Origin of the sequence: Acetonema longum DSM 6540 (assembly GCF_000219125.1) — a bacterium.
Classification (GTDB): domain Bacteria; phylum Bacillota; class Negativicutes; order Sporomusales; family Acetonemataceae; genus Acetonema; species Acetonema longum.
On the sequence record NZ_AFGF01000294.1, the window covers coordinates 1 to 41,863 of the forward strand.

The 41,863-nt window shown below is 53.8% G+C and carries 36 protein-coding genes; 23 read left to right on the top strand and 13 right to left on the bottom strand.

The genetic code is table 11. From position 1 onward, the window contains the following. The first annotated feature begins 89 nt into the window (after positions 1-89). From ALO_RS20400 to ALO_RS20420, 5 genes are all read left to right on the top strand, one after another. Positions 90-293 (top strand): 4Fe-4S dicluster domain-containing protein, encoded by a 204-nt coding sequence (locus ALO_RS20400; protein WP_004100157.1) that lies wholly within the window; start codon positions 90-92, stop codon positions 291-293. Between the two features lie 15 nt (positions 294-308). Next, positions 309-1,382 (top strand): 3-methyl-2-oxobutanoate dehydrogenase subunit VorB, encoded by a 1,074-nt coding sequence (gene vorB, locus ALO_RS20405; protein WP_004100159.1) that lies wholly within the window; start codon positions 309-311, stop codon positions 1,380-1,382. Positions 1,383-1,384: 2 nt separating this feature from the next. Beyond that, a complete protein-coding gene (locus ALO_RS20410) occupies positions 1,385-2,137 on the top strand; it encodes a thiamine pyrophosphate-dependent enzyme (protein ID WP_004100161.1) in 753 nt (250 codons plus the stop codon). Then, positions 2,134-2,664: a 2-oxoacid:acceptor oxidoreductase family protein gene (locus ALO_RS20415; protein ID WP_004100163.1), complete on the top strand. Its 531-nt coding sequence runs from the start codon at positions 2,134-2,136 to the stop codon at positions 2,662-2,664. The genes ALO_RS20410 and ALO_RS20415 overlap by 4 nt, the downstream gene beginning before the upstream one ends. Positions 2,665-2,825: 161 nt before the next feature. Next, positions 2,826-3,245: a hypothetical protein gene (locus ALO_RS20420; protein ID WP_004100165.1), complete on the top strand. Its 420-nt coding sequence runs from the start codon at positions 2,826-2,828 to the stop codon at positions 3,243-3,245. A gap of 36 nt (positions 3,246-3,281) precedes the next feature. Here ALO_RS20420 and ALO_RS20425 read toward each other — a convergent pair whose 3' ends face one another. From ALO_RS20425 to ALO_RS20445, 5 genes are all read right to left on the bottom strand, one after another. Further along, entirely contained in the window at positions 3,282-4,055 is a 774-nt protein-coding gene (locus ALO_RS20425) for a histidinol phosphate phosphatase (protein WP_004100168.1), read from the bottom strand. Positions 4,056-4,083: 28 nt separating this feature from the next. After that, on the bottom strand, positions 4,084-5,154 hold the full coding sequence (locus ALO_RS20430; RefSeq protein ID WP_004100170.1) for an AbrB family transcriptional regulator: 1,071 nt from the start codon (positions 5,152-5,154) through the stop codon (positions 4,084-4,086). 182 nt (positions 5,155-5,336) lie between these two features. After that, on the bottom strand, positions 5,337-8,000 hold the full coding sequence (ppdK, locus tag ALO_RS20435; RefSeq protein WP_004100173.1) for a pyruvate, phosphate dikinase: 2,664 nt from the start codon (positions 7,998-8,000) through the stop codon (positions 5,337-5,339). Further along, complete coding sequence (locus tag ALO_RS20440; protein WP_461781522.1) at positions 7,997-8,815, bottom strand: pyruvate, water dikinase regulatory protein; 819 nt, start codon at positions 8,813-8,815, stop codon at positions 7,997-7,999. Before ALO_RS20440 ends, ppdK begins: the two co-directional genes overlap by 4 nt. Before the next feature lie 29 nt (positions 8,816-8,844). Continuing rightward, positions 8,845-9,480, bottom strand: a complete 636-nt coding sequence (locus tag ALO_RS20445) for a helix-turn-helix transcriptional regulator (protein WP_040294065.1) — start codon at positions 9,478-9,480, stop codon at positions 8,845-8,847. Positions 9,481-10,003: 523 nt separating this feature from the next. Here ALO_RS20445 and glgB point away from each other — a divergent pair. The 4 genes from glgB (at position 10,004) to ALO_RS20465 (ending at position 19,490) form a co-directional block, all read left to right on the top strand. Next, positions 10,004-11,944: a 1,4-alpha-glucan branching protein GlgB gene (gene glgB, locus ALO_RS20450; RefSeq protein WP_004100176.1), complete on the top strand. Its 1,941-nt coding sequence runs from the start codon at positions 10,004-10,006 to the stop codon at positions 11,942-11,944. Beyond that, positions 11,941-13,368: a glycogen synthase GlgA gene (glgA, locus tag ALO_RS20455; RefSeq protein WP_004100177.1), complete on the top strand. Its 1,428-nt coding sequence runs from the start codon at positions 11,941-11,943 to the stop codon at positions 13,366-13,368. The genes glgB and glgA overlap by 4 nt, the downstream gene beginning before the upstream one ends. A 57-nt stretch (positions 13,369-13,425) precedes the next feature. Continuing rightward, on the top strand, positions 13,426-15,891 hold the full coding sequence (locus ALO_RS20460) for a glycogen/starch/alpha-glucan phosphorylase (RefSeq protein WP_004100178.1): 2,466 nt from the start codon (positions 13,426-13,428) through the stop codon (positions 15,889-15,891). Between the two features lie 89 nt (positions 15,892-15,980). Continuing rightward, positions 15,981-19,490 (top strand): bifunctional glycogen debranching protein GlgX/4-alpha-glucanotransferase, encoded by a 3,510-nt coding sequence (locus ALO_RS20465; protein ID WP_004100179.1) that lies wholly within the window; start codon positions 15,981-15,983, stop codon positions 19,488-19,490. A gap of 166 nt (positions 19,491-19,656) precedes the next feature. Here ALO_RS20465 and ALO_RS20470 read toward each other — a convergent pair whose 3' ends face one another. The 4 genes from ALO_RS20470 to phoU all read right to left on the bottom strand — a co-directional run bounded on the left by ALO_RS20470 (position 19,657) and on the right by phoU (position 22,503). Beyond that, positions 19,657-20,169 (bottom strand): hypothetical protein, encoded by a 513-nt coding sequence (locus ALO_RS20470; RefSeq protein ID WP_040294066.1) that lies wholly within the window; start codon positions 20,167-20,169, stop codon positions 19,657-19,659. Positions 20,170-20,371: 202 nt separating this feature from the next. Next, positions 20,372-21,079 carry a hypothetical protein gene (locus tag ALO_RS20480; protein WP_004100187.1) on the bottom strand — a complete coding sequence of 236 codons (708 nt, stop codon included), beginning with the start codon at positions 21,077-21,079 and terminating at the stop codon, positions 20,372-20,374. A 79-nt stretch (positions 21,080-21,158) separates the two neighbouring features. Then, positions 21,159-21,833, bottom strand: a complete 675-nt coding sequence (locus ALO_RS20485; protein ID WP_004100191.1) for an MgtC/SapB family protein — start codon at positions 21,831-21,833, stop codon at positions 21,159-21,161. Continuing rightward, the gene (gene phoU, locus ALO_RS20490) at positions 21,823-22,503 is read right to left on the bottom strand and encodes a phosphate signaling complex protein PhoU (protein ID WP_004100193.1); all 681 of its coding nucleotides are present in this window, start codon (positions 22,501-22,503) and stop codon (positions 21,823-21,825) included. The genes ALO_RS20485 and phoU overlap by 11 nt, the downstream gene beginning before the upstream one ends. Positions 22,504-22,847: 344 nt before the next feature. Between phoU and ALO_RS20495 the strand changes: the two genes are divergently transcribed. The 4 genes from ALO_RS20495 (at position 22,848) to ALO_RS20510 (ending at position 27,706) form a co-directional block, all read left to right on the top strand. Next, the gene (locus tag ALO_RS20495) at positions 22,848-23,639 is read left to right on the top strand and encodes an HAD-IIA family hydrolase (protein ID WP_004100195.1); all 792 of its coding nucleotides are present in this window, start codon (positions 22,848-22,850) and stop codon (positions 23,637-23,639) included. A gap of 186 nt (positions 23,640-23,825) precedes the next feature. Further along, positions 23,826-24,863: an ABC transporter substrate-binding protein gene (locus tag ALO_RS20500; protein WP_004100197.1), complete on the top strand. Its 1,038-nt coding sequence runs from the start codon at positions 23,826-23,828 to the stop codon at positions 24,861-24,863. Positions 24,864-24,937: 74 nt separating this feature from the next. After that, complete coding sequence (locus ALO_RS20505) at positions 24,938-26,632, top strand: ABC transporter permease (RefSeq protein WP_004100199.1); 1,695 nt, start codon at positions 24,938-24,940, stop codon at positions 26,630-26,632. Positions 26,633-26,662: 30 nt separating this feature from the next. Then, on the top strand, positions 26,663-27,706 hold the full coding sequence (locus ALO_RS20510; RefSeq protein WP_004100201.1) for an ABC transporter ATP-binding protein: 1,044 nt from the start codon (positions 26,663-26,665) through the stop codon (positions 27,704-27,706). Positions 27,707-27,820: 114 nt separating this feature from the next. Here the strand turns inward: ALO_RS20510 and clcA are convergent, their stop codons facing one another. Next, a complete protein-coding gene (gene clcA, locus ALO_RS20515) occupies positions 27,821-29,389 on the bottom strand; it encodes a H(+)/Cl(-) exchange transporter ClcA (protein WP_004100203.1) in 1,569 nt (522 codons plus the stop codon). A gap of 196 nt (positions 29,390-29,585) precedes the next feature. Here clcA and ALO_RS20520 point away from each other — a divergent pair, with 196 nt between their 5' ends. Both ALO_RS20520 and ALO_RS20525 read left to right on the top strand, forming a co-directional pair. Then, on the top strand, positions 29,586-30,302 hold the full coding sequence (locus tag ALO_RS20520) for an HAD family hydrolase (RefSeq protein WP_004100204.1): 717 nt from the start codon (positions 29,586-29,588) through the stop codon (positions 30,300-30,302). A 184-nt stretch (positions 30,303-30,486) separates the two neighbouring features. Continuing rightward, positions 30,487-31,041: a superoxide dismutase family protein gene (locus tag ALO_RS20525; protein ID WP_004100206.1), complete on the top strand. Its 555-nt coding sequence runs from the start codon at positions 30,487-30,489 to the stop codon at positions 31,039-31,041. A 68-nt stretch (positions 31,042-31,109) separates the two neighbouring features. Here the strand turns inward: ALO_RS20525 and ALO_RS20530 are convergent, their stop codons facing one another. Next, on the bottom strand, positions 31,110-31,793 hold the full coding sequence (locus ALO_RS20530) for a TerC family protein (protein WP_004100207.1): 684 nt from the start codon (positions 31,791-31,793) through the stop codon (positions 31,110-31,112). A gap of 389 nt (positions 31,794-32,182) precedes the next feature. Between ALO_RS20530 and ALO_RS20535 the strand changes: the two genes are divergently transcribed. Further along, a complete protein-coding gene (locus ALO_RS20535; protein ID WP_004100209.1) occupies positions 32,183-33,430 on the top strand; it encodes a BaiN/RdsA family NAD(P)/FAD-dependent oxidoreductase in 1,248 nt (415 codons plus the stop codon). A 117-nt stretch (positions 33,431-33,547) separates the two neighbouring features. Further along, the gene (locus tag ALO_RS20540; RefSeq protein ID WP_004100211.1) at positions 33,548-33,922 is read left to right on the top strand and encodes a hypothetical protein; all 375 of its coding nucleotides are present in this window, start codon (positions 33,548-33,550) and stop codon (positions 33,920-33,922) included. A 15-nt stretch (positions 33,923-33,937) separates the two neighbouring features. Here the strand turns inward: ALO_RS20540 and ALO_RS20545 are convergent, their stop codons facing one another. Together ALO_RS20545 and ALO_RS20550 are read right to left on the bottom strand one after the other, a co-directional pair. Further along, complete coding sequence (locus tag ALO_RS20545; protein WP_004100212.1) at positions 33,938-34,345, bottom strand: hemerythrin domain-containing protein; 408 nt, start codon at positions 34,343-34,345, stop codon at positions 33,938-33,940. Between the two features lie 219 nt (positions 34,346-34,564). Continuing rightward, on the bottom strand, positions 34,565-35,191 hold the full coding sequence (locus tag ALO_RS20550) for a LysE family translocator (RefSeq protein ID WP_004100214.1): 627 nt from the start codon (positions 35,189-35,191) through the stop codon (positions 34,565-34,567). A 188-nt stretch (positions 35,192-35,379) separates the two neighbouring features. On the opposite strand from ALO_RS20550, the gene ALO_RS20555 reads away from it, so the two are divergent. The 6 genes from ALO_RS20555 to cydB all read left to right on the top strand — a co-directional run bounded on the left by ALO_RS20555 (position 35,380) and on the right by cydB (position 41,568). Then, complete coding sequence (locus tag ALO_RS20555) at positions 35,380-36,342, top strand: acyl-CoA dehydratase activase (RefSeq protein WP_004100217.1); 963 nt, start codon at positions 35,380-35,382, stop codon at positions 36,340-36,342. Positions 36,343-36,360: 18 nt separating this feature from the next. After that, positions 36,361-37,434, top strand: coding sequence for an acyl-CoA dehydratase activase-related protein (locus tag ALO_RS20560; protein WP_004100219.1), 1,074 nt, complete (start codon positions 36,361-36,363; stop codon positions 37,432-37,434). Beyond that, the gene (locus tag ALO_RS20565; protein ID WP_004100221.1) at positions 37,431-38,525 is read left to right on the top strand and encodes an acyl-CoA dehydratase activase-related protein; all 1,095 of its coding nucleotides are present in this window, start codon (positions 37,431-37,433) and stop codon (positions 38,523-38,525) included. The genes ALO_RS20560 and ALO_RS20565 overlap by 4 nt, the downstream gene beginning before the upstream one ends. A gap of 177 nt (positions 38,526-38,702) precedes the next feature. Next, positions 38,703-39,188, top strand: a complete 486-nt coding sequence (locus tag ALO_RS20570; RefSeq protein ID WP_004100224.1) for an RrF2 family transcriptional regulator — start codon at positions 38,703-38,705, stop codon at positions 39,186-39,188. Then, positions 39,185-40,570: a cytochrome ubiquinol oxidase subunit I gene (locus ALO_RS20575; protein WP_004100226.1), complete on the top strand. Its 1,386-nt coding sequence runs from the start codon at positions 39,185-39,187 to the stop codon at positions 40,568-40,570. The genes ALO_RS20570 and ALO_RS20575 overlap by 4 nt, the downstream gene beginning before the upstream one ends. Beyond that, the gene (gene cydB, locus ALO_RS20580; protein ID WP_004100230.1) at positions 40,561-41,568 is read left to right on the top strand and encodes a cytochrome d ubiquinol oxidase subunit II; all 1,008 of its coding nucleotides are present in this window, start codon (positions 40,561-40,563) and stop codon (positions 41,566-41,568) included. The genes ALO_RS20575 and cydB overlap by 10 nt, the downstream gene beginning before the upstream one ends. Positions 41,569-41,863: the final 295 nt, after the last annotated feature.

The window sequence follows — 41,863 nt, forward strand, 5'->3', positions numbered from 1 at the left end:
TCAGGCGTTGCTCTTACCTTGCATCTGAACCTTTTTGAACGGTCCCAGATTCGAGGCCACAGGTGGATTAGAGAAAGGAGGAAGGCATCATGCCTAAGGTTGTTGTGTTAAGCGACCGCTGTAAAAGCTGCGGGCTGTGCGTTAAGATCTGTCCGCGTCAGGTTTTGGCTATCGGTGACAAACCCAATCCTAAAGGCTATTTTGCCGTTGCTGTTCAACAGGCCGACCAATGCATCGGCTGCGCTCTGTGCGGCACGATGTGCCCGGACGTGGCCTTAGAAATCTACAAATAGGGGAGGGGGGAGAACATGGAGAAAGTGTTGTTCAAGGGAAACGAGGCCATTGCCGAGGCGGCTATTTGCGCCGGATGCCGCTTGTTTTTCGGCTACCCGATTACCCCTTCCACCGAAGTGGTGGAATATCTGGCCTGGCATATGCCCAAGTCCGGCGGCACGGTGCTGCAGGCTGAGGATGAGATTGCCTCCATCAATATGTGCTGCGGTGCGGCCTATACCGGCGCACGGGTCATGACCGCCTCTTCCGGCCCGGGCATCAGCCTGAAACAGGAAGGTTTATCTCATGCCGCCGCTAATGAGCTGCCCATGGTTATCGTCGACATCAGCCGGGCCGGACCCGGCCTGGGAGGCTTGGGACCCAGTCAGGCCGACTATTTTCAGGCCACCAAAGGCGGTGGCCACGGCGACTACCGGCTCATTGTGCTGGCTCCGGCTAAAGTGCAGGAAATGTATGATTACACTATGGAAGCCTTTGATTTAGCCGATAGGCACCGCAATCCGGTTATGATCCTGGCCGAAGGCTTCCTGGGCCAGATGATGGAGCCGATTGAACTGAAAGCCAGACCCGGTACCGTCCTGCCTGTCAAGGACTGGATCGTTGACGGCTGCCGCAACCGGTCCCGGCGAAGGCTCACCAGCTACGGCCTGTCCAATGAGACTACCGAAGCCGCCTGTCTGCATCTGGAGGAAAAATATAACCGGATTCGTGCTGCCGAACAGAGATGGGAAGATTTCTACAGCGAGGATGCCGACTATATCATCGCCGCCTTCGGCACCTGCGCCCGCATCGCCAAATCCGCCGTCCTGCTGGCAAGGCAGCAGGGCATCAAGCTGGGCCTGGTGCGGCCCATTACCCTCTGGCCCTTTCCCGAAAAGGCATTTACGCGGCTGACGCAACAGCTGAAAGGGGTACTGACGGTGGAACTGAGCGCCGGTCAAATGGTGGAAGATGTCCGGCTGGCTTTGGCCTCCAGCTGTGTGCCGGTGGCATTCTACGGCCGTCAGGGCGGCATGCTGCCTACGGAGGAAGAATTGCTCCGCCAGGTCATACAAACATTTCAGCCGGCGCCGGGGAAAGGAGTGTAATCATGGAAAAAATATTTGGCAGACCCAGAGGTTTAACCGATCTTCCTTTCACTTACTGCCCCGGCTGCACTCATGGCATCATTCACCGCCTGATCGGGGAAGTCTTGGAGGAAATGGATATCATCAGTGATACCATCGGGGTGGCTTCGGTGGGCTGCTCCATGTTCACCCAGGAATTGTTCGCCTGCGATTTCGTCCAGTCACTCCATGGCCGGGCGGCAGCCGTGGCTACCGGTGTCAAACGCTCTCTGCCCGACCGGCTGGTGTTTACCTATCAGGGAGACGGAGACATTGCGGCGATCGGCACCTCTCATGCCATTCATGCCGCCGCCCGGGGTGAAAAAATCACCGTGGTCATGGTCAATAACGCCATTTATGGCATGACCGGCGGCCAGATGGCCCCCACCACCCTGGAAGGCCAGAAAACCGCCACCAGCCCCTATGGCCGGGACAAGGCGCTGGCCGGGTCCCCCGTCGATTTCCCCAAAACCATTGCCACTTTGTCCGGCGCGGTGTATGTGGCAGCCATGTCGGTGGATACCCCCGCCAACATAAAAAAGACCAAGCAGGCTCTGAAAAAAGCCTTTCAGGTGCAGCAGGCCGGCCTGGGTTTTTCCCTGGTCAGCATCCTGTCCACCTGCCCCACCGGCTGGGGCCTGTCGCCGGCAGACAGTCTTGATTGGCTGCGGGATAATATGGTGCCGGTGTATGAGATGGGTGAAATCAAAGCGACGGAGGAGGTGAAAGACCTATGATGGATACGGTTTTGCTGGCAGGCTTCGGCGGCCAGGGAGTCATGTTTCTCGGCAAGGTCCTGGCTTATTCCGGCATGCTGGCCGGGCGGGAAGTCTGCTGGATTCCTTCCTACGGGCCGGAAATGCGGGGCGGTACCGCCAACTGTTCGGTCATCCTGGCCACGGACGAGATCCATTCGCCGGTAGTGGAGATGGCCGATACCGGCATTGTGCTGAACCAGCCTTCCTATGATAAATTTCTCCCCCGGATCAAGCCAGGCGGCGCACTGGTGGTCAACAACTCCATCGTAGACCTGGGACGCGGCCGCCGGGACATTGACCTGATCTCCTTGCCGGCGGCTGAAATGGCCAATGACCTGGGGAATCCCGCTCTGGCCAACATGGTTTCCCTGGGGGCGCTGCTGTCGAAGCTCAAGATGATTGACCTGGCCGGGGTGGAAAAAGCCCTGGCCGCCATTATGGGAGAAAAACGCCCGGACATGCTGGAAATCAATCTGAGCGCCATTCAGCAAGGCATGAAAATATAGCGGGTGCAGTTCAAACCGGCGGTCCATAGGACTGCCGGTTTGAACGCTGTGACTATTTTTCAGCAGCGGTCATTGCTTTGTGAAGAACTTTATGTCATACTACTAGTAATAGTATGGCAGCCCTAAGATTTCCAATATTGCCTAACAATGGAGGTTGACTGATGCGGATACGCGTTCTATTATTGCTGATCGTTGGGTTATGGAGCTTCCCGGCTTCCGGATGGATGGCGGAAAAATCGGCGGATTTTCAGGCCGGTCAGAGATGGTCTTATACCTCGGAAGACCAATCCCAGTCGGTGGAATTAGTGATTCGCAGCTTTGACGTTGACGGCCAATCGGGTTGGGTACAGGTGACCATTCAGAAGTCAGGCGCCGATCCGGTCAGCATGGTCAACCAGGAAGCGCCGATTGACCTTGACCGGGGCGCCTATCATATCCGGTTCCTATGCAAACAGGACGGGCAGAATGACTACTATGACCTGATGATATTCAAACCCCGCAAAGGTACATTGCGCTGCGAGGTGTATCGCAACAGCCAAATGAGAATGGCTATGGGGCCTTTGACCTTGAAAGTGCAGTAGCAAATCCCCGGTCACCGCAATGTGCCCGGGGATTTCTTATGCCCTTACATATTCCATCCGTCTTTCTCTAAACTTTACCACCTTTAGCTGGCAGTGGTCGGCGATCGCCTGAGCCGTGGCTAAGCCACGGCCGATATCAGCGGCCTTATGAGCGTCAGAGCCGATAGTGACATAGCGTCCGCCCAGTTGATAAAAGCGTTGATACACCGGCAGAAGGGCATCAACAAATTCCTGGGATTGGAGGCGGCGGGTGTTGATTTCCATGGCCTTGCCCTTGGCGGCGACTAACTTCAGCACCTGATCGATATCGTCCTGGAGTTCATGGCAGTAGATTTCCGGATCGGCGTAGCGGGCATAACGGGCAATATAGTCGATGTGCCCCAAGCTGTCGACAAAATCATGGCAGGCCAGGCAATCCGCCATAGAGCTGAAATACTGGTGGTAGACTTCCTGTTTGCTGCGGGACAGATAAAAGCCTTCCTGATAAATGTCCATATTGTCCACTACATGGATGGAACCGATGCAGTAGTCAAAGGGGTAGCGTTCGATGATTTCCCGGTTGCCGTCCAGGCAGTCAGTGCGCATACCGATTTCAATGCCCAGCAGCAACGAGTCGCTGCGATAGGGACCGTAGCTTTGAAAATAAGCGTCTACATCAAAAGTAAAGGCTGCCGGTTCCGGATAAGCCAGATCCATGTGCTCGGTAAGCACGATGCCCAGCCCCAACTGCCGGGATTGGCCGACAGCCTCCTCCAGGGTCATCCGCGAGTCGGTGGAAAAGCGGGTATGCATGTGTGTGTCAAATATCATACAAGCCTCCTGTGATAGCATCAGACTATTAGAGTTCAGTCTCAGGTTTTGCTTTTCTGTCGTTCAGTAACCAACGTAATATGTAGGGAACGATAAACAGAATCACCAGCAGCCGGGACAGCTGATAAGCCGATACAATGGATAAATCCGCGTGTACGGAGGTGGCTGTAATGCCCATTTCGGTCATGCCGCCGGGGGCGGTGCCCAGAAAAGCGGTGATTAAGTCAATAGGATGGGTGACGGTCAGGAAATAGCCCAGGCCAAAAGAGAAGAGCACCACGCCCACTCCGCCGGCAATAGCATAAGGGAGAAGAATTTTCCAATTGCTGAGACCGGCAATTTCGATGGTGCTGCCCATAAATGCCCCTACGGTTAATTGAGAGATTAAAATAAGCCATTGAGGGAAAACCGGAGCGCTAACGCCGGATAGGACCAGGGCGGCCGTGAACAGCAGCGGCCCGACCAAAAAAGGCGTGGGAAAATGATAGCGGCTGGCTGTCCAGGCGCCGGCCGCCGAACCGGCTACATATAGCGGAATCAGATGAAGCGGGGTCGCCGTTGGCGCAGTCGAGGCAGACAGAGCTGCAACCGCAGCCGGCGATCCGCCGGCTACGCTGTGCACAGCGATAAACGGCACGATAAAGACGACGCACAGGAGACGGATGGTCTGCATAAAGCTTACCACTGCAAGGTCGCTCTCTTTGATTTCTTCCGACAATAAGACCATTTGCGTCAGACCGCCGGGGATACTGCCCAGCATGCTGCTGGCCAAGCCGATTCCTGCCCGCCGGGCGGTAATGGAGGCCGTCAGCAGGCTGAATCCGATGACCAGGCCGGTGGCCAGCAGCATGAACGGCAGCTGGAGAGCGATTTGCCTGGCAGTTTCCAGTGTGAAGGAACTGCCCATCAGGCTTCCCAGGATAACCGTACCGGCGTTGCGGATGTTGACCGGCCAATAAATCGGCCGCCGGGCGATGTTTCGCCAGAGCAGCACCGCGGTTAAAGGCCCCAGCATCCAGGGAAGAGGTATGGACGAGGCATAAAAGAGACAACCGCCGGCCACAGCCAGCAGAAAGGTCTTGATCAGTAATAATGGCATAAAGAAATGCACTCCTTGAGTTAACTTGATGATTCAGAATAGAATTTATGCATACTACTTACAGTTTACACAGATCACCCTTTGCCGGCAAGTTTTTCAGCATTAAAATCTATGATGGAAATGAAATCAGGCCCGGAAAGCTGTTCGAGGCTTTCCGGGCCTGATGATTCTTTTAGCGTATATTATCTGGTTCCCGTTGCTTCATTTTTAGCTACAGCCGCCTGAGCCGCCGCCAAACGGGCGATAGGCACCCGGTAGGGCGAGCAGCTTACGAAGTCCAGGCCGATCATATGGCAGAACTCCACGGAGGAAGGCTCGCCGCCGTGCTCGCCGCAGATGCCGATCAAGAGATCGGGTTTGACGCTGCGGCCGCCTTCTACGGCGATTTTCATCAGTTTGCCCACGCCTTTGCGGTCCAGGGCGATGAAGGGATTTTCCTTGAGGATTTTTTCATTGAGGTAATGTGTGAGGAACTTGCCTTCGGCGTCATCCCGGCTGAAGCCCAGAGTAGTCTGGGTCAGGTCGTTGGTGCCGAAGCTGAAGAAGTCGGAGGCCTGGGCCAGCTCATCGGCCAAGAGAGCCGCCCGGGGCAGTTCAATCATGGTACCGGAGGTATAATGGAAATGCACCTTGGCGCTGTTCATAATTTCCTGGGCAATTCTATCGATGCGCTCTTTAAAGAAATTCATTTCCGTCAGGTCAATTGTCAGGGGAATCTCCACCTCAGGCAAGACCTTGACCCCTTCCGCGGTCAGGCGGGCGGCAGCATTGAAGATGGCCCGGATTTGCATTTCATAGACTTCCGGGAAGGAAATCCCCAGGCGGCAGCCCCTGTGCCCCAGCATGGGGTTGAATTCATGCAGGCTGCGGACTTTTTTCAGCAGTTCTTCTTTTTGTCTCAGTTCAGCCGGATTTTTGCCGCTGACCCGCAGTTCGGTAGTTTCCACCAGCAGTTCTTCCAGGCTGGGCAGGAATTCGTGCAGGGGCGGGTCTAACAGACGAATACAGACAGGATAGCCTTCCATGGCCTTTAAGATGCCGTAGAAATCCCCTTCCTGTATAGGCAGCAAATGGGACAGAGCCTCCTGCCGGTCGGCTAGGGTCTCGGCCAGAATCATCTGCTGCACATAAGGCAGCCGGTCCTGGCCCATGAACATATGCTCGGTACGGGTAAGGCCAATGCCCTGGGCGCCGAATTCACGGGCTTTTTGCGCGTCCGCCGGCGTATCGGCGTTGGCCCGGACCCCCAGGCGCTTCAGTTCATCAGCCCAACCCAGGACCGCCACGAATTCCTTGGACAGGTCCGGGTCTTTAAGAGGAATGTCCCCTAAAATGACCCGTCCGGTGGAACCGTCAATGGACAGGTGGTCACCTTCCTTAAGGGTCATGCCGGCTACATCCAGGGTCTTGGTCTCATGATCGATCTTTAAGGCTTCGCAGCCGCAGACGCAGGGTTTGCCCATACCTCTGGCCACTACCGCCGCGTGGCTGGTCATGCCTCCCCGGCTGGTCAGGATGCCCTGGGCGGCGATCATGCCATGGATGTCGTCAGGGGTGGTTTCGGTGCGCACCAGGAGTACTTTTTTGCCGGTTTTGGCCTGGTGCTCGGCACTGTCGGCGTCAAACACCACCAGGCCGGAAGCTGCACCGGGAGAAGCCGGCAAGCCCTTGGCGATCACATTCAGCCTGGCAGCCGGATCGATCTGGCGGTGGAGCAGTTGGTCCAGCTGAGCCGGTTCCACTAAGAGGATAGCCGCCTGTTTGTCGACCAGCCCTTCCTGTACCAGATCGTAAGCCACTTTTACGGCTGCCTGGGCCGTGCGCTTGCCGTTACGGGTCTGGAGCATATACAGCTTGTTCTTTTCAACTGTAAACTCGATGTCCTGCATGTTCTTATAGTGCTTTTCCAGACGCAGGGCAATGTCGGCAAACTGCCGGTAGACCTCGGGCATCTCCTGCGCCAGTTCGGCGATGGGGCGGGGGGTGCGGATGCCGGCTACCACGTCTTCGCCCTGGGCATTGGTCAAAAACTCTCCATACAAGGCTTTCTCGCCGGTGGACGGGTTGCGGGTGAAGGCCACGCCGGTGCCTGAATCATTGCCCATATTGCCAAAGACCATAGACTGGACATTGACGGCTGTGCCCAGATCATGGTCAATCTTATTCAGGTTGCGGTAAATGATCGCCCGGTCATTGTTCCAGGAGCGGAACACGGCTTCGATAGCCATAGTCAGCTGCTCCATAGGATCTTCCGGGAAATCCCGGCGAGTCTTTTCTTTGACCAGGGCCTTGTATTTTTCAATAATGGCAGTCAGAGAAGCCGGGTTCAGTTCCTGGTCAAACCGGATCCCCTGTTTTGTTTTTTGCCGCTCCAGGATATCCTCGAACTCGTGCTTGGGGATCTCCAGCACTACGTCGCTGAACATTTGGATGAAGCGGCGGTAAGCGTCCAGGGAAAATCGCTCGTTATTGGTATTGCTGATCAAAGCCTTGACGGTCTGGTCATTCAGACCCAGATTCAGGATGGTGTCCATCATGCCGGGCATGGAGAACATGGCTCCGGAACGGACCGACACTAACAGCGGGTTGCGGTCACAGCCGAATTTCTTGCCGGCGGCCTTCTCCACGGCTGCCAGGTTCCTTTGCGCTTCGTCCATTAACCCTGCCGGCAGTTTTTTGCCCGAGCGGTAATACTCCTTACAGGCCTCGGTGGTAATGGTCATTCCCGGGGGCACAGGCAGGCCGATGTTGGTCATTTCGGCCAGATTGGCGCCTTTGCCTCCCAGGAGAGCCTTCATGTCGGCCCGGCCTTCCTGAAATAAGTAAACAAATTTTTTCATGCTCATATCCTGTTGGCTCCTTTACGAAAAATTTCTTCAATCCTGGCCGCTGTCTCTTCAATGGCCCGGTTGGTTACCTCGATGATCGGGCAGCCCAGTTTGCGCATAATTCGGGTGGAGTAATCAAGCTCTTCCAGGATCCGTTCCGGGTTGGCATAATCGCTGCCGGTGGGCAGTCCCATGGTTTTCAGGCGTTCCTGACGGATTTCCAACAGAAGGGAAGGCTGGATGGTCAGGCCAAATATCTTAGAAGAAGGCAGTTTGAATAAATCTTCCGGCGGTGAAACTTCCGGCACCAGCGGAATGTTGGCGGTTTTAAAGCCCCGGGTGGCCAGATACATGGACAGAGGCGTTTTGGAGGTACGGGAAACGCCGATGATGATGATATCCGCCTTTACCAGGCCGTTGGTCTGTTTGCCGTCATCGTATTTTACGGCGAAATCAATGGCCTCCAGCCGGCTGAAATAAGCCTCATCCAGTTTGCGCATCAGGCCCGGCTCGGCTTTGGGGACGGTATGAGTGATACGCTTTAAGACATCCAGCACCGGCCCCATCACGTCCACGCAGGGGACCCCCAGTTCATCCGCCTTATGGATGAGAGACTGGCAGAGATCTGGCCGGACCAGGGTGTAAACAATAGCGGCTTTGGCTTCGGCCGCCTCCAGGACAGCGTCTTCCACCTCGACAGAAGAACGCAGATAAGGTACGCGGCGAATATCCACCTTGCCAGAGTCAAACTGACTGGCCGCCGCCTTGACCACAACCTCTCCGGTCTCTCCCACCGAGTCGGAGAGTATATAGATGACGGGAATGTTTTGCAGCGTGATATTGATAAGAGGCGCCTCCTTTGCTAGTGGCCGGCTAATTGGACAAATAACCGTGTAATGTTGGTTTTGGTAAACCGGCCCACAACCTGGTATTTTTCCTCTCCGGCGTCATTTTGCACCAGATTGACCACCGGCATGGCATCCACCTGCTGCGTGATCAGTTTCTGGGCGGCGCGAAAGACGGATTCCTCAGGATGGGTGACAATTACATTGGGCATGCGGGTCATGACGATACTGACCGGCAGTTTGTTCAGGTTTTGTCCCCCCAGGGACTGTTTGAGCATGTCTTTGCGGGAGGCGATTCCTTCCAGATATCCGCCTTCCGAGACGATGATCAGCGACCCCACGTCTTCCATAAACATAGTGACAATGGCATCGTAGACCGAACAGCTTTCTTTGACCACCACCGGATGGGAATGGGCCTCGCCCACCCGGATATTGCCCAAAACGCCGGCGATTAAGTCTGATGGCGTTTTGCCTGTACAGTAATAGCCTACTTTCGGACGGGCGCCCAGCATGCCGCTCATGGTCAGAATGGCCAGATCCGGCCGCAGAGCCGCCCGGCTTAAGTTCAGTTTCTCCGCGATATGGGCGCCGGTAATCGGCCCATGGCGGTTCACGATTTCCAGGATTGTTTCTTGTCGTTTCGTCAGTTCGATAGAAAATCACCCTTTTTTGTTCAGAGTCATGGTTTTTATAAATATGCTATACTGATTCGAGGGTATTCCGGAAATATATTATACTATATACTGTGTAAAGGCAATAAATCCTTTTTTGTGCTATCCCGAATGTCGAAAAATTTATAGTAAAATCGATAGGGGCCAGAGGACTGTGTCGGCGGCAGTTCTTCTGAAAATAATGGAAACAGCATGGTATATAGTACCACAGAATAATAAGAGTTATGAATGTTTAACAAAGATTAATCCGGTTTTAACATGGAAGTCCCCCTTATATGGCATAATAAAATTGGACAAGAACTTTTCTTGTTCTTCTCCCTCCGCTGCCTGACTCTGTCGGGCAGTTTTTTTGTATATATTTAGGAAAAAGAAATTTTTTTAATTAAAAGGATTTCAGACCCTTATTTGTAGTATTTTACCATTTAGAATATCTGACAGATTTTCGGAATACATTAGTAAACGGTTGGTCCGGCGGCGGCCAGGACCGGGGAAAGGGGATATGCCGATGGCTGACACCGGTAAGAAGCTGTTAAGGGATGAGGATTTATATCTATTTCATGAAGGCCGTAATTTTAAAAGTTATCGGATGCTGGGAGCGCATCTTTGCGAGCATGAAGGGTGCCAGGGAGTCAGATTCGCCGTATGGGCGGCTCACGCCAGGGCCGTCAGAGTCGTTGGGAATTTTAATGGCTGGCAGGGAGACCTCCATGTGATGGAGCGGCAGGGGGATTCAGGCGTCTGGGCCTTATTTGTGCCGGGCTTGGGCGAGGGTGAAGTTTATAAATATGAAATCATTACGCCCCGGCAGGAAAAAATCATAAAAGCCGATCCCTTTGCCTTCGCCGCCGAGCTGAGGCCAAAATCCGGTTCAGTGGTGGCCCGGCTGGATGAGTATGTCTGGCAGGATGGGGATTGGCAGCGAAACAAGGGAACAGATCAGGGCCTATCCGGGCCCATGCTGATTTACGAGGTACATCTTGGATCCTGGCGGCGCAAAGACGGCGACGGCCTTCTGACCTACCGGGATCTGGCGGCTGAACTGGTAGACTACGCGGCGGACATGGGCTACACCCATGTAGAGGTCATGCCCTTGGCTGAACACCCTTATGACGGCTCCTGGGGTTATCAGGCCACCGGCTATTATGCCGCCACCAGCCGCTACGGGCCGCCTCAGGATCTGATGCATTTCGTGGATTGCTGCCACCGGCGGGGCATCGGTGTGATCCTGGACTGGGTTCCCGGTCACTTTTGCAATGACGGCCACGGTCTGAAAAATTTTGACGGAGAGCCGCTGTTTGAATGCGGCTGGGCCTGCCGGGCTGAGAATTATCAGTGGGGTACCACCAATTTTGACTTGGGCAAAACTGAAGTCCTGAGCTTCCTGATCTCAAACGCCGTTTTTTGGTTTGATCAATATCATATCGACGGTCTGCGGGTAGATGCTGTGGCCAATATGCTGTACCTGGATTATGCCAGGGAATCCGGCGACTGGCTGCCCAATCAGTATGGCGGCCGGGAAAATATAGAGGCCATTGATTTTATCCGCAAGTTGAATGAAGCTGTTTTTTCCTTCTTTCCGAAGGCCCAGATGTTCGCTGAGGAATCCACGGCCTGGCCCCTGGTCACCCGGCCTGCCTATGTGGGCGGTCTGGGCTTCAATTACAAATGGAATATGGGTTGGATGAACGATATGCTCCGGTACATGGAGACTGATCCGGTGTACCGAAAATGGGCACACAACAAGCTGACCTTTTCTCTGATGTATGCCTTTTCCGAGAATTTCGTGCTGCCGTTGTCCCATGATGAGGTGGTCCACGGCAAACGGTCGCTGTTGGATAAAATGCCGGGGGACTATTGGCAGAAATTCGCCAACTTGCGGGCTTTCTACAGTTATTTAATGGGTCACCCCGGCAAGAAACTGCTGTTCATGGGCGGGGAATTCGGCCAGTTTATCGAGTGGGATGAAAAACGCAGCCTGGACTGGCATCTCTTAGACTATGATATGCATGCCAAGCTGCATCGCTATGTGGCTGAACTCAACCGGTTTTACCGGGCTCATCCGGCCCTGTGGCAACAGGACACTACCTGGCAGGGGTTCTCCTGGATCGACTGCCATGACCAGGATCAGAGCGTGGTCAGCTTTCTGCGCTATGACCGGGCCGGACGCTATCTGATCTTTATCGTAAATTTTACGCCGGTGGTGCGCTATGACTATCGGATCGGAGTGCCGGCGGCAGGGAAGTATGAAGAAATTTTCAACAGCGACCGGGCGGAATACGGCGGTTCGGGCCAGGTCAACGCTCCGGTCCTGTATGCCGAGAAACAGGCCTGGCACAATCAGCCCCGCTCCCTGCTGCTGAAGCTGCCGCCATTGGCGGCTGTCGTCCTGCGCCCTCTCTCCGTTCAGACCACTCAGACCATTGCAAAAGGAAGTGATGAAGCGTGAAAAAAGTTCTGTTTGCCGCGGCGGAAAGCGTTCCTTTCGCTAAAACCGGCGGCCTGGCCGATGTGATAGGCTCCCTGCCCAAGGCGCTGCAGAAAGAAGGCTGGGATGTGAGGATCATCATGCCCCGATACGGCGATATTGCCGAGCCGTTTCGCCGGCAGATGCAGACTCTGGCCACTCTGACCGTGCAAGTGGGCTGGCGCAATCAGTATTGCGGCGTACAGACTCTTGTTTATGAGGGCTTAACCTTCTACTTTCTCGATAACGAATATTATTTTAAACGGCCGGGCCTTTATGGCTATTATGACGACGGGGAGCGGTTCGCCTACTTCAGCCGGGCGGTGCTGGAGGCTCTGCCGGTCATTGGCTTTCAGCCGGACATCATCCACTGCCATGACTGGCATGCCGCCATGATCCCGGTACTCCTGACCGCTCAATACCGGCAGCGGAAACAGTACCGGCGGATGAAAACTGTGTTTACGGTCCACAACCTGCACTATCAGGGGCACTTTCCGTATGAAGTACTGGGAGACCTTTTTGGTCTTGGTCATGAGCATTTCACCAACGAAACCCTGGAGTTTTACGGTATGGTCAACTTTTTAAAAGGCGGCTTGGTATATTCCGACCGTTTGACTACAGTCAGCCGCAGCTACGCCGCAGAGATCCAGACCCCGTTTTACGGCGAAAAGCTGGAGGGACTTTTGCAAAAGCGCTCTCATGAGCTGGCCGGCATTGTCAACGGCATTGATTATGAGCTGTATAACCCGGCGTCTGATTCGGCTCTGTTTGCCCGATATGACCGGCAGTCGCCGGAAAAGAAGCTGTTCAATAAGACCCGGCTGCAGGCTATGCTGGGGCTGCAAGTGTCCGAGTCCGTTCCTATGCTGGCAGTGGTATCCCGTCTGGTAAAAGCCAAAGGCATTGATCTGATTGCCCGGGTTCTGGAGGAGATCTTGTCCCGGGATGTACAGCTGGTAATCCTGGGAACCGGAGAAGAGAAATATGAAGGCCTGTTCCGGGTGGCGGCTCACCGCCATCCCGGGCAGGTGTCGGCTAATATTTTTTTCGACGAGACCCTGGCCCGGCGGATTTATGCCGCCTCCGATATTTTTTTGATGCCGTCTTTGTTTGAGCCCTGCGGCATCGGCCAATTGATCGCCATGCGCTACGGCAGCCTGCCGTTGGTGCGGGAAACCGGCGGTCTAAGGGATACCGTGCTTTCCTATAATGAAGCTACCGGGGAAGGCAACGGATTCAGTTTCACCAACTATAACGCCCACGACATGCTCCATACCATGGAGCGGGCAGTAAGAATGTATCAGGACCGGCCCCTGTGGCATCATCTAGCGGCCCAGTCCATGAGCCGGGATTATAGCTGGCAGAGCGCGGCCCGGCAGTATGTCACTTTGTACCAAAGTCTGTAGGGAACCGTTGAAAAAGGCCTGTTTGCGTTACGGCAATCGATTTCAGAGGAGGGTGCTATGTTCAGTAGTAAAGAACAATTCAAGGAAACCTTTCTCGACAAACTGAACGGCATGTTCGGCAAAAGCCTGGAAGAGGCGTCTTCAATGGATAGGTATATGGCGCTGGGAGCGGCAGTTCGGAACCATATTGCCCGGAAATGGGTCAAAACTAATGAACGGTACCTGTATAAGGGAGAGCGCCAGGTCTATTACTTTTCTATCGAATTCCTGCTGGGCCGGCTGTTGGGGGCCAATTTACTGAACATCGGCATTCGCCGGTTTTGCCAGGATGCTCTGGGGGAACTGGGCATTGACTTAAACGAGCTGGAGAACCTGGAAGCTGACGCCGGGCTGGGCAATGGCGGCCTGGGGCGGCTGGCTGCCTGCTTTCTTGACTCCATGGCGTCTTTATCCCTGCCGGTCCATGGCTGTGGCATCCGCTATAAATACGGCCTGTTTGAGCAAAAAATCGTCGACGGCTATCAAATGGAACTGCCGGACAATTGGCTGAAGAACGGAAACGTGTGGGAAATCCGCAAGCCGGACAAAGCGGTCATCGTCAGGTTTTACGGCACGGTGCGCATGGAGGCTAGGGACGGCCGGCTGCGGTTCATCCATGAAAACTACAAGCCGGTTCTGGCTGTGCCCTACGATGTGCCGGTGATTGGCTTTCAAAACCAAACTGTGAATACTCTCAGACTGTGGAGTGCCGAAACGGTATCGGCGGAGCAGGGATTGGAATATTCCGATCTGAACCGGTGCAAGCGGCTGGAAAATATCCAATATCAATACGATGTGGACGCTATTTCCGAGATCCTCTATCCTGATGATACCCATTACGAGGGACGGGTGCTGCGGCTCAAGCAGCAATACTTTTTCGTCTCAGCCGGACTGCAGAGCATTGTCCGCCGCTATAAGCGGAAAAATGGAACACTGCTTGAATTTGCCGATAAGATCGCCATTCATATCAATGATACCCATCCGGCCCTGGTTATTCCGGAACTGATGCGCATTTTCATTGACGAGGAAGGCATGGGCTGGGAAGAAGCCTGGCAGATTACGGTCAACACCGTGTCCTATACCAACCATACCATCCTGCCGGAAGCCATGGAAAAATGGCCGGTGGAGATCATGCATCACTTGCTGCCCCGCATTTATATGATCCTGCAGGAGATCAACGAACGCTTTTGCCGCCATCTGTGGCACAGCTTTCCCGGCGACTGGGATAAAATTCACCAAATGGCCGTTATCGCCGACGACTATGTCCACATGGCCCATCTGGCCATTGCCGGCAGCTACAGCGTAAACGGGGTGGCGAAAATTCACACCGAGATCCTGAAAAAAGAAGTGTTGAAGTCTTTTGCCCAAACTTACCCTTACAAATTCAACAACAAAACCAACGGCATCACCCACCGGCGCTGGCTGCTGCAGGCTAATCCGAACCTGGCAAGACTGATCAGCCGGATCGTCGGCGACAGCTGGCTGTATCATCCCGCTTACCTGGCCAGCCTGCGACGCTATAGCGAGGATGCGGCCTTCCGGGAAAAGGTGGCGGCGATCAAGCTGGCCAATAAGGAGAAACTGGCCCGGCATGTCCGGAACAAATACGGCATTACTTTGGACCCTCACTCTTTGTTCGACGTGCATGTCAAGCGCATCCACGCCTATAAGCGCCAGCTGTTAAATGCCCTGCACATCCTGGATCTCTATAACCGGCTGAAAGAGAACCCGGATCTGGATATCCCGCCCCGGACCTTCATTTTTGCCGGCAAGGCCGCGCCGGGCTATTATCTGGCCAAACGGGTGATCAAGCTGGTGAATACCCTGGCGGCGATGGTCAATCATGACCCGCGGATCAGGGATAAATTAAAAGTCGTCTTTTTGGAAAACTATAGTGTGTCCCTGGCCGAACTGATTATCCCGGCTGCCGATCTGAGTCAGCAGATCTCTACCGCCAGCAAGGAAGCCTCCGGCACCGGCAACATGAAGTTTATGCTGAACGGCGCCATTACCCTGGGTACCCTGGATGGGGCCAATATTGAAATCCGGGAGGAAGTCGGCGATGAAAACATCATCATCTTCGGCTTAACTGCTGACGAGGTCCTGCAATATTATCAACAGGGCGGCTATCGGGCCTGGGATCTGTATCACAGCCAGCCTCGCCTGCAGCTGGTTTTAGACCAGCTGGTCAACGGTTTTTTACCGGCGCCCGGGGAAGAATTCCGCGTTATTTTTAATTCCCTGCTCCATGACAATGATGAATTTTTTGTCCTGAAAGATTTTTTCCCCTATGCCGCAGCCCAGGAAACGGCGGGCCGGCTGTTTGCCGACCGGCAGAGGTGGGGCCGCATGGCCATCCATAATATTGCCCACGCAGGCTTTTTTTCCAGTGACCGAACGGTATCGGAATATGCCGTCGGCATCTGGAAAATCAATCCTGTGGTCATCGGCGACCCCTATATGGTCGGAATGGATCGGCGGTGACAGGAATCAGGAGCGAGTGCGCGAATTTTCTTATAATATATAACAGCCTAAAGAGTAAAGAACAAAACAAAGCAAAAAGGGGTTTCTTCATGAATCAGCGTGAAACCATACAGGAGTTAAACGGGGCGGACGACGTCTGGATGATGCACCATTCCCACCGGGCGGAATTCCGCTCTCCCTTTGGCGCCGTTACTTGCGGCCAAACGATTCGCCTCAGTCTGGCAGTCCTGCCGCGGATGGGTGTTACAGCCGTGATGCTGCGCCTGTGGCGGGACGGACAGGGAGAGCAGCTGCTGACGCTTTCTCACCGCGGCAGCAGTCAGGGGGCTGAATGGTACGAAACAGAGATCCAGGCAGGGGATGCCGGCCTGATCTGGTATTACTTTCTCGTGAACGCCGCAGGCCGGACCTTCTATTACGGCAACAACCAAGCCATGCTGGGCGGACTGGGCCGCATCGCGGACCAGCCTCCCGGTTCTTACCAGGTTACGGTTTATCAGCCGGCGGTCAGTCCGGACTGGTGGAAACGGGCGGTGATCTATCAGATTTTTCCCGACCGCTTTTATAACGGCAGCCCTGACGGCAAGGTGCGGAACCCCAAGCCCGGCAGTCTGCTTCATGCCTGCTGGCGGGATGATCCTTTTTATATCAAGGATGGCGAGAGCGGCCCCATTCTGGCCTATGATTTTTTCGGCGGCAACCTTCAGGGAGTGCTGGCCAAACTGCCTTATCTGAAAGACTTAGGCATTACCGCCATTTACTTTAACCCCATCTTTGCCTCCTCCAGCAATCATCGCTATGATACGGCGGATTACAAGACTATTGACCCCATGCTGGGGGATAATGCGCTTTTTGCCCAACTGTGCGCCGCCGCTGCCCAGATCGGCATCCGGGTCGTTCTCGACGGAGTGTTCAGCCATACCGGCAGCGACAGCATTTATTTCAATAAAGAAGGGACCTATCCCGGGATCGGGGCGTATCAGTCCAAAGAGTCTCCCTACTATCCCTGGTATCGTTTCAGCCGGTATCCCGATGAGTACGAAAGCTGGTGGGGAGTGGACACCCTGCCCAATGTAAATGAACAGGAGGCAAGCTATCAGGACTATATCATAGACTCCCCCGGCAGTGTGGTAAGGCACTGGGCCAGACTGGGGGCAAAAGGCTGGCGGCTGGACGTGGTGGATGAATTGCCGGATGAATTCGTCCGTAAGTTCCGCGAAGTGCTAAAAGCAGAAGACCCGGACGCCGTCCTGATCGGCGAGGTCTGGGAAGACGCTTCCCGCAAGGAAAGCTATGGCCGGCTGCGGCAGTATTTCTGGGGGGAGGAACTGGACGGGGTCATGAATTATCCCTTTCGGGATACGGTCATCGGGTTCTTGCTGGGGCAGAGCGGCGCCCAGGAGGCGCACAGCCGCCTGATGAGCCTGTTCGAGAATTATCCGCCGGAAAACTTCTATGCCTCTATGAATCTGATCGGCAGCCATGACGTGCCCCGGGCTCTGACTGTCCTGGGAGAAGGCCGCTCCGAAGACGAGCTGAGTCATAAAGATAAGCTAAAAGAACGCCTGAAGCCGGAGCAAAAAGCCCTGGGCAAAGCCCGGCTTAAACTGGCGGTCCTGTGGCAAATGGCTTTCCCCGGCGCCCCGGCAGTCTATTATGGCGATGAAACCGGTCTGGAAGGCTACCGGGACCCCCTAAACCGGCGGACTTATCCCTGGGGACAGGAAGACGACGATATCCTGTCCTGGTACCGGCAGCTGATCAAGCTGCGCCATGAGTATGAGGTTCTCAAAACCGGCGATTTCCGTTCTTTCGCCCTGGGAGAGGCTGTATACGGTTTTGTGCGGCAAATTCAGGGAGGTCAGGATGTTTTCGGACAGGCCGCACCGGATAATGCGGCGGTGATTTTCTTAAACCGGGGCCATTTTCCCCTGACAGTGACCCTGGAGCTCGGTCTGCCGGATCAGATTCTATATGACATGCTGGCCGGTGAACAGGAATTCCGGGTCACAGACGGCAGGCTGACAGTACAATTGCCGGCACTGTCAGGCAGACTGCTGCTGGCCGTTCCCGCCAACCGTCCCCGGGGCAGCGGCATTCTGCTTCATCCCACATCTCTGCCTTCTCCTCACGGCATTGGCGATTTGGGCCGGGATGCTTACCGCTTTATCGACTGGCTGCATGCTGCCAGACAAAGTTATTGGCAGATACTGCCCCTTCATCCGGCAGGGTATGGCGAATCCCCCTACCAGGCCTACTCAGCTTTTGCCGGCAATCCTCTCCTGATCTCACCGGAAATGCTGCTGCAAACCGGACTGTTAAGGGAGGAAGAGATCCGGGCAGCCAGAACTGAGACCTTAAAGGGAGAGGAATTTCCCGCCGGTCAAGTGGATTTTGTAAAGGTCAGGCCCTATAAAGAATGCCTGCTGCGTCAGGCTTATACTCGTTCGGACCGGATCACAGACACAGAAGAATATCAGGCCTACCGGGAGAAAAATAAGGACTGGTTGGACGACTATTGTCTGTTTATGGCCCTGTCGGCTGAATTCAACCACCGGCCCTGGAACCGCTGGCCTAAACCCATCGCCGGCCGGCAGGAGCAGGCCATGGCTTTTTACCGCCGGGAGCTGGCCTCTGAGATTCGCTATCACGGGGTTGTCCAGTACCTTTTTTACAGCCAGTGGCAGAACCTTCGGCGCTATACCCACAAGGGGGGCATCAAGATTATCGGCGATCTGCCACTCTTTGTAGCGCATCATTCCAGCGACGTCTGGGCCAACCCGCAGTTCTTCGCCCTGGATTCAGACGGCAGGCAGGAAAAAGTAGCCGGCGTGCCGCCGGATTATTTCGCTAAAACCGGTCAGCTTTGGGGCAATCCTCAGTATCGCTGGGATACACTGCGCCAGGATGATTATCGCTGGTGGCGGCGGCGTATCGAATACCTCCTGACCATGGTGGATTTGGTTCGAATTGATCATTTCCGGGGATTTGAAGCCTACTGGGAAGTACCTGCGGCTGAGAAGACCGCTGTCAATGGCCGCTGGGTGAAGGGGCCGGCCGAAGACTTCTTCCTCACTCTGGAATACCATTTGGGAAACTTGCCACTGATTGCCGAAGATTTAGGCGTGATTACCCCGGAAGTGGACGACCTAAAGCACCGGTTTGGCTTTCCCGGCATGCAGGTACTGCATTTCGCCTTTGGCGTCGACTCGGAGGGACGGCTGGCAGAGCCCGGAAACGGCCGGCATACGGTGCTCTACACCGGCACCCACGACAACGATACAACCGTGGGCTGGCTGCAGGACCTGAAGCGAAAAGAGCCGTCTCTCCGCCAGGCACTGAAAGCATTTTTCGGGGTGAATGGCAGGCGGAACGGGAACGATGTGCTGCTGGCGGAGAAAATTATGGAATATGCCCTGAGCCGTCAGGCGGATACCACGATCCTGACCATGCAGGACATCCTGGGTCTGGACAGTGCCGCCCGCATGAACCGCCCCGGCAAGGCCGAAGGCAATTGGGCGTGGCGCATGCCCGCCGGCTGCCTGACCCGGGAGACGGCGGAAAAATGGGCGGCGCTGGTGGAGAAAAGCGGCCGGTAAAGCCGCGACGGATCATTCTTGTTTTGCCTGCTGTTTTTCTTCATAAAGAACCGGCCTGCATCCATAAAAATAATGGATACAGGCCGGTTCTTGTTTGAAACGAATTCCCTGCATGGCCCTGACCCACACGGCAGGATCAAAGCCGGGACCGAATCCGATAAGCGCCTTAACGCCACCAGGCCATAAAGAAAGAATCCCGGTTTTCAAAAGCGTTGTCATCATCCCGCAGGAAGATAAAGGCGCCGTTATGCATGAAGCCTACGCTGACCAGTTCATCCGAATTATCATAGAACATGACCGCATTGGTGATGCGGTGGCCCCGATACCAGAATCCTCTGTCGGCTCTGTCATACCACCGGTAGGCTCGCAGTCCGGGAAAGCGGTTATTCCAGGTACGGTCACGAATCGGAACCATCCGATAGCCGGGGCCCGCGAAGCGGTTGCGCTTTTCATACCAGCGGAACGGCAGGGGATCCCGGTGGACATTGCGCCGCCAGTTGGGATGCCGAAATGAGGGATTGGACCAGTTATGATGCGGCCGCCGCTCGGGACGTCGTTGGTATTCCTGACGCTGCCGGTCATGCCGGTCGTCCCGGTGCCGGGGAGCGGCGCTGACTGCAGGCAGCATGGCTGCGGACGCAAATACCAGAGTCAGGATCGTGGCAACCCATCGTTTCATTCTATCAACCTCCCTTGCTATAGTTCATTGTATTCGGTAAATATGACAAATATATGATAACCGATTTGCATTTTAGCCACCGACGGCAGATAAAAAGGAGTCGGGAGTAAAAAACGGCTTTCATCCGGGCGTACCCGGATGAAAGCCGTTTTTTTTACTCCGCCGGCCGCCGGGCGAGCAAAGCCGGATTGATTTCTAAAAGTTAATGCCACCAAGTTAAGAAAAAGGAATCCCGGTTTTCAAAAGCGTTATTATCATCGCGGACGAACATAAAGACGCCATTGTACATGAACCCTACGCTGACCAGATCATCGAAAGCGTCATAGAACATGACGGCATCAGTGATGCGGTGGCCCCGATACCAGAAGCCCCTGTCGGGCCTGTCTTGCCATCTGTAGGCCCGCAGGCCGGGAAAACGATCATTCCAGGAGCGGTCATAAATCGGCTCCATCCGGTAACCGGGGGCTGAATACCGGCTGCGTTTTTCGTACCATTGAAACGGAGGGGCATCACGGCGAACATCTTGCCGCCACTGAGGATTTCTGTAAGAAGGATGATTCCAGCTATGCTGAGGGCGCTGTTGGGGGTGCTTCGGAGGCCGCTGAGGCTGCTTCGGCGGTTGCTGTTGCGGTGGCCGCTGAGGTTGCTGGGGCAGCTTCGGCGGTTGTTGTTGCGGTGGCTTCTGTGGCTTCTGCGGAGGGCGCTTTTTTATTTGTTCCTGGCGTTCTCTTTCTTTGCGCTCTTTCTCCTGACGTTCTCTTTCCTGCTGTTCCCGCCTCAGACGTTCGTTTTCCTGTTTCTGCTGCTCCTGCCGGTCCACGTTATTCCAGAAGGAAGCGGCGCTGACTGTCGGAAGTATGGTTACAGAGGCAAACAATGCGATTAAGAGAGAAGTTACCCATTTTTTCATTCTGACCTCATCTCCTTTTTTTCAGTGTATCCGGTAAATATGACAAATTTATGATTAAATCTAGAAATATATGTGAATTTTAATCTTCTGGGATTTTTATGCTTAACACTCCGTCAATTTTGCCCAGTTCAGCTATGACCTGTTCCAGCCGGCACTTATCCGGAATGGTGATGGTCAGTGGGACAAAAATCTGGCCGGAATCCCCGTCCTCGATGTGGATTTGGGTAATGCCGATGCCGAGAGTCCCGAGCACCGAGCCGATTTGCCCGATTTGACCGGGCTTATCGAGAGAATGGATCATCAGGGTGCAGACGGAGGGGCTTAAAACTTGATACAGCCGGTCGATCCGGGGCAGAACCTCCAAGGCTATGACGACCAGCAAGGTAGTGGTGACCGCTCCGGTCATGGCCCCTACACCTACCGCCAGGCCTACGCTGGCTACCACCCAGAGGCTGGCCGCTGTGGTCAGGCCCTTGATGGTGGGCCCTTCTTTCATGATAGCGCCGGCCCCCAGAAAGCCGATGCCGCTGACCACCTGGGCCGCCAGCCTGGCCGGATCGGCATTGGTCAGTCCTTGGACATTGGCGTACAGGTTGACCGACATAATGGCCACCAGGCAGGAACCCAGACATACCAGGATGTGGGTGCGGAGACCGGCGGTTTTTCTCTGGAGCTGCCGCTCAAAGCCGATCACCCCTCCCAGCACAAGGGAAATCACCAGCCGCAGCACCGTATTAAAATCATCAATTATCATCCCAGATCAACTCCTCGTAAGCAGGCTTTTTCACCGGTGCGCCGGACACAATATAGTGCACTAATTCTCCGATGTTGGCAGCCCGGTCAGCCACCCGCTCCAGATAGCGGATTGCCACATGATAATCCATAATGACCTCCTGGCCCCAGGGATGCATGGAACCTACGCACAACATATCGCGAAACAGTTCCCGGTTCTTTTTGTCCACCAGGTCATCAGCGTCAATCAACCGGTTGGCCAGGCTAATGTCCAGTTTCTCATAACACTCCAGGGCAATCGACAGCATTTCCGTGGTCTGGTCTTTCATTTTAGCCGCAGGGGGGTTCAGTGAGGACAGGATTTGGACGTCCTGCTGGGAAAATTTCTTCTGAACCAGTTTAGCGATCTGATTGGCATAATCACAGATTCGCTCCAGTTCCATGGCGATTTTCAGGCTGTTAACGATAAAATTTATGTCAATTCTGGCAAACTGCCCACCGGACATAATTTCCAGGCATTGCTCATTAATCCCGTAATACATGGAATCCACCAATTTTTCCGTCTGACGGACCTGGGAGGCGATGGCGGTATCATTGGCAGTCATGGCTTGTATGGACTGGTCGACTGCTGTTATCACTTTATTTCCCATTATCAAAATGCGGCTTGTTAACTGAGAAAAATTTTGGTGCATAACGAACCCCCTAATTTCGCTGTATTTAAGATTGCATCAGGCTCTGCGCCGGACTGGCATATCTAAAGCATACTTAAACACATTAATACATTCTACATCGAACTGAAATATGCTTTTTCTCCGCAAAAATTTTTACAATATTTTATCTGTCCCAAGGCTTGCGATTCAGGGGCTCCAGCCGTTGTGGAAGGTTTTTCCGTTTGAGGTGAGGTTATTTTTTGGCGGAATTTAGCAGGATTGTCAAACTGTTGCGGGGAATTATCCTTAAGCCCAAAAAGGCGTTAAGAAAATTAAGAAAATAAGGATATTCAGGATATTTATACTTGTCGCAAAGGGTTGTACAAATGAAACGTCTTCGTGAAATCAAATGTTTTCTTTTAGATATGGATGGGACATTCTATTTGGGCGATGATATCCTGCCGGGAGCGCTGGATTTTATGCACTACATTACGGCAACGGAACGGGATTTTTTGTTCCTCACCAATAACTCTTCACGCGCCGCCGGCTATTACGCCGGCAAGCTGAGCCGTATGGGCTGGCAGGCTGCACCCCGTGATATTCTCACCTCCGGTGAGGCGACTGCCCTGTATCTTAAAGCGGAAAAACCTGGCGCCCGTATCTATTTGCTGGGGACGCCGGCTTTGGAGGCGGAGTTTCAGGACCATGGCTTTACTGTGACGGACCGGAATCCTGACTATGTGGTGCTGGGATTTGACAAAACCCTGACTTATGAAAAATTAGAAAAAGCCTGCGCTTTCATTCGTAACGGCATATCCTTTATTGCTACCCACCCGGATATCAATTGTCCTACTGAGGATGGCTATATCCCGGACTGCGGCGCCATGATCGAATTGATCAAAGCCTCTACCGGCGCTACGCCCCGGATTATCGGCAAGCCGAATCCGGCGATCGTGGCTGCCCTTTTGCGGCGGAAGCCATATCGCCCGGAAGAACTGGCGATGGTAGGGGATCGGCTGTATACGGATATTGCTACCGGTAAAAATGCCGGTATTACGTCGATTCTGGTATTAAGCGGTGAAACCAAGGCAGAGGATCTGGCCCGCTCCAATATCAGGCCGGACTATGTGTTTGAGAGTCTGGGGGCGCTGAAATCAGCGCTGGCAGGGGACCGTTGAAAAAGGCCCATCTGCTTCGTTGCTCCTGCGGGCGAGTGTTCGACGTACCCTCCAAACGTACAGTCTCACGCTCGTCCCCGTCGCGCCTAGCATCTGAACCTTTTTGAACGGTCCCAGATGCGAGGCTGCAGATAATTTTATTGTTTGTTCTATACCTATGCTATAAATAATATGGGGGGAATATTTGTGAAAAAACATGGGTATCTGTTAGTGGCGCTGCTTTTGATTACAGCACTCCTGGCAACGGTCATGGCGGGCTGTGGCGGCGGTAAGCCGGCGGAAACGCCCAAAAGTAAGGGGCCTCAAGGCACAGTGATGATTTATACTTCGATTTATCCAGACATCATCGAACTGATTAAACCCGAGATGAAAAAACAGTTTCCTGACTTGGATGTTCAATGGTTCCAGGCCGGCACCGAAAAGGTTATGGCTAAAATAGCCGGCGAAATTGAGGCGAAGAAGGTCCAGGCTGACCTGATTATGGTGGCTGATCCTTCTTATTACCTCACATTAAAAGACCAGAATCTGCTTTTAAAGTATGATTCTCCTAACCGGAAAGATATAGTAGCCAATAAGGATACCGAAGGCTACTGGACCGGTGTGCGTATTTCCAACATGATCATCGCTTATAACACCGCTAAGGTCAGCGAGGCTGATGCACCCAAATCCTTTAAAGACCTGCTGGAGCCGAAATGGAACGGCAAAATCGCCATGCCCAGCCCGCTGCTTTCCGGTACAGCCTATGTAGCTGCCGGCGTACTGTCTGACAAGTATGGCTGGGAGTATTTTGAGCAACTGCGGCAAAACGGCATGAAAGTGGAAGAAGGCAACTCGGCTCTGCAAAACAAACTGGTCCGCGGCGAGTATCACGCTGTCATGATCCTGGAAGAAAACATTCTGAAAATCGGCGCCAAAGGCGAACCGGTGAAAGTAGTCTATCCGGCTGACGGCACCATCATCATCCCCAGTCCCATTGCCATACTTAACTCCAGCAAGAACCAGGAGGCCGCTAAAGCGGTGCTGGACTGGTTCTTAACGAAACAAGGACAGGAGGTCATCGTCAAAGGCTGGATGCATTCGGTCCGGGACGATGTGAATCCGCCTCAGGGAGCACCGGCACTAAAGACATTCGCCGAAAATGCGGCGAAACCCGACTGGGCTAAGCTGGCTAAAGATAACGAAACAGTTAAAGAGACTTTTCGCAGCAAAGTGCTGGATAAATAGGATCGAGTAAAATATCGGATCAACACAAACAGGGGGGGGGATCAATCCCTCCCTGATTTTTAGGGGGTTCAGGCATGAACCGGAGTTTTTTCTCCTCTTTGAAGACAAACCTGGATTTAAAATGGCTGGTTATTTTCGTTTCAGTAGGTCTGCTGCTGCTCTTTACCGCATTTCCCATGCTCTATCTGGTGCTGCGCAGTTTAATGGTAGAAGGAACTCTGGATCTTACCACCTATTGGGAAGTATATGGAAACATCGTCAATTGGAAATCTTTTGTAAATACTATTTATATTTCGTTATTGGTTACGCTGGTCAGCGTTGCGATCTCCTTTCCTCTGGCCTGGCTGGTCGGAAGGACTGACCTGCCCGGTAAAGGATTTTTCCGTACGGCCTTTGTCACCAGCTACATGATCCCTCCTTATGTAGGAGCTATTGCCTGGACGCAGTTGTTAAATCCCAGTGTCGGGTATTTAAACGAATGGCTGGTGCACGTGTTTAACCTGTCGGCTTCTCCCTTTGATATTTATGGCATTGGGGGGCTGATCTGGTGTTTTACCCTGTTTTATTCTCCTTTTGCCTTTATTACGATTTCCCGCGCCCTGGAAAAAATGGATCCCAGCCTGGAGGAAGCCTCCCGGGTGTCCGGAGATTCACCCTTGGGCACTCTGTGGCGGGTCACATTGCCTCTGATGTTCCCCAGTATTTTTGCCGGCGGCGTGCTGGTGTTTATCGGTGTGGGGTCCGCTTTCGGCATCCCGGCCATCGTGGGCATGCCGGCGCAAATTGAAGTGCTGACCACCCGCATTGTGACCTATGTGTATATGGGTACCGGCAAAGGAATCCGGGAAGCCACGGCTTTGGCTGTGTCATTGATGCTGGTGGCGAATTTTATCCTGTATGCTTCTACGATGCTGATGAACCGCAGAGACTATGTGACCATCAGTGGCAAGAGCACCCGGCCGGGCCTGGTAGAGCTGGGAATTTGGAAATGGCCTCTGGCCGCTTTGGTCAGTCTCTATGGATTTGTGGCCATCTTCCTGCCGTTAGGGTCCATTCTGGTGACTTCTCTGATCAAATCCCTGTCCCGTCCTATCTCTTTCGATAATCTGACCATCACCAACTGGCTGACGGCGATCAAAAATGAACAATATATGGACACTCTGTGGAACAGCTTTATTTCAGCAGGTCTAGCGGCTACCATTGCCACTGTGCTGGCTGTGTTCATCGCCTATCTTCTAGTTAAGACCAGGGTCAGCGGCAGGGGTATTCCGGATGGTTTGTCCACCCTTGGCGGCGCCACTCCCAGCATTGTTATTGCTTTGGCTCTGATTATTACTTTTTCCGGGGAGTTTGGTCTGAACCTGTATTCCACCATGGCCATTTTGGTGGTGGGCTATATGGTCAAATATCTGACGATGGCTGTCCGCACCATTGCCGCTTCACTAAGCCAGGTGCATTCTTCGTTGGAGGAAGCGGCGCTGAATTCCGGCGCGAACTGGCTTCAGGCCCTGCGGGACGTGATGCTGCCCCTAATCGGGCCGTCTATTGTGGCTGGCTGGTTTTTAGTGTTTATGCCCTCTTTTTATGAGCTGACCATGTCCATTATTCTCTACGGCTCTCAGACTAAAACCATCGGCGTGTTGCTCTATGAACTGCAGACCTATGCCGATCCCCAGGACGCCTCGGTGCTGGCAGTGATCATCCTGTTCATCGTCCTGGCGGGCAATGTGATTCTGCGCAAAGTTTCCAAGGGCGCTATTGGGATTTAATCCGCGATAAAAGATAAAGGAGTAGGAATCATGGCCGAAGTAAAGATAGAATCCGTTACTAAGCTGTTCGGGGAAGTCAAGGCGGTGAATGCGTTCAGCGCCCTGATCAGGAACGGCGAATTTCTTTCCATTCTGGGCCCCTCGGGCTGTGGTAAAACCACCATGCTGCGCATGATCGCCGGTTTTGAAAAGGCTAATAGCGGCGAGATCTATATCGGTGACCACTTGGTCAGCTCGCCGGAGAAAAAAATCTTTGCGCCGCCGGAAAAGCGCAATATCGGCATGGTGTTTCAGTCCTACGCCGTCTGGCCCCACATGTCGGTGTTTGACAATGTGGCCTACCCTCTGAAAATTAAGGGTATCGCCAAAGATATCATTCGGGAAAAGACCCTTCAGGCCCTGGATATGGTCCATCTGGACGGTTATGCCGACCGTCTGCCCAGCCAGCTTTCCGGCGGTCAGCAGCAAAGGGTAGCCCTGGCCAGAGCTCTGGTCAGCGAGCCCCAGTTGCTTTTGCTGGACGAGCCCCTCAGCAATCTGGACGCCAAACTGAGAGAAAGCATGCGGTTTGAGATCAAGGAACTGCAGAAAAAACTTAATGTCACGGTGGTCTATGTCACTCATGATCAGGCCGAAGCCATGGCCATGTCCGACCGGATCGTCGTTATGCACCAGGGAGTGATCCAGCAAATCGGCAGCCCCCTGGAGGTCTATGAGACTCCTGCCAACCGGGTCATTGCCGATTTTATCGGGCTGGTGAACTTTATAGATGCCGAAGCCCGTCAGGACACGGTTCATATCCCGTCCCTCGGCCTGACTTTGCCTTCGCAGCATGATTTCAGCGGCAAAGCGGTAGCCGCCATCCGACCGGAATATATCAGTCTGACTCAGGACGAGCAAGCCGTTCAGGGGACAATCGTCCATAAAGTTTACCTGGGAGATGCGGTGGACTGGCGGATTGATGTGAACGGCGCCCAGATCCGGGTCATCGACAAGGCTGCCGCCCTGTCCCAATATTCCTCCGGTGACCGGGTAGGGCTGGAGTTTAAAAAGGTTATGGTGTTTCCGGAATGAGGCGGAATCACATTTGATCAAAGCTAGAAAATAGTGACCGAAGCGGAATCCGATAGAAAATCACGAACCCCGGCCTTGTGATACAAGAATATGGTCGGGGTTCGTGATTTTCTTCTATGACAGGCGGGCTTCGGCTAAATCATCAATTAGTTTTGTGTTGGTTTCATCGGTCAATATATAGAGGTAATCGCCGGCTAGGATTTTGGTATCCCCCTTGGGCACGATTTCGGCTTCGCCGCGTTTGATGCTAACCAGCAAACTGCTGTCAGGCCATGCCACATCCTTAATGTATTTGCCGTCCAGCTTGGAATCAAGGCAGACGACCAACTCAGCGACGGTCTGTCTCTCAGAGGATCCCGCCAGGGTCTGGGGTTTCTGTTTCGCCAAAGACCGGTTCAGCAATGCTTCGTAGACCGGTGGGGAGTTGGCGATGTCAGCCACCAGATGGGCAGTCATGGAGATAGTGATCAAGGGAAAAAGATGGCTGAAGGAGCCGGTCATTTCCATGATCAGAATACTGCCGGTTACCGGCGCCTTGGTAATAGCGGCGAACAATGCAGCCATGCCCAGTATGACAAAGTTATTGACATACTCCACCTGAATCGTCGTCCATTGAATAGAAACTGTGGCGAAGGACCCGCCCAGAAGGGCACCGATCACTAGGAGAGGCAGAAATATGCCGCCGGGAACGCCGCATCCATAGCTAAGAATGGTAAAACTAAATTTGGCCGCCAGCAGGACGAATAACAGGGGCAGATCATAGTGTCCGGCTGAAATGCCGCCGATCAGTTCGTGTCCGCCGCCTAGAATCTCCGGCAGAATAAGGCCGGCCAGACCGCCGACCAGCAAGGGAAAAGCTGCCTGCATGATTTTGGGCAGGACCCGCTGTCGGTCATAGAGATCCAGGGATCGGAGCAGGCATTGGTTAAATAGGATGCCGCCCAAGCCGGCGATGACTCCCAGGGTGATAACGTGTCCGTAATAGCCCGGGGGCAGAGCCGTCAGACGTTCAAAATTGAAAACGGCTTTTTGCCCAAACGCAAGCTGGCTCACCCAATCGGCTGTGACCGAAGCGGCCATGGCTGCCATTAATACCGCAGGGGAAAAATTTTTGTGGAGTTCCTCCAGGGCAAACATCACCCCAGCCAGCGGTGCATTAAACGCCGCTGCCAAGCCGGCGCTGGCCCCGCTGGTTAAAAGGTAGCGTTCTTCCATTTTTGTCTGCCCCATCAGGCGGCTGAGGCCCTGGCCTACCACCGCGCCCAGCTGAATGGAGGGGCCTTCCCGGCCTAACGACAGACCGGCACCAATGGCCAAAACGCCGCCGGCAAGCTTAGCGGGCAAGACTTTTTGCCACACCATTTTCATGCGTCGCAACATAACGCCCTTTACCTGCGGGATGCCGCTGCCGCCGGCCATGGGTTCATATTTTACGATAAGGCCTAAAATAAAAGCGACAAGCAGCAAAAATAAAAACCACGCCGGAATCAGCGCCGGGTTGTGTCGCAAATGAGCATAGGCTTCTGTTCGCAACCATTCCGCATATGCGATGAAATAGCGAAACACTACCACGACTGCGCCGGCAACCAGTCCGATAAGGATACCTCCGGCAAAAATCTTTAACCGGAAATTCCTCCAATGGGATAGTGCATAATAGACTTTGCTGATACCTTGCTGTGCCATGATCTTCTCCTAACGATTGGAATTCGTTAATTTTGCAATATAAATATTTTGGCACCGGTCAAAAATATTGTCAATCATGTATTCTTGTTAATTACCCAGGCCAGCAAGAATTGGAGAGAGAGCAAGGTTTTTTGGCAACACAGCGCGAAATAGGAAGATCCATCGGATGATGTTGATAAGGAGAGACAGGAAAACTATGATACAAAGCGTATTGTTTGATTTGGACGGGACTTTGCTCCCCCTGGACCAGCAAGAATTCGTCAAGGTCTATTTGAATCTTTTGGGGCGCCATGTAGCTCCCTATGCGGACCCTAAGAAATTTGTCGGTCAGTTGTTAAGTTCCACCGGTGTGATGATTGCCAACCGGGATAAAGTCAAAACTAACAAGGCAGTGTTTTACGAGGATTTTCTGCCCAAGATCGGGGTGGCGGAAGAGGTCCTGGCGCCGGCCTTGGACCTTTTCTATGAACAGCATTTCGGACAAGTCCGTTCGGTGACGCAACCAAGTCCGGCAGCCCGGCAGGCTGTTTTGGCCGCTATTCATGCCGGCTGCGATGTGGTGGTGGCTACCAACCCGATTTTTCCCGGTAATGCTGTCGAACAGCGTCTGGAATGGGCCGGAGTGGCTGATCTTGATTTTAAGCTGATTACCAGCTACGAAAACAGCTGTTTTTGCAAGCCTCACCCGGAATACTATTTAGAGATTGCCGATCGTATCGGCCGTCATCCGTCGGAATGCCTGATGATCGGCAATGATGTGGAAGAAGACCTGATTGCCGGCATTGTCGGGATGAAGACATACCTGGTCACCGACTGCCTGCTAAATGCCAAGGGCCTGGAGGCCCGCCCGGATTATAGCAGTGCTTTGTCTGAAGTGGCAGAGTCACTGCCGGGCATTATCAGAGGTAAGTGAGTAATCCGTTCATTTAGTGGGTTGCTTTAGCGAAGGCCCCTGTCTCCATATGGCAGGGGCCTTCTTTATATGATCGAAGGGCGTTGTGGCTGGCTGCCCGGCACGAGTCCGGGGCACTCTTTCCGGCATCGCCACATAAAATATAAAAAAGTTACCGATCAGGCAGAGTGAAAGGAGGAATACGGTGCAAAGACAGCGATATCGTGCCGGTAAGCATTGGGATAGCTGCAAATGGAACCAGGGCTGCCCCCAATGCGGGGGTAAGACGCCTGAGCCGACTAAGGCGTATGCCCGATTAAAAGGCGGGCCTTTGGCACCCGATATAGAAGGATTGGTCCGTTTTACCGAGGTTCCCGGCGGCGTCTGGGTTAAAGTCGAGGTATGCGGGCTGCCGCCCTATTGTCCGGGCAAAGGCGACCGTCTGCCTATCGGGCCCCATGGATTTCACATTCATGAAAAGGGAGTCTGCCAGGCAGGCGACCCTGAAGATCCTTTTCTGGCGGCAGGTTCGCACTGGAACCCATGCAATCAGCCCCACGGCAACCATGCGGGAGATTTCCCGGTACTGTTCTCCAACGACGGAGTCGCGATGATGAGTTTTTTCACCAATAAATTCCGGGTATCGGCTATCATCGGCAGATCGGTTATTATCCACCAGAGCCCGGATGATTACCGAACTCAGCCGGCCGGCAATTCCGGCAAACGATTGGCTTGCGGCGTGATCCGGGCCGGTGAGTAAAACAAAGGGGATGCGGAATGGTTTTAAAAACCTGTACCGCATCCCCGTATTCATTCTATCTTCTGGGATTAGTGAATAGGACCTTGTGAATTCGTCTGCTTGGCTTCCCACAGCTTGCCCACGGCCACCACCAGGATGACGATCACCAGTGGTACCAGCCAGCCGGCGGCTTGTGTGAGAGAGGTCAAATAACTGCCGACGACTTTGTCATGCATGATCATGCCGCCGGCTGTCCAAGCCAGAATGCCGGCTCCTACATAGACCAGGGCGGGGTATTTATTCATCCAGCCGCTAATCCACTGGCTGCCCCGAATGACGATGGGCACGCTGATCAACAGACCCAGCACGACCAGCAGCATGTTGCCGTGGGAGGCGCCGGCAATGGCCAACACATTGTCAATGCCCATGATCGCATCGGCGACGATGATGGTTTTAATGGCGGTCCAGAAATTATCGGCAGCTGTCACAGACTCATGAGTGTCTTCATGTTTTAAGAGCTTAAGGGCTACCGGGATGAGCAGCATGCCGCCTAAAGCTTGCAGGTAAGGAACGCGCATCAGCCATACCGCCACCAGAGTCATAAGAACGCGGACAATAATGGCGCCGGCCGTGCCCCAGTAGATAGCCTTATTGCGCAGTTTTTCCGGCAGATTCCGGGAGGCCATAGCGATCACTACCGCATTGTCGCCGGCCAGTACCAGGTCAATAGCAATAATCGTCAGGAGTGCCATGAGAAAATCAGTGTCGAACATAGACTTCATCCTCCGCTTAAAATAATTTGGCAACGGGGTGATGTTCCTCTTAGCAGCAAATAAAAAGACCCTTGCCGCTGAGCAAAGGTCTGGCTACACACGTGTGTACAAAGCCGATGACATCCTCTCATGTCACGAATTGACGACTTTGTTACAGGTTTCCCTGCTAGCTACTCCCCTTTGGGTACATATATTCTTGTATACGTTTAATGGGAATATTATCACATAAGTTCGAATCCGTGTCAATAGCGTAAAAAGCAGAAAAGTTCGACAGCGTGTAAGGCAGGAATGGGACCCTCCGATAGAAAATAGTAAAATGTAAAAAATAGAATAAGATATTTGCAGGGATCGCCGGAGCTATTTGGCTGAGACCGGAGAAAGAGAGAGACATGAAAAAGATTATCGTAGTCGGCGGAGGCGCCGCCGGATTGATGGCAGGAGTCAGCGCGGCGGAAGGCGGCGCTCAGGTTACCATTTTGGAGAAAATGGCGGCGGTGGGCCGAAAACTCCTGATTACCGGCAAAGGCCGCTGCAATGTGACGAACATTGCAGATATTCCCACCCTCATTAAGAACATGCCGGGAAATGGCGCCTTTTTATACAGCGCCCTGAATGCCTTCAATAATGAACAGTTGATGGAATTTTTAGCCCGGCAGCAGGTCCCTACCAAGGTAGAACGGGGCGGCCGGGTATTTCCCCAAAGCGATATGGCCGTGGATGTGATCCGGGGATTTACCAGTGCCTTGGAAAGTAGAGATGTGACAGTACTGACCAATCAGGCGGTTAAGGCCGTTTTGGCACAGGACGGAGCCGTAACCGGTGTGGTTACCCGTCAGGACCGGGAATACCCTGCCGACGCAGTGATTCTGGCTACCGGCGGCGCCTCTTACCCCGGCACCGGTTCCAGCGGCGACGGTTATGTGATGGCCCAAAAACTGGGACATACCGTTATGCCGCTAAAACCCTCCCTGGTGCCGCTGGAGGTAGAGGAACACTGGATTACCGAATTGCAGGGCTTGTCTCTGAAAAATGTACGGGCTACAGTCAGGTATAAAGAGAAGGCAATAGCCGATGAATTTGGTGAGATGCTGTTTACTCACTATGGTCTGTCGGGACCGATTATCCTGTCTCTTAGCAAGTATGTATCGGAATTGCTGGAGAAAGCCGCGGGGGATATATTTCTGGAGATTAATTTGAAGCCGGCCCTGACGCCGGAGGTGCTGGATAAGCGCATTCAGCGGGATTTTGAGAAATTCAGCCGCAAGCAGATCAAGAATTCCCTGGGGGAGCTGCTGCCGGCCAAACTGATCCCGGTGGTCATCGACCTGGCCTATCTAGACCCGGACAAGCCGGTCCATCAGATTGCCAAGGCCGAACGGATTCGCCTCCGGGAAACCATTGCCCGTCTGACCTTCACGCTCAAAGGCACCCGCCCGATCAGTGAAGCCATCGTTACCGCCGGCGGGGTGAATATTAAGGAAATCAACCCCAAGACCATGGAATCCAAGCTGATTCAAAATCTATATTTTGCCGGCGAAGTGATTGACATCGACGGATACACCGGCGGCTACAACCTGCAGGCGGCGTTTTCCACAGGGTATGTGGCGGGCAGGAACGCGGCTCAAGGGGACCGTTAAAAGGAGCTATCAAATGTTGACGTTGAATCTGGGCTTGGAGTTTGATTGACTTCCCGGTGCAAACAAGGTAATCTTTTACTAGCAATCACACTATCAGACAGACACGAGGTGATGCCCATGAGCAAGAAAAAAGATCCCATGCAGCAGATGGTGGACAAGCTTAACCAAATTACCGGCTCTGCCAGCGCCGCTATTGATGAACTGCGTCAGGGCCGTTCGGTGGCCAAACCCGGCGAGACGCCGGACACTCTGGAGGATAAAGCAGCGATTCAGACCGACTTCGCCGCTGTGAAAAACGAACTCCTGGCTGAACTTGCCACGGCCCGCACTGAATTGATCAGCGAAATCACCACTGCCCGTTCAGACATGATTGATAAAATCGCTAACGGCAGGACCGAACTGGAAGATCAGGCCCTTGCCATCCAAAACCAGCTGGCGGATAAGCTGGCTAGCATCCGGACATTGATCGACAAGGAGGACCAGCCTGGCTGATCTCTCCGACACATTTCACGCCAGCAGCGGGTACAAAGAGGTATTTTCTTTCTCAATTCTTGTCATCAGCGCTGATATAATATTTCCTGTATCGGTTAAGAATTTGGCAGGATCGGCTTCAATTTTACCGGCGCCGGAATACCTGGCTTGATACGCATTAAACGCCTTCGCCAGATCTCCCATTTCACGGGCGAATTTTTCACAAGTCATCCGTACCTGACTGTCAGGATGGTTCATGAGCCTGGGATAAACGAACTTGTCCTCAGCCGCCAAATGGGTTTTAATTTTGCCGGCCAGCTGTCCCAGCAGCAGAGAGATTTCAAAGGCCTTCTCTTTGATTTGCTGTTGATTTTGATAAGAACTAATTTTACTCGTCAACGATAAAACCTCCTGATGCTGACGCAATACATTGCTGGTATCCATAATTCGTCACTTCTCCCTTACTTCGCTATTTCTACCATAACTATACTTGCGGCCAGACCGGAAGGCAGTGATACGCATCACAGGCAGGACATTTTTATTGCGATTTACTCTATATAATTTAGAATATAAGTTCCGGAGAGAATTCTCCGGAACTTATTATATTTCAGATGAAATTGACATTTCCCGGTCTTATCCTTTGGAAAACTAAGGAGATCCCTATTACTGCTCCGCGGTCATCAGTTTTACCCCCAGCAGAATATAGGCAGCGCCGCATACTTTGTTCATAATGGCGCTGGCCTTGTCATTCTTGCGCAGAAAGACGGTCATATTCCCCGAGCACAGCACTAACAGCAGGCACCAAAGGGTACCGGTTGTCAGGAAAGTGCAGCCCAGGAGAATAAACGGCATAATGCCGTACGCGTTCTGGGGATCGATGAATTGGGGCAGAAATGAGAGAAAGAACAGGGCGACTTTGGGATTGAATAAATTGGTGAGAAGTCCCTGGGTATAGATCTGCCGCATGGCGGCGCCTGCTTCAGCTTCTGTCGCCCGAAGCTGATCCCGGGATAATAAGGCGGTGATGCCAATGTAGCCGAGATAAAGAGCACCGGCGGTTTTCACCACTGTAAACGCCAGGGCGGATTGAGCTAAGATCACGGATAGCCCCAGGGCGGCCAAGGCAGTGTGAATCGCCCCGCCGGAGATAATTCCCATTACCGAATAAATTCCGGCTTTTGGCCCCTGGGCGATACTGCGGCTGAGAATATAGAAGGTATCCGGGCCGGGCGTGATATTTAACAGAATCCCTGCCAGCAAAAAGACCTCAAAGTGCGTGATTCCAAACATCATCCGACAACTCCTTTTGCCATGGAGGCTGCCGCTCATGCCAGCGGGGCCTTTGTTTTATTATATTATATCAGGGGAAGGGTTGCGGCAATATGAATTATTTCTCCGGCGGGATTTTGCAGGCTGATTCATGTTTGCCGCTCTGGAGGGCAATACTACAGACAGAATGAATGCAGGAGGACTCTCAGATGGAAGTCTATTTGGGCGTTGATGTGGGATCGGTGAGCGCAAATGTTGTTGCCATGGACATGGATGGCGGCATCATTGACGCTTTGTATATTCGTACCCAGGGCAACCCGATTGCCGCAGTCCAGCAGGGACTGGGCCGGGTCCGGGAGCAGAATCCTGACCTGACCGTGAAGGGAATCGGGACTACCGGCAGTGCCAGGCAGCTGGCCGGTGTGGTGGTGGGAGCGGACAGCGTGAAGAATGAGATTACGGCTCATGCTGTGGCGGCTATGCATGTCCGGCCTGACGTGCAGACGGTTATCGAGATCGGCGGCCAGGATTCCAAGCTGATTATTATCCGTAATGGGGTAGTAACTGATTTTGCCATGAATACGGTATGCGCCGCCGGCACCGGTTCCTTTTTGGACCAGCAGGCTGCCCGACTGAATATTCCCATTGAGGAATTCGGTGAGCGGGCCCTCACTTCTGCCGCACCGGTTCGAATTGCCGGCCGCTGCGCCGTGTTTGCCGAGTCGGACATGGTCCACAAGCAGCAGGCCGGCCACGATATAGCCGATATCCTTCACGGCTTGTGTCAGGCCTTGGCGAGGAATTACCTGAACAATATCGGCAAGGGCAAGGCACTGCATCAGCCCATTTTGTTTCAGGGAGGCGTAGCCGCCAATAAAGGCATGAAGCGAGCCTTTGAGGAGGCGCTGGGTTGTCCGGTCTTGGTTCCGCCTCATTACAACGTGATGGGGGCCATAGGCGCGGCTCTTTTGGCGCGGGAGAAACTGCATAATCAGGCCCCTACCGCATTCCGGGGGTTTGCCGTGGCGGACTGGCAGTATCACTCCCGCAGCTTTGAATGCGGCGGCTGCCCTAATCTCTGCGAAGTCATTGAAATTGTCATGAATGGCCGGACGGTAGCCCGGTGGGGGGACCGCTGCGGCAAGTGGAGCACAACGATAACAGTGGCGTAGAAATTAAGGAGGAACCTCATGGGAATACGAGTCGGATTGCCTCAAGGGCTGCTATTCTATCAGCATGGTGAGGTCTGGGCTGAATTTTTGCGCCAGTTGGGGGCCGAAGTGGTATTGTCCGGTCAGACTACCCGTCGCACACTGGATCTGGGAGGAGTGCTGGCGGAAGTCTGTCTGCCGGTCAAAGTCTATTTCGGCCATGTCTGTGCACTGTATAACCAGGTGGATTATCTGTTTGTACCCAGAATGGTCAGTGAGACCAAGGGCAAATATAATTGTCCGGAAATGATCGGCATTCCGGACATGATCCGCAGCAATTTGTCCCAGATGCCCCCTCTCCTGGATGTGCTGGTTAGTTCAGCCCAACGACAGGGCCAGATGTGGCAGGCCGTGATTGAGACCGGCAGGCGGCTGGGAGTCGGCCTGACTGCCAGCCTGATGGCCTGGCACCGGGCCTGCTGCCTGCGCCAAAGCGCCCAAGGTTTGACATCTCAGAAGGTCAGTCCCATATATTCGTTGTCCCGCTTATCTCCCACCTCGACCCTGGAGACCGTTCAAAAGGGTTCAGATGCTAGGAAGGTCGAGGACGTGCGCGAGACTGTACGTTTGCAGGGTACGTCGAAGCGCGCGCCCGCAGACCTGACAACGCAGATGGGCCCTTTTCAACGGTCTCCCCTCGTGGCGCTGATTGGGCATGCATATATACTGTACGACCCCCAGGTCAGTATGAATGTGATTGCCAAACTGGAGCGCCAGGGGCTCAGGGTGGTTACTCCCCGGATGGTTCCGGCGCGGGATGCAGCCAGAGGAGCGAGGGTCTTCGGCAAGGAGATTTTCTGGACCTACAGCCATCATATGGCCGGGGCGGCGATTGCTTTGATGCAGGCCCCTTTGCCGGTGGACGGAGTCATCTTTATGACCTCCTTTTCCTGCGGCCCGGATGCCCTGATCGGCGAGCTGATTCAGCAGTACGCCCAGTCCTGCCGCATTCCCTGCATGACGCTTTCGATGGACGAGCATACAGCCGAGGCGGGTTTTGACACCAGGGTAGAGGCTTTTGCCGATATGTTGATGTTGAGGTGGCAGCCATGATTGTGACTTTTCCTCATATGGGTCATTTGGATATCGTACTGGAGACATTGCTGAGCGGCCTGGGGTGCCGGGTCAAGGTGCCGCCGCCGGTGACGAAACGAACGCTGGAACTGGGGACCAAGTATTCTCCGGAAACCGTATGTCTGCCGTTTAAGATTCTCTTAGGGAATTTTATCGAGGCGCTTGAGACGGGCGCGGATACCATCCTGACCTGCGGCGGGACAGGCCCCTGCCGCCTGGGTTATTACGCCGCGGTGCAGCAGGGGATCCTGAAGCAGTTGGGCTATAGCTGTGATTTCATCGCAATAGAGCCTACGGTCCGGCATGCCTACCAGATCTTGCGGCAAGTAGCTCCCCGGAAAAGCTGGCGGGATATCTACCGGGCCTTCTGCCTGGCCGGCAGTAAGATGCGGGCCTTGGACAGCCTGGCAGCTAAAGGAATGGACATTCGGCCCCGGGAACAAACCTCCGGGGCGGCAGACAGGATTTTACGGCAGGCCGGGGATGATATTCGGGAGGCTCAGGATACCCGGGCGGTAGACCGGTTGCTCCGGGAAGCCGCCGGGCTTCTGGAAGGTGTACAACTGCAGTCGGACGTCATACCGCTCAGAATCGGACTGATCGGGGAAATTTACGTCATGCTGGAGCCCTTTGTGAATCAGTCTCTGGTCCGGCAACTGTCCGGCATGGGGGTTGAGGTGCATCAAACCCTGAATCTCACCAGTTATGTGGACTGCCACCTGCTGCACAAGCCCAGCCTTTTGGCCCGGCGCCGCGAAATCATGACCCTGGCCAAGCCTTACCTGGGGCACTATGTGGGCGGTCATGGCATAAACGGCATCGGCCATACCCTGGAGCTGGGGCGCAAGGGCGTTGACGGCATGATTCATGTGTTCCCGTTTACCTGCATGCCGGAAGTAGTGGTCAAAAACATTCTGCCCCGGGTCAGCCAGGACACCGGCCTGCCGGTATTATCCCTGGCATTTGACGAACAGACCGGTGAGGCCGGTGTCATCACCCGCCTGGAGGCGTTTGTGGACCTGCTGCGCCGGCGGCGTCAGGCACGGCAAGATTGCATATCCGGCGGCTGATTTTTAATCTTAACCAAGTGAAATGGCGCTATTGATATTTATGTAAAATTCATTGAAGGTAATTTATATTAATTTGTTGAAATTTATCGCTTGACAGGTAAAAAGTGGTACTGGTAAAATAAGAATATAATTTATACCATACCGGCATGGTATAAATTCCGCGCAGGAGGCTAAAATATGCAATTTAACCAGGCAACCGACTATGCCTTCCGGGTTGTTCTCCACTTGGCAGGCTTGCCGCTGGGAACCATCGTCAACGGGCAGGCGCTGGCTCAGGCCGAACATATCCCTCACCGGTTTTTGCAGAAAATTATGCGGTCATTGCTGCAGGCGGATATTATCCGTTCCTACCGGGGTGTTGAGGGAGGCTTCAGCCTGAACCGTCCGGCAGAGGAGCTTTCGCTGTATGATGTGGCCACAGCCATGGAAGGGCCTATCGAGATTAACCGCTGCCTGCAGCCGGATCAATCCTGCACCAGGCGCTATAAGGAGCAATGTCCCGTCCATGCCGAACTGTACCGCATCCAGAAACGGCTGATTGCCGACCTGCAAGGGGTGACTTTCCGGGATTTAGCCGCCAAAGCGGCACAGCCGGAGGAAAAAGCCGCCGACAGTTATACCGGGTATGGTTTACCGGAAAATAGACAGGAGGGGTTTATGTGAGTGAGTTGTTACTGTCACGCTGGCAATTTGGCATTACCTCAACCTACCACTTCTTCTTTGTGCCTCTGACTCTGGGATTGTCCATTTTGATCGCCTTTATGGAAGTCATGTACGTCCGCACTGATAACGAGCTGTACAAAAAGATGGCCAAATTTTGGGGAAAACTGTTTCTGATCAATTTTGCCATGGGCGTGGTAACCGGCATTGTCCAGGAGTTTCATTTCGGCATGAACTGGTCGGAGTACTCCCGGTTCATGGGCGATATTTTCGGCGCGCCTCTGGCCCTGGAGGCTCTTACGGCCTTCTTTCTGGAGTCTACCTTCCTGGGGCTGTGGGTCTTTGGCTGGGATAAATTATCCCGGAAGGTCCATGCCCTGACTATCTGTCTGGTGGCCTTCGCCAGCAATCTGTCCGCCTTTTGGATTCTGGCGGCCAATTCCTTTATGCAGTCGCCCACAGGCTATGCCATCCGCAATGGCCGGGCGGAAATGACCGATTTTATGGCTTTGCTGACCAATCCCTATCTGCTGTATCAGTTTCCCCATGTTCTTTTGTCGGGACTGGTAACCGCTGGCGTGTTTATTACCGCCATCAGCGCCTGGCATTTGCTGCGGCAGAGTCATGTGGATTTTTTCCGGGCCTCGATGAAGATCGGCCTGGTATGTACTCTCCTTGCCTCTCTGGCAGTTGGCGGCTCCGGCCACCTGCAGGCCCAGATGCTGGCCAAAGCGCAGCCCATGAAACTGGCGGCAGTGGAGGCTCTTTGGGAGACTTCGGATTCCGCTCCGTTTTCGATTGTCGCCATGATTGACGAGAAAAATAAGCGGAATGATTTTGCGCTGTCGATCCCCGGTGCATTGACGTTCCTGGTACATAATTCGCCGATGGGGGAAGTAAAAGGGATCAAGGCGATGGAACAAGAGTATACCGCCCGCTATGGGCCGGCTGACTATGTGCCGCCGGTGCCGCCTGTGTTCTGGAGCTTCCGGGTGATGGCAGGCGCGGGGGGGCTATTGATCCTGCTGGCGCTTGCCGGAGTTTGGCTCTGGCGGGCCGGCAAGCTGGAATCTACGCCAGTCCTGCTGAAAGCATTGCTTTATTCCCTGCCTCTGCCCTATATCGCCAACTCCGCCGGATGGATTGTGACGGAGATCGGCCGTCAGCCCTGGATCGTGTTCGGGCTGCAGCGGGTGGATCAGGGTGTCTCGATGGCGGTGGACGCCGCCAGCATCTGGATTTCTTTAATCGGATTTACGCTGGTCTATGGCGCTTTGGCCCTGGTAGCCGTCAGTCTGATGCGTAAAATTGCCGTGGCTGGACCGGTGGATGCGCCGGCGGACGCGGCGGGAGCAGCCGGAAAGGGGGCGACATTATGGAACTGAATGTGGTGTGGTTTATCTTAGTGGCGGTGCTGTTTATCGGGTTTTTCTTTCTGGAGGGTTTCGATTACGGGGTTGGCATTCTCTTACCTTTTCTCGGTCGGGATGACGCTGAGAGACGGCTGGTGATCAACACCATCGGCCCGGTCTGGGACGGCAACGAAGTGTGGATGATCACAGCCGGCGGGGCCTTGTTCGCCGCCTTTCCCCATGTGTATGCAACCTTGTTCAGCGGGTTTTATCTAGCGCTTTTTTTACTGCTGCTGGCTCTGATCGGCCGGGGCGTGGCCTTTGAGTTTCGCAGCAAGCAGGCGGCCCCCTCCTGGCGGGCTGCCTGGGATACCGCGATCTTCACCGGTAGTCTTTTGCCGGCCCTGTTATGGGGAGTGGCGGTAGCCAATTTGCTGCAGGGAGTGCCGATCGATGCTAATATGCAGTATACCGGCAATTTCTTTACCCTGCTCAGCCCCTATACTCTGACCGCCGGTCTGGCGTTTGTTCTGGTGTTTACTTACCATGGCGCAGTGTTTATCAGTCTGAAAGTAGAAGGTGAAATGATCGGCCGGGCCCGCAGCGCCGGACTCAAAACGGGATTGGCGGCGGCTGTGGCTTGCTTAACCTTGGTGGGATTAACTTATGTGAGCACCGATCTTTTCCGGAGTCTGCCGGCCGGAGCTGCTCTCTGGGGGGCGGTAGCCAGTTTCCTGGTATCCTATTGGCTGCTGCGCGGCGAAAAGTACGGCCTGTCTTTCACCTTTAGCGGGTTGGCCATTGTCCTGACCACGCTGGCCTTTTTCGCCGGTCTGTTCCCGCGATTGATGGTGTCCAGCCTCAATCCGGCATGGAGCCTGACCATCTACAATTCTGCATCCAGTCCCTATACCCTGAAGCTGATGACCATTGCGGCGGCGGTGATGGTGCCGGTCGTGCTGGGATATCAGATTTGGGCCTATTGGGTGTTCCGCAAGCGGCTCGGTGTGAAAGGGCATCTGGAGTACTAAGGGACCGTTGAAAAAGGCCCATCTGCGTCACTTCAGCCTCCTGCGGGTGCGCTCATTCAGAAAACATCCCTTTTTAGCTTCATAATACAGTAGCCTATTTTATTGTGGCTACGACAAAAAGGGATATGTTTTCTTCCTGATCTCACGATGCTGCGCATCTTTCTAGTATCGACGTACCCTGCAAACGTACAGTCTCACGCGCGTCCTCGTCGCGCTGTATCAGAATTCGTGACTTTTCGGGAGAGTGGCTATAGCAGATGATATCTCATAAGCCGAAAAGTCACCTGAATTTTTC

Excerpts from the sequence above, each read along its gene's own strand:
- ALO_RS20425 (WP_004100168.1), bottom strand. The coding sequence starts at position 4,055 with ATGATATTTGACACACACATGCATACCCGCTTTTCCACCGACTCGCGG.
- ALO_RS20470 (WP_040294066.1), bottom strand. The coding sequence starts at position 20,169 with ATGAAACGATGGGTTGCCACGATCCTGACTCTGGTATTTGCGTCCGCA.
- ALO_RS20530 (WP_004100207.1), bottom strand. The coding sequence starts at position 31,793 with ATGTTCGACACTGATTTTCTCATGGCACTCCTGACGATTATTGCTATT.
- ALO_RS20535 (WP_004100209.1), top strand. The coding sequence starts at position 32,183 with ATGAAAAAGATTATCGTAGTCGGCGGAGGCGCCGCCGGATTGATGGCA.
- ALO_RS20520 (WP_004100204.1), top strand. The coding sequence starts at position 29,586 with ATGATACAAAGCGTATTGTTTGATTTGGACGGGACTTTGCTCCCCCTG.
- ALO_RS20570 (WP_004100224.1), top strand. The coding sequence starts at position 38,703 with ATGCAATTTAACCAGGCAACCGACTATGCCTTCCGGGTTGTTCTCCAC.
- ALO_RS20555 (WP_004100217.1), top strand. The coding sequence starts at position 35,380 with ATGGAAGTCTATTTGGGCGTTGATGTGGGATCGGTGAGCGCAAATGTT.
- ALO_RS20465 (WP_004100179.1), top strand. The coding sequence starts at position 15,981 with ATGAATCAGCGTGAAACCATACAGGAGTTAAACGGGGCGGACGACGTC.
- ppdK (WP_004100173.1), bottom strand. The coding sequence starts at position 8,000 with ATGAGCATGAAAAAATTTGTTTACTTATTTCAGGAAGGCCGGGCCGAC.
- ALO_RS20420 (WP_004100165.1), top strand. The coding sequence starts at position 2,826 with ATGCGGATACGCGTTCTATTATTGCTGATCGTTGGGTTATGGAGCTTC.
- ALO_RS20540 (WP_004100211.1), top strand. The coding sequence starts at position 33,548 with ATGAGCAAGAAAAAAGATCCCATGCAGCAGATGGTGGACAAGCTTAAC.
- phoU (WP_004100193.1), bottom strand. The coding sequence starts at position 22,503 with ATGCACCAAAATTTTTCTCAGTTAACAAGCCGCATTTTGATAATGGGA.
- ALO_RS20430 (WP_004100170.1), bottom strand. The coding sequence starts at position 5,154 with ATGCCATTATTACTGATCAAGACCTTTCTGCTGGCTGTGGCCGGCGGT.
- ALO_RS20400 (WP_004100157.1), top strand. The coding sequence starts at position 90 with ATGCCTAAGGTTGTTGTGTTAAGCGACCGCTGTAAAAGCTGCGGGCTG.
- ALO_RS20505 (WP_004100199.1), top strand. The coding sequence starts at position 24,938 with ATGAACCGGAGTTTTTTCTCCTCTTTGAAGACAAACCTGGATTTAAAA.
- ALO_RS20560 (WP_004100219.1), top strand. The coding sequence starts at position 36,361 with ATGGGAATACGAGTCGGATTGCCTCAAGGGCTGCTATTCTATCAGCAT.
- glgB (WP_004100176.1), top strand. The coding sequence starts at position 10,004 with ATGGCTGACACCGGTAAGAAGCTGTTAAGGGATGAGGATTTATATCTA.
- ALO_RS20460 (WP_004100178.1), top strand. The coding sequence starts at position 13,426 with ATGTTCAGTAGTAAAGAACAATTCAAGGAAACCTTTCTCGACAAACTG.
- ALO_RS20485 (WP_004100191.1), bottom strand. The coding sequence starts at position 21,833 with ATGATAATTGATGATTTTAATACGGTGCTGCGGCTGGTGATTTCCCTT.
- cydB (WP_004100230.1), top strand. The coding sequence starts at position 40,561 with ATGGAACTGAATGTGGTGTGGTTTATCTTAGTGGCGGTGCTGTTTATC.
- ALO_RS20480 (WP_004100187.1), bottom strand. The coding sequence starts at position 21,079 with ATGAAAAAATGGGTAACTTCTCTCTTAATCGCATTGTTTGCCTCTGTA.
- ALO_RS20510 (WP_004100201.1), top strand. The coding sequence starts at position 26,663 with ATGGCCGAAGTAAAGATAGAATCCGTTACTAAGCTGTTCGGGGAAGTC.
- vorB (WP_004100159.1), top strand. The coding sequence starts at position 309 with ATGGAGAAAGTGTTGTTCAAGGGAAACGAGGCCATTGCCGAGGCGGCT.
- ALO_RS20550 (WP_004100214.1), bottom strand. The coding sequence starts at position 35,191 with ATGTTTGGAATCACGCACTTTGAGGTCTTTTTGCTGGCAGGGATTCTG.
- ALO_RS20545 (WP_004100212.1), bottom strand. The coding sequence starts at position 34,345 with ATGGATACCAGCAATGTATTGCGTCAGCATCAGGAGGTTTTATCGTTG.
- ALO_RS20415 (WP_004100163.1), top strand. The coding sequence starts at position 2,134 with ATGATGGATACGGTTTTGCTGGCAGGCTTCGGCGGCCAGGGAGTCATG.
- ALO_RS20565 (WP_004100221.1), top strand. The coding sequence starts at position 37,431 with ATGATTGTGACTTTTCCTCATATGGGTCATTTGGATATCGTACTGGAG.
- ALO_RS20495 (WP_004100195.1), top strand. The coding sequence starts at position 22,848 with ATGAAACGTCTTCGTGAAATCAAATGTTTTCTTTTAGATATGGATGGG.
- ALO_RS20410 (WP_004100161.1), top strand. The coding sequence starts at position 1,385 with ATGGAAAAAATATTTGGCAGACCCAGAGGTTTAACCGATCTTCCTTTC.
- clcA (WP_004100203.1), bottom strand. The coding sequence starts at position 29,389 with ATGGCACAGCAAGGTATCAGCAAAGTCTATTATGCACTATCCCATTGG.